This is a genomic window from Rhodanobacter sp. UC4437_H4, assembly GCF_052978425.1.
The window spans coordinates 3,785,274-3,840,131 of record NZ_CM129673.1 but is presented as its reverse complement, the minus strand read 5'-3'; the positions used below and the strand labels follow the sequence as shown (position 1 = coordinate 3,840,131).

Genomic DNA, 54,858 nt, shown 5'->3' with positions numbered 1-54,858 from the left:
CGATCGACGAAGGTGGCGCCAACACCGGCCCGGCGCCGCACCGGTTGCTGCTGTCGGCACTCGGCGCGTGCACCGCGATCACGCTGCAGATGTACGCGGCGCGCAAGCAATGGCCGCTGCAGCACGTCGACGTCGAACTCAAGTTCAACCCCGATGGCACGCCCGAGTCGGGCAACGACATCACCCGCGTGATTACCCTGCAGGGCGAGCTGAGCGACGAGCAGCGCGAACGCCTGCTGCAGATCGCCAACAAGTGCCCGATCCACAAGGTGCTCACCGGCGAGGTGCGCATCGCCTCCCGGCTGGCGCCGGCCTGACGCCGGCGTCGGGCACAAGCCAGGCCGGCACCGGCGCCTGGCGGCCGCGGTTCGGGCCATGGCGATCTTCTTGCCGGCCCGCGTCGGCCGGGCCGGGCACGGCTGGCCTCAGCCGCCGCAACCGCCGCAGCAGATCGACGGCAGTTGCACCACCTGCTCCGGCGTCACCGGCCAGCCGGTCCGCCGCAATATCTCGACCAGGTCCGCCGCCGTGGCCGAGGCGGATACGCGCAGCACCAGGCCACTCATGTCCAGATCGGCCACCGCTGTCGGATCGATATCGAAAAGGGCGTCCTGCACCACGGCCGGATCGGGCGACGCCCCGGTCATGGCAATATGGAATTCCATCGGGCACCTCGCTTCACCGGCACGCGTGGCATGCCGTCAGGGCCGATGCTCCCCCGCACCAAGCGGCAGTACCTTGACGCCGGTCAAGTCCGCCGCGGCGGGCGCGTGGTCGGAGCCTGCGCAGTGGGTCCGCACGCCTGCAGCAAATTGCCGCAGGGGCCCGCGCGGCACGCCAGGCTGGCGCCACTGCTGTCCGGGATAAATCCGTGCCTTGGCGTCAAAGACTTGGCGACACAAGGCGACGCGATCCTTGGACACGCCACCCTCGAATGTGCACACGGCCCGCCAGCCTCCCCCCGCAGGCAGAGAGAGAGAGCCGCACGAGCTCTGCTTCTCCCCCTGCTTGCAGGGGGAGGTTGGGAGGGGGTGAAGCTCTCGCCCTTGCTCCTCGCTTGCGGCCAAAGAGCGACCCCACCCCAACCCTCCCCTGCAGGCAGGGAGGGGCACAAGCATTGCTTCGCGGCCGGGATACGGATTTATTCCGGACAGCAGTGAGCCTGGCAGCGATCCGCTCAGCGACGACGCGGGAGCTTCGGGTTCGACGTGCCCCACACCGTGTACTGGTCGGCCAGGATGACGCCGGTGAGCTCCTCGACTTCCGCCTGGGTGATCTCGGCCTTGCCCTGCTTGCCGAACATCACGACCTCGTCGTCCTCCTGCACGCCGGGGATGTCGGTCACGTCGACCATGGTGGTGTTCATGGTGACGCTGCCCATCACCGGCGCCCGCTGACCACGGATCAGCATTGCACCCTTGTTGGAATACGCGCGCCGGTAGCCGTCCGAATAGCCCACGGGGATATTGGCCAGCAGCGAATCGCGCTTCAGCACGCAGGTGCGGTCGTAGCTCACCGTGTCGCCGGCGGGATAGGCCTGCACCGAGGCCACCCGCGACTTGAAGGACGCCACGTGTGCGAACGGCGGCTTGGGCGTGCCGCCGTAGCCATACAGGGCGCCGCCGGGACGCACCATGTCCAGGTGTGATTCGGGGATGTGCTGGACGGCGTAGGAATTGGCGGCATGCAGCAGCACGTCCTCGCGCTTCAATGCGGTATGGGCGAACATCCACGCGGTCTGCGCCTTGAACGTCTCGACGCCCTGCAGCGCGTCGGCGCGTTCCTCGGTCGGGAAGTGGGTCATCATGCCGACGATCCGCAGGCCTCCGATCTTCGCCAGCGCCTCGGCGTCGCTGCGGCCCCGCGCGGTCTCCATCTCGATCCCGTTGCGGCTCATGCCCGCCGAGTTCAGCGCCAGGTGCACGCGCAGCGTGCGCCCGCGCCGGCGGGCGGCGCCGCCGATGATCCGCGCCTGGATGAGGTTGCCCACCAGCTCTTCGACGTCGTAGTGCAGCGCGTCGTGGATCTCGTCCAGCGTGGCGGCACGCACGCGCATCACGCGGCCCTTGTAGCCGCAGGCCCGCACCATGCGGGCCTCCTCGTTGCTGGCGATGCCGACGTAGGGGAGGCGCGCCCTGATGACGCTGGGCATCACCAGGTCGATGCCGACGCCGTAGGCATCGGCCTTCATGATGGCGCAGATCTTCGGCTTGCCGACCAGGGCGGCCTCGACCAGCCGCAGGTTGTTCTCGAAAACCTGCGTGTCGATCTCGATCCACGCATTGAACGTGCCCGCCCGCCTGCGCTTCCCCGGCAGGCCGAGCAGGGGTGCGGCACGCGCGGGCACCGCCAGCGCCACGGCCGTCCCCGCGCTGGCCAGCAGGAATCGGCGGCGGCCGGGAGAGCAAGGCGTGGAGCGGTGTTCGGACATGGTGTTCTCCGGTTGCCGCCGCCGGTCTCCCGGCGGCGGGGCCCTGCATCAATCGAACTTGTATTCGGCCATCAGGAAGAACGAGCGGCCGCGCGGATCGGCCACGCGCGGCTCCCACGCCGCGCCCGAGGCGAAGTCGACCTGGTGCGCGGTGAACGGCGGGTCGGTGTTCAGCAGGTTGCGCACCGCGAAGGTGAGCTTGGTGCCCTGCAGGCCCGTCCAGGTCAGGCTGTAGTTGTAGAGGATGTAGTCGTCGACATCGGGGTTCCAGTTCGGCGGGATGTAGCTGCCGTTGGCGACGCTGATCGGCAGCTCGTCCTTGTAGCCGGCGCGGTAGATCTGGCTCAGCGTGTGCGTCCAGTCGCCCCTGGCCCAGTCGAGGCTCAAGGTGTGCTTCCACTTCAGAGGCAGGTTGTAGAACTGCACGTACTCGCCCACCTCGTTGTGGCTGTAGGGCTCGTTGGCGAGCGGCTTTTCCCTGAAGGTGTTGATGTAGCTGCCGTTGAGGTTGACGTGCCAGCGGCCGCCGGCCAGCTCGCCGGTGAGGTTGGCGTCCAGTTCCACGCCGCGCATCAGGGTGCCGCCGGAGTTGATGAAGCGGCGGTCGATCGCGATCACCTTGCCGCTGGCATCGCGGATCCAGTTGGCGGCGAACAGGCTGTAGTTGTCGATCAGCGTCGGCAGGTTGGGCGAGCGGATCGTGTTGCTGCGCTCGATCTCCCACCAGTCGAGGCTGAGGTTGAAGTTGCGGGTGGGCGCATAGACGAAGCCCAGGCTCTTCTGCCTGGCCGTCTCCGGTTTCAGGTCGGTCTTGCCGCCGGTGATGATGGTCGGCTGGATCAGCGCGCAGCCCGGCACCGCCGAGTTCGCCACGCCGCCGGGACAGGTGGCCGGATCGGCCAGGTCGAGGCCGAAGTACTCGACCTCGTTCACGCCGGCGAACAGCTTGGTGAACTCCGGCACCTTGAAGCCGGTGCTGTACGCGCCGCGGAAGGCCAGCGACTCGATCGGCTGCCACTTGAACGAATACTTCGGATTGGTGGTGCCGCCGAAGGTGTCGTACTGGTCGCGGCGCACCGCCAGGGTCACGTCCAGCGTCTTCACGATCGGCAGGTAGGCCTCCATGTAGACCGCCTTCACGTCGCGATGCACCTCGGGCAGTTCACTCGTCTCGTCGAACGGCGCCTGGTAGATGGTGTCGTAGTTGAGCGGCAGGCCGTTCAGCACCTGCACCCCGCCGAACTTGAACCCCTCGCGCCGCGCCTCGATGCCGGTCGCCAGCTGCACTTCGCCGCCCCACAGGTTGAAACCCAGGCCGCCGTTGAAGCTGGCGTCCAGCGAGGTGACGGTGGACTCGCCGCCGTACAGATGGATCCCGGTGGCCGATGCCGCCTGCAGTGCGGAAAGCGCCGCGGGATCCTGCGCCTCGTCCGGCATCAGGAACGGGTTCAGCAAGCCGCTGCCGAGCACCTGCTTGAGCCCGCTGGAAAAGTAATAGCCGCCGGCGAGCACCGACTCGGCCTTGCTGGAGGCATGCGACAGGCCCGCGTCGAAGTCCCAGCTGCCGATGCTGCCCTGCACCCCGGCCAGCACGCGATAGGCCTTGGTGGTGGTCTCGATCTCGCGTCGGCCGCAGGGGATGCAGCGCCAGCGGTACGGGATCCTGTTGCCGTACACCAGGTCGGCCGTGCCGAAATAGTCGGCGATGGCGTCATAGATCCTGTCGTAGGTGGCCTGCGTGTCCGCATTCAGCGGATACCAGGTGCCGGGGTCGAGCACGGCGGTCGCCGACGAACTGGAGGTGAGCTGCAACGGCTCGTACTCGCGCCGGACCTTCACGCGCGAGCCCATCGCCTCGGCGTAGAAGCGGTGGTTCTCGCCCAGCTTGTAGGTGGCGCGGCCCAGGAACTGCACGCTGTCCTGCGGCTGCTGCAGCGCCTGCGCGGCCGGATAGTCCCAGGCGCAAGCGTACTTCGAACTGCTGCCGTCCCACAGCCGGTAATCGTACGGCCCCATGTTGGCGCCGCCGCTCTCGCAGCCGCCACCGCCGGGCAGGTTGAGGATGTTGATGTAGCGCATGGCGCCGCCGCCGTCGGGATCGGTCAGCGCGTCGTTGATGATGCCGCCGGTGGCGTTGGTCACCGTGGCGAACGGCGTGCCGCGCGTGTCGGGCGAGACGCCACGGTCGGGCTGGAAGCTGTTGGCGAAGCTGCGCTTGCCGCTGCGCAGGATCTGCGCGGTCCGGTAGTTGATCGTGCCCCACGCGTTCCAGCCGTCGCGGTCGAGATCGCCGACCCCGCCCAGCACGCTGTAGGTGGCGATGTTGCCACCGCCGTCGGCGGTCACGTCGACGCCGGCGTTGAGCGTGACGCCGCGGTAGTCGGTACGGGTGATGAAGTTGATCACGCCGCCGATGGCGTCGGTGCCGTACATCGCCGAAGCGCCGTCGCGCAGCACCTCCACGCGCTCGATCGCCGCGAACGGAATCGAGTTCAGGTCCACCGCCTGGCCGCGCAGGCCGTGGGTCGCGACGCGGCGGCCGTTCAGCAGCACCAGGGTCGCGTCCGAGCCCTGCCCGCGCAGGTTGGCGCCGGACACGCCGGCGGTGCCGCGCAGTTCGCCGAGGTCCATGTCGACCGCGGCCGAGGTGAGCCCGTCGGCGCCGTTGCCGGCGATGTTGAGGAACTGCAGCAGCTGTTCCGCCGAGGTGATGCCCTGCGCCTCGATGGTCTGCTTCTCGATGACGGTGATCGGCAGCGCCTGTTCCAGGTCGGTGCGCTTGATGCGCGAACCGGTGACGGTGACCTCCTTGAGCGTGGTGACCTGCGACGACTTGTCGGCCTCCGGCGCAGGCTGGCCGGCCTCCTGCGCCGTGGCCGGAACGGTGATCGCGGCCAGCAACGCCGCACAGAGGAGGTTCAAGCGGAGATCGTGTCGGATGTGCATGGGATGCCCCTCAGGGTAGTGAACGGCGGACCGGGTGGGATCAGTTCTCTGGTACGGACATCGGGATCAGTGGGGAATGGCACTCAACTTGAGCTCGTCATCCCCGCGAATGCGGGGATCCAGCGCCTTCGGCGACTCGGGGAAGGCCCGAGTCCCTGGATTCCTGCCTTCGCAGGAATGACGAAAAAACGGGCTAGTGCGCTTGAGTAAGTGCCATTTGGGTCAGTGGGATTTGTCCTCGGCGTTGGCGTCGTCCATGAACAGCCGGCCGATCGACACGGCCAGGTCGTATGGCGTGGGATCGTTGCGGTTGCTCAGCACGACCACGGTCAGGTGCTGCTTCGGCCAGCGCACGATCGTGTTGCGGAAGCCGATGCTTTCGCCGGAGTGCCACAGCCGGTCGCCGGCGACGCGCCAGCCGAAGCCGTAGTACGTCGCCTCGGGTGTGCCGGAAACCTGCACCTGGCGCCCGAAGGCGAGCGCGCGCGACGCGTCGCTGAGCAGCCGGTCGTCGTACAGCGCGGCGTCCCAGCGCGCCATGTCGGCGATGTTGGAATAGATGCCGCCATCGCCGAGCACCGCGCTGTAGGCGTTCTGGTCGGTGCGTGTCCAGCCGTCGCAGCTCCTGCTGTAGCCCCAGGCCCGGTGTGGTATGTCGGGCCCGCCGACCACGTAGGCCAGGGTGTTGCGCATGCCCAGCGGCTGGAAAATGTGGGTGCGCACGTAGTCCGCGAAGCTCATGCCGGAAGCGCGCTGCACCACCAGCGCCAGCAGCGCGTAGCCGCTGTTGCTGTAGCGGTACTTGCTACCGGGCGGGAAATACAGCCGGTTCTCCTTTTCCAGCAGGGCCAGCACGCCGGTGTCACTGATCTGCCCGTCGTAGGGCACCGGCATCAGGTCTTCGTAGTTCAGCATGCCCGCGGTGTGGTCGAGCAGGTTGTGCAGGGTGATGTCGTCAGCCACCGCTGGCAGTGACGGCAGCCAGCGCTTGACCGGATCGTCGATGGAAAGCTTGCCGTCCTGCGCGAGCAGCAGGATCGCCGCGGCGGTGAACTGCTTGGTCACCGAAGCGAGCCGGTAGTCGGTCGCCGGGCTCGCCTCGGTGCCGCGCACCAGGTCGGAGCGTCCGTAGCCGCGGCTGACGATGGCCTTGCCGTCCTTGAGCACCAGCAGCGAGACGCCGGGCACGTCGCCGTCATAGGGCTGCACTAGGCGCTGGATCTCCGACTCCCGGTCGTCGCCGTCCGGTGCCGTCACCGGCACGTCGTAGATGACGTCCGGCGCGGGTTCGGGATGCAGGGTGTAGTGCCACCACTCCATCGCGTAGTTGCGGAAGCCCTGCGCTTGCATCGCGTCGCGCAGCAGGCGGCGGTTGGCGCGCTGTTCGGCGCTGACCTCCGGCGTGTCGGTGTGGGCGCGGGTGCCGAAGTAGTCGAAGCCGGTGCCCATGTCCAGCGGCTCGCAGCCGGCATCCTGTGCATCGCAGCGCAGCGCGGTCAGGTCGACGGTGGCGCCGCGGCTGTGGCCGGATACCGGAGCGATGTAGTCGCCGAGCAGCTTCGACTTGTCGAGGTTCGGATAATGCGCGGCCTTGGTGCGCTGGTCGTCGAGGTCGTGCGCCCAGCGCACGAAATGCGCCACCGCGCGTGCCGGGCGGTAGCAGTCGAACACGCGCAGGCGCATGTGGCGCTTGCGCAACGCGGCATCCACCCGCGCCAGCGCCTCGGCCGCTTCGTGCCTCAGCCAGCAGCGCGGCGCCTGGTAGCCGTCGACCGGCGCGCCGACGAAGTTGTCGCTGCCGGCATAGGCGATCGATTGCGAGAGGTCCGGCACCAGGCTGCGGAGGTCGACCATCCCGGCCTGTTCCATCGTGGCCGCAGCCGACACGCGGGGCGCTGCGTCGGTCTGTGCGAGCGTCGATACCGACGCCAAGCACAGCGCCAGCAGCAGTGCGAACCGCGTCGAGCCGGAAACACCGCATCGCTTCCGGTCACGGCCGGCAGGGCTGGCGGAGGGAAAACCGGACGCAATATATTGCGATATGCAGCGCAGACGTTCTCGGATACGCACAGCGTCTCCCGGAAACCGGATCAAGGTGGATGGATGAACAGCGTCCATGCCAGGTTGACCAGATCTGGAGCTCCGTACTCGCCTCTTCCCCTTTTGGCCAGGCTGCGGGTTCCCTGCCCGATGCCCGAAATCGCATGACTGAGGCCATGCCGAGGCCTGCGATCGCTGTATAGCACGGTCATTTCGAAAGCGCCAACGAGGCGCCGCAAGGGCGTCACGACCGGCCCGCGAAGGCTTTTGCGGCGACAGCAGCCATGCAACAGGCCATCGACACCGCCCTGCCTGCCGACAAAATATCTTGCGAATCTGCTAGTTGCCGAATCCATCGGCGACACGCGCAACGACGGGCACCGCCCGGCCGCCGCGTCATGCGCCGAGGCGCCACGACAAAGTCCATAACCGGGGGTTGGGGTACACGCAAATCATTCCATGGATTTTCGATGCTTCCTGCGCGTCGACGGACACTTTCCGGCGACCCGGCAACAGTGGAAAAGCTGTCGAGGCAGCCAAGGAAATTCGCGGCGAACGACGACGCTAATGCTTCTTGCGTGAATCGAGCACGTCCTGCAGCAGGCCCTTCAGGGCATCCTTGCTGGTGGACTTGTCCGCCGGCTTGTCGGCGGCGGGCGCCGCATCCTTGTGCAGGGCATTGCCGATCCCGCTGCCCAGCAGGCCGGCGACGGCGGAGGGATCGAGCTTGAACGCCGGCGCGCTGGCCGTGCCGGTGACGCGCACGCCGATGCCCTGCTCGCTGGTGCCGCCAAGCACACCACCGAGCAGGCGCCCGGCCTTGGAGTTCGTGAGCAGGCCACTGCTCGCCTGGCTGCCACCGCTGAGCCCCTGGTCGAGCTTGACCAGCATGTTGAAGTCGAGCTTGCCATCGGCAGCCATGCCGCCCTTGCCGGTGAGGCTGCCCAGGTCGGCGATCTCCGCGCTGGCCGGTTCGGCGTGGATGCCGGAAGGTGCGATCCGCAGCGTCGCGGCAGCATGCCGGATCACCGTGTCCTGCGGCGCCTTGATGCCGGCCAGCGACAACACGCCGCCAAGTTTCGAGCCCAGGCTGTAGCCGGCCAGGCGCGAGTCGTCGAGCGTCACCGGGCCGCTGATCACCAGCGCATCGAGCGGCCCGCGCGCGCGCAGATCCACGCCCACGCTGCCACCGCTGAGGCGCGAATCCTTCGGCAGCACCACGCCGAATGCCGGCAGCAGGGGTTGCAGGTCATCGACCGGCAACTGCTTGCCGCGCAAGCGCAGATCCAGCTGGATCACCTTGCCGCGGTTGTCGAAGCTGCCATCGACGGCCAGCTTCGCGCCACCGCTGCCGAGGGTGGTGCGCTCGACGCCGCCGGTGCCATCGAGCAGCCGATAGCTGGCCTGGTAGTCGATGCGCAACGGTTGCGGCGACGGCGAACCGGACGCCACCAGCTTGAGCTGGCGCGCGTCGATGCCGCCCTGCGAGCCCAGCACGCCCCCGGCCGAGCTGATGCGCGTGTCGATGTCGAGCACACCGCCGACGCCGTCGGCGCTGCTCATCAGGCCAGCGCCGACCAGGTCCAGCCCGTGCAGCACCAGATGCGCCTCGACCGGCGTCAGCAGCGCATTCGCCGCGTTCCACGGGCCAAGCGTGCCATCCAGCTGCAGGCTGCCGCCGCCGGCGATGTCGGCGCTCATCGAGAACGGAAACGCCGCGCCCAACCCGACGTGGTCGGCGCGCAGATCCACCTTGCGATAGCTGCGCGCATCGCCGGCCGCCCGCTGCAGGTCGATGCGGCCATCCCTGATCCGCAGCTTGTCCACGCTGAACCCGGGCGGCGTGGTTGCGGAAGCATCCGCGGCGGGCGCCGCCGTGCTCGCGCCGAAGCTGGCGAAATTCCACTGGCCGGCGCGGTTCTCCACCAGCCGCACCACCGGCTGATCCAGGGTCAGCGAGGTGATCTGCACCTGCCGATGCAGCAGCAACGGCCACAGCCTCACGCCGAACTGCAGCGACTGCGCGCTCACGAAGGGCTGCCCGCCAAACTTCGGATCGTCGCCGATGCGGATGTCGTCGGCGTCCAGCGAGCCCGACCAGACCGAGACATGCAGCTGGCCCAGCGTCACTTCGCGGCCCAGCGCCTGGCCCAGGCTGGCCTGGATCTGCGGACGGAAGTGGTTGGCATCCACCAGCAGCAGGGCGGCGGCCCCCGCCACCAGCACCAGCACCACCAGCCCGAGCAAACCGATCAGCAGGCGTTTCATGGCGTCACCTCGCGCGCGTCGTCATGTACCGATACTAGGAGCCCGCGCGGCAAACCGGTAGCGTCGGGCGGGGTGTCGATCCGGCGGTTGCCCGTTCGTCGCCCATGCACGCAGGACGGGCACTGCCCGCCGCTCTCGATCGCGCACATCATGGAGAAACATGGCGGGCGATGCCTGCCCTACGAGCAACGCTGATGTTGTAGGAGCGCACCTTGTGCGCGACGCTTTCGAGAATCCGGAATCCCGGCACAAAAGCATCGCGCGCAAGCTGCGCTCCTACGGGAGCAGCAAACTTCCGGTTTACGCGCGGCGCGCCTTGCGCCCCTTCCACGCGTAACCGATCCCCAGCAGCACGAACCACACCGGACTCGCAATCAGCGCCTCGCGCGTATCCGGCTGCAGGCTCAGCAGTACCAGCACGAACACGAAGAACGCCAAGCACACCCAGCACATGAACACGCCGCCGGGCATCTTGTAGATCGACGCCTCGTGCAATTGCGGGCGCTTGCGCCGATAGGCCATGTAGGCAAACAGGATCAGCGACCACACGAACATGAACAGCACCGCCGACACCGTGGTGACCAGGGTGAAGGCGGTGACGAGGTCCGGAATCAGGTAGATCAGCGCCGCACCCAGCAGCAGGCAGAAGCAGGAGAACAACAGGCCCAGCGACGGTACCGCAGCGCGCGACAGCCGACCGAACGTCTTCGGCGCATGTTTTTCTTCGGCCAGGCCGTACAGCATGCGGCTGGTGGAGAAGATGCCGCTGTTGGCCGACGAGGTGGCTGAGGTCAGCACCACGAAATTGATCAGGCTGGCCGCGGCCGGGATGCCGGCCAGCACGAACAACTCCACGAACGGGCTCTTGCTCGGCTCCACCAGGCGCCACGGCGTGACCATCATGATCGCGACCAGCGCCAGCACGTAGAAGATGATGATGCGGATCGGGATCGAGTTGATCGCCTTGGGCAGGTTGCGCTGCGGGTTGGCGGTTTCCGCGGCGGTGGTGCCGACCAGCTCGATGCCGACGAAGGCGAACACCGCGATCTGGAAGCCGGCGAAGAAGCCGCTCATCCCCTTCGGAAAGAAGCCGTCGTCGTTCCACAGGTTGGCCACCGAGGCCTGGTGCCCGGTGGGCGAGGTGAAGCCCCAGGCGACCAGCGCAAAGCCGGTGACGATCAGCGCGCAGATCGCCACGATCTTGATCAGCGCGAACCAGAACTCCATCTCGCCGAACAGTTTCACCGTGACCAGGTTGAGGCTGAGCAGCAGCAGCACGCACAGCACGGCCGGAATCCACGGCGCCAGCCCCGGGAACCAGAACTGCGCGTACGCCGCGATGGCGATGACGTCGGCGATCGCGGTGATGATCCAGCAGAACCAGTAGGTCCAGCCGCAGAAGAAACCGGCCCACGGCCCGAGCAGGTCGGTGGAGAAATCGATGAACGACTTGTACTCGAGGTTCGACAGCAGCAGCTCGCCCATCGCCCGCATCACGAAGAACAGCATCACGCCGATGATCAGGTAGACCAGCAGGATCGACGGCCCGGCCAGGCTGATCGTCTTGCCCGAACCCATGAACAGGCCGGTACCGATCGCGCCGCCGATGGCGATCAGTTGCAGATGTCGGTTGGAAAGGCTGCGGCGCAGATGGTCGGGTTGTCCCGGCAATGCGGTCATGCGTCGAGCCTTTGCAATGAGGAAAGCGACAACATACAGAAAACCGGGCCCCGCGTGCACTCCCGCGCTACGCGCCCGCAGGCGCCGCCCGCGCGCAGTCCAGCGGCCAGCAGCCGAGCCGGATATGCCGCGTCCTGCCCAGCAGGCTGTGCACCAGCACGAATTCGTCGACGCGCCAGCCGATCGGCGCCACCGGCTCGGCGGCCACCTTGCGCGCGTCATATGCCAGGGTGACATGCGGCTCGAAACCGGCCCCAACCGGCACCACGCCCGCCTCGCGCAACAGCGCGGCAAGTTGCGCCTGGAAGGCGCGCAACGGCGCATTGCCGCCATCGGCGCGCAGCACGAACGGCAGCTTGTCGCGCCGGCCGTCGAAACTGGCCACGCGGTCGAACACCACTTCGAAAGGCGCTTCCCGCACCCGCGCTGCCGCCTTCATCGTGGCCTGCGCCACATCCGGTGGCAGCCCGGCCCAGTCGCCCAGATGCAGCAGGGTGATGTGGAAACGCTCCGGCAGCAGCGGCCTGCCGCGCAACCCGTGGCGGGTGCATTGTTCGGCGGCAAGCGCGCTCAACCGCGCCACGGTTGCCTGATCGGGGAACACCGCCAGGAACAGCCGGTCGGTCGCCGCCGCGGGTGCAAAGCCGGGAAATGAAGTCTGTGCCGCCACGCCCGTCACCCTCTGTGGTCATTGCCGGTGCGCGGCACCGGCGAGTTCAGTCCCTGCCCGCGCATCACTGCGGCAACGACGGAATCGCGAGGCTGCGCTCGGGATCGCCGCTGGCGCCCGTGCGCAGGCCCGGCGGGATGTGCCCGACATCGCCCACCGAGATCACCTTGAACGTGCCGTCGGCCTCCACCCGGATGCGGGTGATGCTGGCGTTGCCCACCGACATCTCCAGCCACGCCTGCGGATCGACGCCCATCGCGCGCACCACCATGTTGCGGATCACGTTGCCGTGGCAGACCATCAGGTCGGTCTGCTCATGACCGGATGCGGGCTTGAAATAGCGCGCGAACAGGCGATCGAACTGCGCCTTGCAGGCGGCCAGATCGGCCGGCTTTTCCTTCGCCATGATCGCGGCCCGGCGCGTCGGCGGCGTGCACTCGGCCAGATCGTCGACCACCTCGAAGCGACGCGCCGGGAAGTCCTCGCCGATCAACGCCGCCGTATCGCGCGCCCGCTGCACCGGGCTGACATACATCGCATCGAAACGCGTCGGCAACCCGGCCAGCCGCGCACCCGCCAGATGCGCCTGCGCCACCCCGAGCGGCGCCAGCTGCGGCCCCAGCTTCGGATCGGCTTTCGCATCGGGCAGGTAATAGCCGTGGCGCACCAGCACGATGGTGCGGGCAGCCGGCGCCGCCACATCGGCCGCGTGCAACGGGGCGATCAGCAACACCAGGCACAACCAGGGGAGCAGCCTTTTCATCACGAGCCATCCTGCAGCGGGTGTGGCGTCGAATGGTACCCGCTGGACGTCGTCATTCCCGTGCACCGCCATCCATGGCCATGCATGGGGCCATTCCTTCAACGCAGACCCACCGTGCCCTCGGCAGCCTTGACCAGCTTCGCCGGGTCGTAACCCACGCCATCCTTGAACACAAGGGTGACGTTCTCGATGTCCTTGATGCGCTCCGCCGGGTTGCCCCTGACCAGCACCAGGTCAGCCGCCTTGCCCACGTCGATCGAGCCGATCTCCTTTTCCACGCCCATGAAACGCGCGCCGTTCAAGGTGGCGATCCGGATGGCCTGCACCGGCGTGAGGCCCGCCTCCACCAGCAGCTCCACCTCACGCTGGTCGCCATAGCCCGCGATCACGCCACCGTAGCCGGTGGGATCGAGGCCGGCGAGCAGGGTGCCACCGGCCTCGACGAAGGCGCGTTCGAAAGCCATCTCCAACTTGAACGCCTGCGGCCACGGGGAATCCTTCATCGCCGCGACGCGCTCGCGCGCCTTCAGGTATTCGACGCGGGCCTGCGGCAACATCGCGTCCAGCACCCGCGCACCCTGCGGCGCGCGGCCGGGCACGAAAGTCTCGAACACCGGCAGCGTAGAGGTCACCGCAACGCGCTTCGCCACCAGATGCTTGATCAGCGCCCGGATTTCCGGGCCGTCGACCTTCAGCGTCGCCAGGTGCGCCACCGCGGCCTTGGTGTCCGGACACACATCCGGCTGCTTGCCGGGGCTGAACTCGGTGTCCACGAACAAGCCGTGCTCGAGATCGTCGATGCCGAGATCCGCCGCTTCGGTGAAGCCGATCGAACACAGGTGGCCGGTCACCTTGATGCCGCGCGCATGCGCCGCCGCGATCGCCGCCGACAACTCGGCGCGGGTGATGTGCATGTACGCCTTGAACGACGTCGCACCCTCGTCCATCCAGTAGTTCACCGTATCGCGCGCGTCGGCGGCATCTGCCAGCTCGTGCATCTGCGGCGTGAAGCTGCCCTTGCCTTCCAGATACGGCCCGGTGGTGTGCATCTTCGGCCCCGGAATACGGCCCGCGTCGATCGCCTTCTTCAGCGCCAGGTCGGTGTAGGGCTCGGTGCTGCCGGTGGTGCGGATGGTGGTGACGCCGCCGGCGAGGTACAGCTTGGGAAAACTCGACGCCTGCTCCGGATAGATCGCCTCCTTTGCCGCGGGATTCACCTTGGGCGCGGGATAGAACATGTGGTCGTGCATGCCGACCAGGCCGGGAATCAGCGTCTGCCCGCCGCCGTCGATGACCGTCGCGCCCTCGGGCAAGGTCACGTGGCGCCCGACCGCCGCGATGCGCCCGTCGCGCAGCAACACCGTCTGGTTCTCCCGGGCGGGCGTGCCGTGGCCGTCGATCACCCGCACGTGGATGATCGCCAGCAGTGGCTGGGCGTGCACGACATAAACCTGCGCCGGAGACGACAACACCGGCATGGCGGCCCGGGCCGGCGACGCGGCCCCGAACGCGGCGCAGACCACAACCAGGGCGAACGCCCGCACTGTACTCATGCCACGAAGATTCGACGAACGATGCATGACTGCCCCCGGTTTGCGTGATGCACGGTTCCACTCGACCGCGCCGGGCGGAATGTACGCCCAGCGCCGCCGCCGGGGAATGGCTTGCCGCGACCAATTTGTCATGTATGTTGACTGTCAAGTAAACGGACTAGTGAGCCGCCATGTCCCGCACACCTCACTGGCACGAGCAAGTCGTGACGCCGGCCCTGCTCCGCCACGCGCGAACCATTTACGGCACGGCCATGCGCCGGGCACTGGGCAACGCCGGCTATCACGATATTCCGAAGAACGGCCTGTACCTGATTGGCGGCATGGCACTCCACGAGCGCGGCGTGCCGCTGGGGGAACTGGTCCGGGAGTTGCGCGTGTCCAAGCAGGCCGCCAGCCAGCTCGTCGACGCACTGGTGGCGGGTGGCTACCTGCAGCGTGCCGCCGACGAAAACGATCGCCGCAAGCTGGTCGTGACCCTGACTCGACGAGGCCGCGCCGCCGCGGAGGTGCAGGCGAAAGCGCGCGAGCAGGTCGACGCCGAACTGCTTGCGCGTGTCGGTGCCCGCGCGGTCAGCACCACCCGCAGGACGCTCGCCGCCCTGATCGACCTCGGCCAGCCCGGCGAAAGTGGCCACCGACACGACTGAGCCGCTTGCTGGAACCTTTGCTCCAGCCCCACCACATGAGCGATGCCGCGCGGTTCGCGTACGTGTCGGCATCGCCCGTACCCGCCGGGCCTGGTACTGGGCCCACATCGATGGCCATCGACTGGCGCTCGCGAGCCAACGCTTCTTCGACGGCCAGAGTGCGGGCCATTGCGCCGCGACCACCAGCCCGATCAGAACCGACCCCATCGCGCGGCATCATTGCTGCCCATTCGGGACACCGCCAAGGATACTCTTCGCGCGCAAGGCGACATCCCTTTGGCTCACCTAAAATTCGCGGTGACGCTCGCACGGAATTTGTTGCCCGCAATTTCAGCGCATGAGCCCGCTCGCGGTGATACTCGGCTGCGTCGAGCCCGTTCGCGTCCTACAAAACAGCCTCCAGCCCCTTGCGATCAATCAGGTTCAGCAGCTTCAGCGAAGGACCGCTGGGCTTCTTCTCGCCGATTTCCCACTTCTGCACGGTGGAAACGCTGGTGTTGAGCACGGCAGCGAAGACGGCCTGGCTGACCTTCGAATTCTCGCGGATCAGCTTGATCTTGCTTGCGCCAATGTCCGGCACGGCGAGATGGCTCAGCGCTTCGTACTCGTGCATGCGGCGCTTGCTGATCACACCAGCCCGATGCAGGCCTGTGGCCGTCTCGTGGACTTCGGCAAGAATGCGGCTCTTGCGGACTTTGTTAGTCATGGTCTACCTCCACAAGTTCGTCGGCTTCCAGCGCGGCGGCAAGAGCTTTGTCGTCCTGACCAAGAAGATCTGACGCCAGCTCCTGCAGCGCGCGAAGCTCATGCTTGTCGATATTGGCTCGTTCGTTCTTGCCGAAACCAAAGATGAAGTACCAGCGGTCGCCTCGATTGGTGGCGACGATGGTTCGTGCGCCTCCGCGCTTTCCACGGCCGGGCAAGGCAATCCGTTTCTTGACCAACTGTCCGCCGAGGTCGGCATCGATCAGTCCTGCCTCCATCTCGATCACCGACTGGAACAGATCAGGACCGGCCAGACCCGTCTTGCCCATCCAACGGCTGAACGTCCGTGTTCTGAAAATCCGTTTCATGGCTACAACCATAGCACTTGGTGATATGGTTTTCATCTGCCCGTGGAGTCCTCGCATCAGTCAAAAAAGAAGCCCGCCATCGGCGGGCTTCTTCAGGCCAACGAGGTATCCCGTGCCCTACCCCAGCAACACCCGGTTCATCCGCTGCACGAATGCGGCGGGGTCCGGCAGCTGCGCACCGGCGGAAATCTCCGCCTGCTCCAGCAGCAGCGTAGCGAGATCGCGCGCCTTGTCCTCATCGGCCTCGTTCTCCACACGCTTGACCAGCGCGTGCGCCGGGTTGATCTCCAGCGTCGGCTTGCTCTCGGGCATGTCCTGCCCGGCTTCGCGCAGCAGACGCGCCAGGTGCGGGGCCATTTCGTAATCGGAGAGCGCCAGGCACGACGGCGAATCGGTCAGGCGGGCGGACACCTTCACCTCGCCCACGCGATCGCCGAGCAGGTCCTTGAGCTTCTTCAGCAGCGGCTCGGCCTCTTTCGTGGCCTCTTCCTGCTTTTTCTTGTCGGCCTCGTCCAGCGGTACCTCGCCCTTGGCCACGCTCTTGAGCTTCTTGCCTTCGTACTCGCTCAGGGAGCCGATCATCCATTCGTCGATGCGGTCGGACATCAGCAGCACCTCGATGTCCTTGGCCTTGAACGCTTCCAGCTGCGGGCTGCCGGCGGCGGCCTTGTAGCTGTCGGCGGTGATGTACCAGATCGCGTCCTGGCCGACGGCCATGCGGCTGATGTAGTCGTCCAGCGAGACGTTCTGTGCGGTGCCCTCGCCCTTGGTCGAGGCGAAGCGCAGCAGCTTGGCGATGCGCTCGCGGTTGTTGGCGTCTTCGCTGATGCCTTCCTTGAGCGTATTGCCGAAGGCCTTGTAGAAGGTCGCGAACTTCTCCGGTTCGTCGCGGGCGAGCTTCTCGATCAGGTCGAGCACGCGCTTGACGCAAGCCGCCTTGATGCGGTCGACCTGACGGTTGTGCTGCAGGATTTCGCGGCTGACGTTGAGCGGCAGGTCGTCGGCATCGACCACGCCGCGCACGAAGCGCAGGTAGTTCGGCAGCAGCTCTTCGGCGGCGTCCATGATGAAGACGCGCTTGATGTAGAGCTTCAGGCCCTTGCGCTCGTCGCGGCCGCCCATCATCAGATCGAACGGCGGCTGCGCGGGAATGTAGAGCAGCGTGGTGAAACTCTGGCTGCCCTCGACGCGGTTGTGCGTCCACGCCAGCGGGTCGTTGAAATCGTGGCCGAGCGACTTGTAGAAGCTCTGGTAGTCCTCGTCGGAAATGTCCGATTTCGGCTTGGTCCACAGCGCGGAGGCCGCGTTGATGCTCTCGAACTCGTCGGTGGGCTTGCCGTCCTTTTCCACCGGCATGCGGATCGGGAACGCCACGTGGTCGGAGTACTTGCGGATCAGCGATTTCAGCTGCCAGCCCTTGAGGAAGTCGTCCTCGTCGGCCTTCAGGTGCAGGATCACCGCGGTGCCGCGTTCGGCCTGCTCGACCGCTTCCAGCGAGTACTCGCCCTTGCCGTCGCTCTCCCACTTCACGCCCTCGGCCGCGGGTGCGTCCGCGCGCCGGGTCACCACGGTGACCTTGTCGGCCACCACGAAGGCGGAATAGAAACCCACGCCGAACTGGCCGATCAGGCGGGCGTCGGCCTTCTGCTCGCCGCTCATCGCCTCCAGGAAACGGCGCGTGCCCGAGCTGGCGATGGTGCCGATGTTGGCCACCACCTCGTCGCGGCTCATGCCGATGCCGTTGTCGCGCACGGTGACGGTGCGCGCCTCCGGGTCCCAGTTGATGTCGATGTGCAGCTCGCTGTCGCCGGCCAGGAGTCCGGGCTTGGCGATCGACTCGAAGCGCAGCTTGTCGCAGGCGTCGGAGGCGTTGGAGATCAGCTCGCGCAGGAAGATCTCCTTGTGCGAGTACAGCGAGTGGGTGACCAGGCGCAGGACCTGGGCAACTTCGGCTTCGAACTGGCGAGTTTCGGCGACAGGCGCATTCATGGGCGGATTCAACTCCATGGCAAATGAAAATGGTGGGTCGTCGCCTCCTCGGGCATGACCGGCGGACCGACCCCGCACGATCCCCGCACCGGTGGAACCGGTCATGGAAACGCGACAACTGGCCCCGAGATTCGGGCAGCCGGCCGCGGTTTCAAGGCCGGGCGGCCGATAAAATGGCCCGATGACGTACCGCGGACGCTTCGCCCCTTCGCCCACCGGGCAACTGCACTTCGGCTCGCTGGTGGCCGCGGTGGGCAGCTGGCTGTGCGCCCGCCACGCCGGCGGCGAATGGCTGGTGCGGATGGAGGATATCGACCCCCCGCGCGAGGTGCCCGGCGCCGCCGCCGACATCCTCGCCGCGCTGCCCGCGTTCGGCCTGGTGGCGGATGCGCCGGCGCTGTTCCAGTCGCAGCGCACCGCCGCCTACGACGAGGCGTTCGCGGCGTTGCGCGCGGCCGACCTGGTATTTCCCTGCACCTGCAGCCGAAGCCAGCTCGCCGCCAGCGGCGGCATCCATCGCGACGGCCACTGCATCGACGGCAGTCACGCCGATCGCGAGCCGGCGTGGCGGCTGCGCGTGAGCGATGTGGAGATCGGGTTCGACGACACCCTGCTGGGGCCGCAACGCGAGCGGTTGCGCGAAACCGTGGGCGATTTCGTGATCCGCCGCGCCGACGGTTTCTATTCCTATCAGTTGGCCTGCGTGGTGGACGACGCCTTCCAGGGCATCACCGAGGTGGTGCGGGGCCAGGACCTGCTCGACTCCACCGCGCGGCAGATCTGGCTGCAGCGCTGCCTGGGCCTGACCACGCCGACGTATCGACACCTGCCCCTGGTGCATGACAAGGCCGGCAACAAGCTGTCGAAATCCTCCCACGCCTGGCCGCTAGACCCCGGCGAGCCCACGCCGGCGCTGCGCCGCGCACTCGCTTTCCTCGGGCAGGCGTTGCCGGACCGGCCGGTGGATGCAGACGCCCTGCTGGCCCACGCGCTGACCAGCTTCGACCCCGCCCGATTGCCGCATTGCAGCGGTAGTTCCCCCGACTGATCGGCTATAACTGGACGGCCGTTCACGCCGTTTGCACGAGCAGTGCAGGCGCGCGACAACGGCAACATTCGCGTGCTTGACTTGGGCAAACAGGAGATCGACGGCATGACCCAGCGTACGGCTTTGGTTACCGGGGGAACCGGGGGCATCGGCAGCGCCATCGTGCGCCATCTGGCGAAACAGGGTCACAAGGTCGCCACCAATTATCGCGACGAGGCCAAGACCGCCGCCTGGCGCGAAGCGATGGCGCAGGAGGGCATCGAGGTGTGCACGGTGCGCGGTGATGTGTCCGATCCCGAATCCTGCGCGGCGATGGTGCGGGCGATCGAGGAAAAATGCGGTCCGGTGGACATCCTGGTCAACAACGCCGGCATTACCCGCGACACCACCTTCCACAAGATGAACTATCAGCAGTGGACGGACGTGATCAACACCAACCTCAACTCCTGCTTCAACGTCACCCGCGCGGTGATCGAGGGCATGCGCGCGCGCAAGTGGGGCCGCATCGTGCAGATCAGCTCGATCAACGGCCAGAAGGGCCAGTACGGCCAGGCCAACTACGCCGCGGCCAAGGCCGGCATGCACGGTTTCACCATCTCGCTGGCGCAGGAAAACGCCAAGTTCGGCATCACCGTCAACACCGTCTCGCCCGGCTACGTCGCCACCGACATGGTGATGGCCGTGCCGGCGGAAGTGCGCGCCAAGATCGAGGCGCAGATCCCGCTCGGCCGGCTCGGCCGGCCGGAGGAGATCGCCCACGCCGTGGCCTTCCTCACCGGCGAGGAAACCGGCTGGATGACCGGCGCCAACCTGGCGATCAATGGCGGCCAGTACATGGGGTGGTGATGGGGCAGGAGTGAGAGACGAGGAGTGAGAAACGAGGGAGAGCAACAGCCCGGCCGTAGGGCGGGCACGGCCCGCCGTTCTTGATTGCGCGTGCTGTCGAAAAGCACGGCGGGCGGTGCCCGCCCTACGGTTCGCCGAGCAGCTTCTCGATCACCTTGCCCACCGCTGCAAAGGCGAACGCGCCGGTGACGTGGGTGGCCGCGCCCAGGCCGCCGCCGCAGGCGAGGTTCATGGAATCGCCGCCCGGCGGCCGGGTGCCGCAGACAGTGCCGTCGGGTTGCGGGTACTGCACGTTCTGCAGCGAATAGACGGCTGAAACGCCGAAGTAGCGATCGGGGTTGCGCGGGAAATTGAAATCCGCACGGAGCTTCTTGCGGATCAGGCTGAACATTGCGTCGTGCTCCGTGCGCGACAGGTCGCGCACGCGGATCTGGGTGGGGTCGGTGCGGCCGCCCGCCGAGCCCACGCTGACGATCGGCAGCTTGCGCCGGCGGCACCAGGCGATCGTTTCCAGCTTCACCCGGAACGCGTCGCAGGCATCGAGCACCACGTCGTAGCCGCGGTCGAGCAGCTCGTCCAGCGTGGCCGGGGTGAGGAAGCGCTCGATCGCCTCCAGCCGGATCGCCGGGTTGATCGCACGCGCGCGCGCCGCCATCACGCCCACTTTCGACTTGCCGTATTCGCCGTCCAGCGCGTGCAGCTGGCGATTGGTGTTGGACACGCAGACCTCGTCGGCGTCGATCAGGGTGAGCCGGCCCACGCCGCTGCGCGCCAGCGCCTCGACCGCCCACGAGCCGACGCCGCCCACGCCGATCACGCAGACATGCTTCTGCGCCAGCGTGCCCACGCTGCCCTGCCCGAACAACCGCTCGACGCCGGCGAAGCGCTCGACCGGCACGGCTACCTCGTTCATGGCATACCCGCGCGAAGCGGCGGCGGCAGGAAAACGGTCACGGCGAGCACCTTGGCGAAAACGATCATTTTATCGCGCCGGCTTGGCCTCGCGGCAGTCGCGCAGGCTATGCTTGCGCTTATCCCTCGAAATGGAGCGGCTCCATGCGTGTTGCCCTGATGATCCTGCTCGGCCTGGTGATTGGCATCATCGGTACCGTCAACGTGATGAACGTGCTGAGCGAGCGCAATCCGATGCCCGCAGCGGTGATGCATACGCTCGGCTATCACGTGGGCGAATTGAAAGGCGCGATCAAGGCCAACCAGTGCGAGGCGGCGAAGGTCCAGCATCACCTGGCCCGGCTCGAATCCACCGCCAGCGACATCACGCCGGTGTTCGGCATGAACGACAAGGATTTCGCCAACCACGCCAGCCAGTTGCAGGACCGCCTGCACCAGGCGGTTGCGGCAGCGCCGGCGACCTGTACCGCGCTGGCCGCCGTGCTCAAGCCGGTGGGCGAGAGCTGCAAGAGCTGCCACGACAAATATCGCTGATCGCGGGCGCCGCTCAGAAGCGGATCTTGCCGCGCAGCATCTGCGCGTACATCACCCAGTCGCCGGCAAGGCTGTACAGCGGGTGCTTGAATGTGGCCGGGCGGTTTTTCTCGAACGCGTAGTGGCCCAGCCAGGCGAAGCCGTAGCCGGCCACCGGCACCAGCCACAGCCAGCGCCACTGGCCGCTCGCCACGGCCAGCACCAGCACCGCGAGCACCAGCGTGCTGCCGATGAAATGCATTCGGCGACAGCTGCGATTGGCGTGCTCGCCGAGATAGAACGGATAGAACTCGGCAAAACTGCGAAAGGTCGACATGCTGCTGCTCCGCGAGCGGGCGCCCTGATTCCGCCCCGCCACATTTACCAGGCGCGTTGATATTGCACCGGTGCGTCGATCGACGCACCCAGCTGCGCTGCCGCGCGGCGGGGAAAATAGGGATCGCGCAGGCTCTCGCGGGCGATCAGCACCACGTCGGCGGCGCCGTTGGCGATGATCTGCGCGGCCTGCTCCGCGCCGGTGATCAGGCCCACCGCACCGGTGGCGATCCCGGCCTCGCGGCGGATTTGCGCCGCGAACGGCACCTGGTAACCCGGCGCCAGCGGAATCTTCACGTGCGGCAGCAAGCCGCCGCTGGAGACGTCGATCAGGTCCACGCCCAGGGGCTTCATCTGGCGCGCCAGTTCCACGCTCTGCCCGATGTCCCAGCCGCCGGCATCCGCCCAGTCGGTAGCCGAGACGCGCAGCCACAACGGCAGTGCGGCCGGCCACACCTCGCGCACGGCGACGACCACCTCGCGCACCAGACGAATGCGATTCTCGAAGCTGCCGCCGTAAGCATCGTCGCGCAGGTTGCTCAGCGGCGACAGGAACTGATGCAGCAGGTAGCCGTGCGCCGCATGCACCTCGATCAACTCGAAACCCGCTGCCAGCGCGCGTTGCGCGGCGGCGCGAAAGTCCGCGATCACCGCCTGGATACCGGCCTCGTCCAGCGCCTGCGGCGCCGGCCAGCCGGCAGCGAACGGCAGCACCGAGGGCGCGACGGTAACCCAGTCGCCCTGCCCCGCCGGCACGGGGCCTTGCCCGTCCCACGGCCGCAGCGTGCTGGCCTTGCGCCCGGCGTGAGCCAACTGCATGCCGGCAATCGCGCCCTGCGCCTTGATGAAACGGGTGATCGGCTGCCATGCCTGCAACTGGGCGTCGTTCCACAGGCCGGTGTCCTGCGGCGAGATGCGCCCCTGCGCGGACACCGCCGAAGCCTCGGCGATCACCAGCGCCGCGCCGCCGACCGCGCGGCTGCCCAGGTGCACCATGTGCCAGTCATTGGGCACGCCGTCGGTGGCCGAGTATTCGCACATCGGCGACACCGCGAGGCGGTTGCGCAAGGTCAGGCTGCGTTGGGCAAGCGGATCGAACAGGTTCATGGGAAATCCAGCGTCACGGAACGGTCGAGATGCAGACGGCGACGCCGGGAATCAAGCCGCCGTGTCGCCGCGCGCGACGAAAGTCGCATCCTCCCCGGCCAACCAGCCGGCGATGCGCGCGGCGACCGGCGCCGGCGCCTTCATCCAGCCGAAATGGTCGGCCGGCGTGCCATCCAGGTCGTCGCGCGAGATCGTCTCCACGCGACGCGCGGCCGGACCGAGCTTGCCCAGCAGCCATGCCAGCGAGGCCGGCGGACCGAGCCAGTCCTGCTGCAGTCGCAGCGCCAGCACCGGCAGTTGCAGCGCGGCCAGCAAGCGCTCGAAATCCTCCGTCATGCCGGCCACCGCATAGCGGCCGCTGCGGCCGCTGCGTGCCCAGTCGGCGATCACGCCGCGCGCCTCGTTGCCGCCGAAACCGATCCGCCGCCCGGGCAGATGGCCGACCAGCGCAGCCAGCCAGGGCGCCAGCGCATAAGCGGCACCAATCAGCCAGCCGTGCCGGAACCGCCGCCAGTACGGCGCGCCACTGGCGACCAGCACCATGCCGGCGAAATCGTGCGGATGCAGGCTGGCGTAAAGCAGTCCGAGCTGGCCGCCGAGGCTGTGGCCGCCCAGCCAGCAGCGCGCCTGCGGCCAGCGCTGGCGCACCGCCGCCATGCCGGCGGGCAAGTCGTCCTGCAGCAATTGACGGTAACCCCAGTCGCAATCGCGGCCGGCGCGCCGATCGCTGGAGCCGATGCCGCGCCATTCATGCAACACCACGGCGACGCCGGCCACCGCCAGCGCCTGGGCCAGCGGCAGGTAATGCCGCGCCGGCATGCCCATCGCCGGCATCCAGTACAACAACTGCTGCCAGCGACCGGCCGGAAGCGTGGCCAGCAGCTCGCAGCGCGCGCCGTCGGCGGCGGTGACCGGGATGACCAGCGACTCGGCCGCGACAGGGGCGTTCTGGATGAAATGGTCGGGCATCCCGACAGGCTAGCGAATTGCCCTCGCCACTACAAAAAGAGGCCGGCTTGCGCCGGCCTCCTCAAGCAGACCTCGCCACCGCCATCAGACGGGGGTGACGTCTTCGGCCTGCAGGCCTTTCTGGCCGTCGACCACCTTGAAGGTCACCTTCTGTCCTTCCTGCAGGCTCTTGAATCCCGAACCAGTGATGGCGCGGAAATGCACGAACACGTCGGGGCCGCTTTCACGGCTGATGAAGCCGAAGCCCTTGGCGTCGTTGAACCACTTGACTGTACCCGTTTCACGATCCGACATGACTCACACTCCGATCCAATCCAGACTCTATCGACTAACCGGCCACAGGGGGGCCGACGGTTTACTGAGCATGCCAAGGTCGGGTGCAACGGACGGATTCAGGAAATCCCCAGTGGGCACTCACGCCGCCAAGCAGACGCAGCGATTCAAGCATAACGGATTTTTGGAAGAAAAGTGATTTGTCAAGCGGCTCGTCGTGACAGCCGTCCCGACAGCCGAAATCCGTTGCCGATCCGCGCCCCTGGCGGGCCGGGGCGGGCTCGCCGACAACCGACCCCTGCCGACCCCGGCGCGCGGGTTTCAGGTTTTCTTTACTTCACTTGCGGTTTAGTTGACCCGTTGGACCTCCGGCCAGACTCGGTGCCTGCGGCCTGCCCAATGCACAGGAGAGCATCATGACCACCCCGTTCCGCCTGGCCCTGGCCGCCGCGGTCGCCACCTTGCTTCTCGCCGGCTGCGCCAGCGACACCGAGACCCGGCCGACACCGGCCGCCTCGTCCCACGCCACCACCCGCTCGACCGCTCCGCCGGCACCCGCCCAGCGCTCCAGCCACCACGCCGCCGCGCCTGGCGACGCGAACCTGCCGGAACAGACCGGCATCCCCGCCTGCGACGACTACCTGTCCAGCTACCTCGCCTGCCACCGTGCGGCCGGCATCTTCTCGGCCGAACAGCTGCCGCTGCGTTACGAGGCGATGCGCACCAACCTGCTGCGCGATTCGCAGAACCCGGATGTCCGTCCGCAACTGGGCGAGCGCTGCAACTCGCTGGCGCGCAGCCTGCGCGAGGCGCTGCATGGCAAGTCCTGCAGCCCCAACCCGGCCCCGGCGGGCAGCACGCCGTAGGCAGGGCGCCTAAGCCAGTCGACGCAGCTCGGTGCGCAGCGACCGGGCGAAGGCGGCCGGTCGCGAGCGGACCACCCGCACCTGCGGCGTGCCATGCCAGCGCGCGGTATCGAGGATGGCTTGTGCCAGTTCCGCCAGCAGGCGCGGCTCGATCGCCACACCGGGTTCGAGTTCGATCGACTTGACCTCGAACAGGCCATCGCCGCGATGCGCCTTGGCGTCGAGCCGCCCGACCAGCCGGCCGCGATGCAGGATCGGCAGCACGAAGTAGCCGTAGCGCCGTCGCGCGGCCGGGACGTAGCACTCCAGGCTGTAGTCGAAATCGAACATCGCGCGCAGCCGCGTGCGGTCCCACACCAGCGGATCGAACGGCGACAGCAGTGCCGTGCGCGTGGCGCGCAGCCGCCCGCCCAGCGCCCGTTCCAGCAGGTCGGCGTGATCGCGATGCACGTAGCCGGGAGTCGCCCAGCCCTGTACCGCCACGGCCAGCAGTTCGCCGCTGGCCAGCAGCGGCGCCAGTTCGGCAGCGCCAACGCGGGGCTTGAGCCGGTGGTAGTCGGCGATCCACGCGGCCGGCGCCACGCCCAGTGCGCGCACGCCGTCGAGGACGAAGCGGCGACGCAGCGCGGCGGCCGGGAGCGTGGCCACCCGCGGATCGGGCGGCGGGTCGAGTTGCGCCAGCACCCGCTCGCTCAAGTCGTACACGCGCTGGAAGCGCTCGCGCCGCAGCACCATCAGTTCACCCAGGGCGAACCACGCCTCCAGCCAGCGCTTCTCCGGCTTCCACTCCCACCAGCCCGAGCTGGCCGCGCCCTGCTCGCGGGCAAAATCCGCCGCGCGCACCGGGCCCTCGGCGCGAATCCGCTCGAGCAGGCCGTCCATCCCGCTGCGCTGTTCGCGATGCATGCGTGCGGCGTGTCGGTGCGCCCAGTGTCCACCGCGCTGGTCGCTCCACGCACGGTGCCACGGCAGATCGGCGGCGCTGACGAAGCAGGCCTCGTGTGCCCAGGTTTCGGCCAGCTTGCCTTCGGCCAGCGCCTCGTCCAGCCAGGCCATCGGGTAATCACCCAACCGCGCGTGCAGTACCAGGTACGGGCTGCGCGCCACGACGTGGATGGTGTCGATCTGCAGCAAGCCCATGCGCTCGATGGCGGCCACCACGTCGGCGCGCCGGGCGCGTCGCCGGCTGGCCTGCAGCAAGCCCTGGGCCGCCAGTTGCAACAGGCGCGCCTGGGCAAGGCTGAGGGTGGGCGAAGCTGAAGCCCGGCTCAATGGCGTGTCGCCGTTGCCCGCATCGGCGGGCGATCTTGAGCGGACATATACACATCCCTTGCTAGGGTCCAGAGGAGTTCGGGTGCGGCGGCATGCGCGACCGGACCCCGTGTTTTTTCGGACACTCATTCTGGCATGGAGGATTCCATCATGAACTTCCGCACTCCCCTGTACGGCTGCCTGTTGGCCGGCGGGTTGTTGTTCGCCGGCGCGAGCCTGGCGCAGGACACCCCTGCCCCGGCCGCTTCCGCCACCGCCACCGATACCGCCACGTTCAACACGCCGCAGGGTCAGGTCGTGGTCAAAAGCGCACCGGCTCCGGCGCCGACGATCGCCCCGGCGCCCTCGTTCCAGCAGTTGGCGGCGGGCGGCAAGGGCATCACCGAGGAACAGGCCTCGGCCTATCCTCCGTTGGCCAACGACTTCCTCAACGCGGACAGCAACAAGAATGGCAAGGTCAGCGAAGCGGAATACGCACGCTGGGTGAAGCAGCTGCATTGAACACGCGGACGCGATGCCCGTGAATCGTGCATTCACGGGCATCGGATAAACTTGCCGGCCTGAATCGACGGCCGGCATGGCGCTCGCCGCGCATCGGAAAGACATCATGAAACTCCCGCTCGTCGCAGCCTGCGCGGCATGGGCCTGCGTGGCTGCTGCCACGGCGCATGCACAGAATCCCGACCCGATGGACATCCGCGGCTGCACCGCGATCGAGAGCGATGCGCAGCGACTGGCCTGCTACGACCAGGCCACCGGCCGGGTCAACCTGCCGGTGGCGCAGAAGCGCACGGTGCAGGCCGCCGGCGGCGAAGTGTTCGGCCACGACCATCCCGGGGCACCCGCGGCCGGCCCCGGCAACAGCGAGGTGGCCGTGCCGCTGTCGCTGCTTGACAGCCGCTGGGAGCTGGCGCCGGAAAGCAAACTGGGCACCTTCAACGTACGCGGCTACAAGCCGGTCTACGTGCTGCCCATCTTCGCCAGCAGCAACCAGAACAACCAGCCGCACAGCCCCAACCCCGACAACGACGCCACCGGCAGCGAGCGGCTGGACAACATCGAGGCGAAGTTCCAGCTGAGCCTCAAGGCCAAGGTCTGGCAAGGCGTGTTCGGCGACGCCGGCGACCTGTGGGTGGGCTATACCCAGTCGTCGCGGTGGCAGGTCTACAACTCCACCCTGTCGCGCCCGTTTCGCGAGACGGACTACGAGCCAGAGGCGATGCTGATGTTCGACACCAGCTACCACGTGCTTGGCTGGGAGGGACGCCTGCTCGGCATCGGCTTCAACCACCAGTCCAACGGCCGCGGGCTGCCGTTGTCGCGCAGCTGGAACCGGCTGATCGCCAACGTCGGCTTCGAACGCGAAGGCTGGACGGTGATGATCCGCCCGTGGTGGCGCATTCCCGAATCGCGAAGCATCGACGACAACCCCGACATCAGCGATTACGTGGGGCGCGGCGAGGTGGAGATCGTGCGCGAGTGGAACGGCCAGGAATTCGGTCTGACCTTGCGCGACTCGTTCCGCGGCGGCAGCCGCCAGCACGGATCGTTGCGCTTCGGGTGGAGCTTTCCGATCGCCGGCAACCTGCGCGGCTACGCCGAACTGTTCAAGGGCTACGGCGAGAGCCTGATCGACTACAACCACAACGCCACCTACCTCGGCGTGGGCGTGTCGTTGCTGGACTGGTACTGACGCGCGACGCGTTGCCGGCGGGCTTCAACGCTCGCCGGCGACGCCGTTGCGTTCACCAATGCACTGGCGCATCGGGGCACGATTGCCCTGGTTGCTCAGTGGTGATGGCCACCCGCACCGTGCACGTGGCCATGTGCCAGCTCTTCCTCGCTGGCCGCGCGCACGTCGGTCACCTCGATGGCGAAATGCAGGGTCTTGCCCGCCAGCGGATGGTTGCCGTCGATGAATACCTTGTCGTCCTCGACGCGGGTGACGGTGACGTTGATCTCGCCCTGCGGACCGCGGCCCTGGAACTGCATGCCGGGCTGGATGTCCTCCACGCCCTGGAAGGCCGAGCGCGGCACTTCCTGCATCAGCTCGGGATGGTGCACGCCGTAACCCTCCTCGGGAACCACGTCGGCGGTGAACTTGTCGCCCGCCGAGCGGCCTTCCAGCTGCTTTTCCAGGCCCGGTACGATCTGGCCGCCGCCGTGCAGGTAGGTCAGCGGATCGCGACCGGCGGAGCTGTCGATGACCTGGTTCTGGTCGTCGGTGAGGGTGTAGTGGAAGGCGGCAACGGAATCTCGGGCAATCTGCATCATCTGGCCTCGCTCGGGGGTCATGTGGGCCGACCACGGTCGGCAAAGGGACAAAGCCTATCAGACCGCGCGCGCATGGCCTGCGCAGGGGGCGTCCCGAGCGCCGCCGACCAGCTCAATGCAGGCCGTGGCGATCGCCGTGGACCGCGGTGACGGGATGGTTCACCCCTGCAAGCGGGCCCGCGTGTCGCGACCGATCTTTTGCGGCGTGTCGGTCGGCGCGTAGCGCTTGACCACATGGCCGTCGCCATCGACCAGGAACTTGGTGAAGTTCCACTTGATCGCCTCGCTGCCGAGGATGCCCTTCGCCTGGCTTTTCAGCCACTGGTACAGCGGTGCGGCGTGCTCGCCGTTCACCTCGACCTTGGCGAACATCGGAAAGGTCACGTCGAAGCGGGTGCTGCAGAAATCCTTGATCTCGGCTTCGCTGCCCGGCTCCTGGTGGCCGAACTGGTCGCAGGGAAAGCCCAGCACCACCAAGCCCAGCTCGCGCTGTTCGCGCCACAAGGCCTCCAGGCCCTCGTATTGCGGAGTGAATCCGCACTGCGAGGCGACGTTGACCACCAGCAAGGTCTTGCCGCGCCACTCGCCCAGCGATCGCGGCTTGCCGTGGATGTCGGTCACGGTGAAATCGTGGATGCTGGTCATGGCTTGCTCCGGAACTGTGGCGGGTGTCCGGCCAGCGTACGCCATCGACGTGGGCTCGGGCATATCCATATGCGGCATGCTCCTTTGGCGCCGGCGGTGCGCGCGGCTACCGTCAAGGCGTTGCCGCCACGCCGGATTCGCCGTGCTCCACCTCGCCCTCGTGCTGCTGTCCCTGTTGCTGCTGGCCGGCGTGTTCAGCCGCGCGCCGGACGATCCGTGATCGGCGCCACTCACCCCTGGGTGGCGGGGATCTCGAACACCTGGCGCAGGTAGGCCACGTAGGCCGGGTCATCGCACATGTTCTTGCCGGGGGAATCGCTGAGCTTGGCCACCGGCTGGCCGTTGCAGCGGATCATCTTGATCACGATGTTGATCGGCGCCGGCCCCACGTCGTTGGTGAGGTTGGTGCCAACGCCGAAGGCGAGTTGGCAGCGGCCGCGGAAATGCGCGTAGAGCTGCATCACGCGCGGGATGTCCAGGCCGTCGCTGAACACCAGCACCTTGTTGCGCGGGTCGACGCGGTTGTCGCGGTAGTGCGCCAGCACCTTCTCGCCCCAGGCGAACGGATCGCCGGAATCGTGGCGGGTGCCGTCGAACAGCTTGCAGAAGTACATGTCGAAATCGCGCAGGAAGGCATCCAGCCCGTACACGTCGGACAGCGCGATGCCCAGATCGCCACGGTATTCGCGTGCCCACGCCTCCAGCGCCGCGACCTGCGAATCGCGCAGCCGCGGCCCCAGCGCCTGGTGTGCCTGCAGATACTCGTGCGCCAGCGTGCCCAGCGGGGTCAGGCCCAGTTCGCGTGCCAGCCACACGTTGCTGGTGCCGGCCAGCTGCGCGCCCAGTTCGTCGCGCAAGGTGGTGACGACCTCCTGCTGCCAGCGCCGCGAATACCGCCGGCGGGTGCCGTAATCGGCGATGCGGCACAGCGTGTAATCCGGCGCATCGCGCAGCATGGCGATCTTGTCGTGCAGGCGCCGGCGCCCTTCGGCCAGATCCAGCCCGGCGCTGGTGCGGCGGAAATATACCTCGTTGACGATCGCCAGCAGCGGCACCTCGAACATGATCGTGTGCAGCCACGGCCCGCGGATGCGGATCTCGATCTCGCCGGGCACGTCGGCCGAGGGCGCGATCTCCACGTACTTCTCGTTGAGCTGGAACAGCCCCAGGAAATCGACGAAATCGCTCTTGATGAAACGCCAGCTGCGCAGGTAATCCAGCTCGTCCGCGCGAAAACGCAGGCGGCACAGCGCGGCCAGTTCGGCGCGGATGTCGTCGATGCACGCGGCCAGGTCAATACCCGGCGTGCGGCACTTGAAGCGGTATTCCACCTCGGCCGCGGGATACTGGTGCAGCACCACCTGCATCATCGAGAACTTGTACAGGTCGGTGTCGAGCAGCGATTCGATGACCATCGGGCGCCCAGGGGAGGAAGAAGCGGCAGCACCGGCCATTATCCATGGTCGGCCATCGGCGCCGGGCAAAATAAAACCCCATCGGCCAGGGGAGGACCGATGGGGCTTGTCAGGCGGCCTCCAGGGGAGGTAAGGCCGGCCCCTCAGCAAGGCGATGGATTGCCCCGCTTCCTGTCGCCGTCACGGCGATACACGGGCTTAGTGTGTGCGCGACGACGTGAGTTCAACGTGCACGCCCGCCGCCGTTCAGCGCCGCGACAGGTGCGCCGCCCCGCCCGGCGCCAAAGCTGGCCCTACACTGGGCCCATTGCACGGAGAATCCCATGCGCAGAACCTCGATCGACGCCCCCCGGATGACGCGGATCACCGCCCTGCTTGCGATCGCGCTGATGCTTCTCGGCAGCAGTCGATTCGTGCGCGCCGCCGAACTCCGCATCGACCTGGGCCATGGTGCCACCCGCTGGAGCACCGCCACCCTGCTGGCGCGCCCGGATGCGCGCACCATCACCGTGCTCGGCGACGTGGCGTTCAAGCGCACCCGACACTACCGCGCCGTGCCGCTGGCTGCCCTGCTGCCCGGCATCAGGGCCGGCGATCACCTGCAATTTGTCGCGAAGGACGGCTTTGTCGCCGAAATACCCGCCGCGCTGATCCTGAGCCGGCGCGGCAGCGTCGCCTGGCTGGCGATCGAGGAGCCGGCCCGGCCGTGGCCGGCGTTGCCTGGCGGACACGGCCGCGCCGGCCCGTTCTATGTCGTGTGGACGCAGCCGCGCGCGGCGGGCGTGGGACCGGAGCAATGGCCATATCAACTGGCCACGATCCGCCGCGCCGACAGCATGGCCGCGCGTTTTCCGGCCATGCTGCCGGACCCGCGAACGCCGGCGGACAGTGCCGTGCGGCGAGGGCTGGCGGTGTTCCAGCGCACCTGCTTCGCCTGCCACACACTCAACGGCGCCGGCGATGCCCGACTCGGGCCGGACCTCAACATTCCGCACAACCCCACCGAGTACCTGCGCGCCGACCTGCTGCGCGGGTACATCCGCGATCCGCAATCGCTGCGCCGCTGGCCGCAGGCGAAGATGCCGGGCTTCGACACGCGGGCGCTTTCCGACGCCGACCTCGATGATCTGCTGAGCTACCTGCGCCACATGGCGGGGAGAAAAACATTGCCGGGCGGCGGGCACTGAGTTTTCAGCGCGGCGCGGCCTGAGCCTCCGCACCGTGTGGCGGCGTCATCAGCGCTTCCAGCGCGCGATCGCGGCGCGGCTTCGGGTCGCGAGCCAAAGCGCGGACGTCGGCGTAGAACGCCGTCCAGTCCTGCCCCGAGCGCTGGAACAGCACGTCGAACGCCGGCACCCAGTGGTCGTACAAGCCGAACGGCAGCAGCCGGGCGTTGTTGATCGGCTGCGCCACCCACGCGTCGTAGCGATGGTCGCCGGGCCATCGGCGTTCGCGCCACTGCGCGTAGCGTTCGCGGAACGCGGCGATCGCGGCCTGCTTGCCGGCTTCCATTGCCTCGGCATCGACGCCGCTGGCGTACAACAGCTTCAGGCGCTCGCGCAGATCCAGCACGAGCCGGGTGAAGCCGTCGGCGATCGCGTCATCGTGGCCTTGCGCCGGCGGCAGGCCGCGCGAGGCGCGCCATTCGCGCAGGCCCTGGCGCTGCACGAAGCTGGCGAAGGATTCGTTGAACGCGCTGTCGCTTTTCACGTAGATCAGCTGGTGCGCCAACTCGTGGAAGATCGTGCCGGCCAGCTCGTCGTCGTCCCAGCGCAGCATGCTGGACAGCACCGGATCGGCAAACCAGCCCAACGTCGAATACGCCGGCACGCCACCGATCCACACATCGTCGCCGCGGGCCTTCCAGCGCGCCGCATCGGCCTGCGCCGCCTGTTCGCTGAACCAGCCCCGGTAAGCCACGCAACCGGCGATCGGAAAGCACTGCGGCACCGCCTGCACCGAATAGCGCGGCGCAGCGAACACGTTCCACACCACGTAGTCGCGATCCAGCGGCACGTAGCCGGTGTAGCTGCGATTGTCAGGCAGGCCCAGCTCGCGCGAGGCGAACCGGCGCGCCTGCAGCGCCAGGCGCAGGCGCGCGGCCAGCTGCGGGTCGGTGTGCGGGTCGGCGAGCACGCGCTCGATCGGGCGTCGATGCACGATGAGTTCGGCTTGCCCGTGGGCGGCCTGCGCGTAGTAGCGCACGCTGGTGCAGGCGGACAGGGCAAGTCCCGCCACCATCAGGAGGGCAAACCGGAATATCGCGGCGGATGCGCTTGACGGTCGCGAAGGCATCCGCCGATTGTGCCTGAACGCCCGGCGCTACCGGGCGCGGCGGGGGTCAATGGCGACGGTCGTCGCGGTCGCGCGAATGACGTCCGCCGCGCTGCGAGTCGCGATGTCCCGAGTGGCCATCGTCGCGGTAATGGCCGCGGTCGTTGTCGCGATGGCGGTAGTCGCGTCCGTAGTCGCGCCCGTGATAGCGCGGATAGCGCGAACCGCCGTACCAGTGCGAGCTGATGCCGACGCTCACCCCGGGTGCGTAGCAGCAACCGTAGTAGCCGCCGTAATAGGCCGGCCCGTAGTAGCTGTCGTAAGGCGAGGCGTAGTACGTCGTGCCGCTGCCGTAATACGCGTCGCCGGCCGACCCGCCGCCACGCACGTAGGTATAGCCGGGGTCGTAATAGCAACCGGACAGCGCCGCCGCTGCCACCATCAATCCAACGCAAGCGAGCAGTCGTTTCATGGTTCACCTCCGCGGTGCTTGTCAAGCTCCACGCTGGACCATGCCGCTTGAACTCTGCCTGAGCGGACCCGGCGCCGCGGCACCGGCCCGCCCGCGGAGATTCAACCCTTGCGCTTGCCCAGGTCGTCGCGCGGCGATGCCGTCACGGATGCATCGCCCGTGCCGGTCACCGGCGCGTGCATCTCCGTCACGTTGGGGGTCGGATGCGACGGGTTGGCGCCAGGCCACGACGGCTCGCGCTGGTCCCGCTCATGCTTGGCGTCAAGCAAGGCCTGGATATGCGCCACGGCCTCTTCCGGGCTGATGTGCGCCACCGGCCGGTCGGCCGGACGAGGGCGCGCAGGCGACGACTTCGGCGCAGGCCGGGTTGCGACCCGAGGTGCGGCTGGCCGCGTGGCCAATGGCTTCTTGGCCGCTGCCTTCCTCGCGGCAGGCTTCTTCGCGGACGCGGCCTTGCGTACGGCCGGCTTGCGCGATGCCGCGCTGGCGCTGGCGCGCGATTTCTTTGCTGCCGGCTTCGGCGCGGCCTTGCGGCCAGCGACCTTCTTTGTCTCCGGCCGCCGGGGCGTCGCCTTCTTCGCGCTGCGCGGGCCGGTCGTACGCTTGGCGACGGCCTTCTTCGCGGCGGTTTTCTTCGCCGGGGACTTCCTGGCGGCTGCCTTCTTCACGGCGACCTTTTTCGCCGGAGCTTTCTTCGCAACTGATTTCTTCGCAACTGATTTCTTCGCGACGGACTTCTTCGCGGCGGCTTTCTTCGCGACTGGCTTTTTCGCTGCGGACTTTTTCGCCGATGCTTTCCCTGCCGCGGACGTCTTCGCTGCCGACTTGCGGGTCATTGCCATGCGTTCGTTCTCCTGCGGTGAGCGGTGAGCAACGCGGCCAGTATGCGCGTATCGGCGCGCGACGGCATTACGCAGCGCAAGAAGCGTTCATCTGCGGGCCGACCGAACGCGCGCTCAGCCCGGGTGCATCAGCGCGTCGAGAAAGTGCGGCAGCACGCGATGATTGATCGCGATGGTGAACAGCACGCCATAGGCTGCGCCCCACAGGTGCGCGCTGTGGTTGACGTTGCCCTGCCCGCGCCGGTCCATGTAGATCGAATAGGCGGTGTACAGCACCGCGTAGACGATTGCCGGCATCGGGATCACCAGCACGATGATCTGCTGCCAGGGCGCGATCAGGATGTAGGCGAACAGCACCGCCGACACGGCGCCCGACGCACCCAGGCTGCGATAGTCCGGGTTGTTCCGGTTCTTCAGCCAGGTCGGCAGGATCGAGACCACCAGCCCGCCGATGTAGAACAGCGCGAACCCCAGCGTGCCGAGCACGCCGGTGTAGAACGGCTCCATCGCACGCCCGAAGAAGAACAGCGTGAACATGTTGAACAGCAGGTGGCCGAAATCCGCGTGCACCACGCCGTAGGTCACCAGCCGGTGGTACTCGCGCTGGCGGGTGATCGCCGGCGGCCACAGGATCAGGTCGTTCATCAGCCGCGCGTTCTTGAACGCCATGAACGAGACGATGCAGGTGATGGCAATGATGGCCAAGGTGATCGGCATGGACGGTTCCGCGACGCAAAAGTCGGCATCTTGGCGCGTCGCCCCAGGCTTGTCGACTCGACTGGAGGAAGCGGGCTTATATGCCCGGCGCGGTGCGGCTTATGCGAAAGCGGCAGTGTCGCCGCCGTGGCTGCCCCTCTATCATCTGCCGTTTTGCACCGCGCCCCGCGGTCGGACGAAACACATGAGCCCGCTCCGTTACCTGCATCTGGACGTCTTTGCGGCCACCCTCGGCGGTGGCAACCACCTGGGCGTGGTGATCGGCGCGGACGGCTGGGACAGCGCGGCGATGCAGCGTTTCGCGCGCTGGACGGCGCTGGTGGAAACCACCTTCCTGCTGCCGCCGACCGACCCCCGGGCGAGCTATCGGGTGCGCATCTTCACGCCGCACGAGGAGATCCCGTTTGCCGGCCACCCCAGCATCGGCAGCGCCCATGCGGCGCTGGAAGCAGGTCTGGCCACGCCGCGCGACGGACTGCTGTGGCAGGAGTGCGGCGCCGGCGTGTTGCCGATCCGGGTCGAAGGCAGCGGCGCCATGCGCGAACTGCTGCTGCGCTCGCCGGGCGAACGCGTGCTGGCGACCGGCCGCGACGCAAACCCGCTGCTGGCCGCAGCGCTGCACGGCGTGACCGATGGCGCGCTGCCGCCGGCGCTGGTCGACGGCGGCCGACGCTGGTGGCTGGCCGAGGTCGCCGACGAGGCCAGCCTGCGCGCCTGGCAACCCGACCACGTGGCCATTCTTGCGCTGGCCCGCGCCAGCAGCAGCATGGGGCTGTGCGCCTTCGCACGCGTGGCATCGGATCAGCCGCGACTGGTGGTGCGCGCATTCCCCGCCGGCGTGGGCATCGTCGAAGACCCCGCCTCCGGCGCCGCCAACGGGTTGATCGCCGCCTGGATCGCACACGCCGAACCGCATGGCCCGCTGGCCCGCGGCTACCAGGTCAGCCAGGGCCGCGAGATCGGCCACGACGCGCAGCTGATGGTGCACATCGACAACGACGCGATCTGGGTCGGCGGGCGCAGCCACACCATCGTCGACGGCAGCCTGGCCTGGTCGGCGTGAGCTTCCAGTCTCTCGGTGCCGGTGAAAGCGGCTTTCTGCTCGGGCGCTGACACGCACGCGCCCACGGCTTAAGCTCGTCGCACCTGCGACCGCCGGGAGCGCACGATCGTGTTCCATCCCTTGCACAGGCTGGGCCGTGCCCTGGCCCGTTACCTCTCGAAGCCGCGCGTCGGCGGCATGCATTTCGGCACCTCGCGCCACGACATGCTGGAGGCATCGCTGCGGCCGGCCGACGTGCTGCTGGTCGACGGCAACAGCCGCATCGGCACCGCGATCAAGTACGTCACCCAGTCGAGCTGGTCGCACGCGGCGTTGTACGTGGGCGACACCCTGCGCGACCGCTACCCCGCGCTCGGTGCGCACGTGCTGATCGAAGCCGACGTGGTGGAAGGCGTGCGTGCGCTGCCGCTGCAGGCGTATCGCGGGGCGCACACGCGCATCTGCCGCCCGGTCGGGTTGCACGCCGGCGAGATCGAGCAGGTGATCGAACACGCCGCGCGTCGCCTCGGCCAGCGCTACGACATGCGCAACGTGATCGACCTGATGCGCTACCTGCTGCCGACGCCGCCGGTGCCCGGACGCTGGCGCCGGCGCCTGCTGGCGCTGGGCAGCGGCGAGCCGACCCGGGCGATCTGCTCGTCGCTGATCGCGGCGGCCTTCCACAGCGTGCGTTATCCGATCCTGCCGATGCTGGACCGCGACTACCGCCAGTTGCGCGGCACCCAGCGCGCGCGCCAGGAGATCCTGCACATCCGCAGCTCCAGCCTGTTCACGCCGCGCGACTTCGACATCTCGCCCTACTTCCGCATCATCAAGCCGATGATCGAGAGCGGTTTCGATCCGCACCACCTCCACTGGGCGACCCTGGCGCCCGGCGACCTGCAACCGTCGGCGGGATCGCTGCAGGCCCCGCGATGAATCGGCGCGCCGCTCAGCGCAGGTTCGGCAGCGCCGCGAGGCACGACTCGCGGCAAAGGTAGCGCTGGTTGGTTTCCCCGCCGTCGTACAGATAGGCTGCCCCGCCGGCGAAAATCTCCCAGTGGTAGAGCTGGCCCGCACGGCGCAGGGTGCCGCGGTAGCTGCACGGCATGATGATCGCCTCGGCGTCGAACGTGGCCGGGTCGACCACCTCGGCCAGCGTGAAATACCGCGCCACGTCCGCGCGACTGAGCGTCAACGCGCTGCAGATGTCGGCGTCGGCGCGCGTGGCATCGACCTGCCGCTGCAACGAAACAACCTCGATGCCGCCATTGCCGCGCACCGGCACACACGCAGCCAGCGCTGCGCTCAGCAGCACCAGGCCCAACGCCTTCACGGCTTGCCCCCAGCGGTCAGCGCCTGCAGCAACTGGGCGCCCTCGGTGACCTCCTTGCGGGCGATCGCGCCGTGCGCGTAGACGTCGCCCAACAGGTTCAGGCCGAACAGGCCGACCAGAATATCCACCAGGTACTTGAGCGACTTCAGTTGTTCCGGCGTCGGCGCCTCGAACGCCTTCTGCGCGGGCTGGAACGTGCCCACCACCTCGATCCCCAGCGAGTCCTGGTTGGAGGGATAGCGCGAGGGATACGGCTTGCCCAGTTCATGTCGCGAAAGGTTCTTCGCGCGGGTACCGAAGCCCACGCCTTTCGCGTGCATGAGCGAGGCAATCGTCTTCAGTTCCTGCGGATCGCAGCCGTGTTCGACCTGGCAGCGCGCCTGCAGCACACCGACGTGCCAGCACACCTGATCGACGCGTGCGGTCTGGCAGATCTTGCCGGCCTTGTCGATCAAGAAGTGCGCGCCGGTCTGCTTGCCGCCCGCGTACGCTTCGAGCGTGCTGGTGGCGGTGGAGGAATCGGTACGATGCAGCACGATCGCGTGGACGGCATCCAGGCTGCCATGCTCGATCGACGCATACAGCTTGACCTCGATCGCCGGGTCGACGAGCTTGCCCTTGTCCAGCGTTGCCATCGGCCGCCCTCCCCTGGAGATGCGCCGCCGCCCGATGGCGGGCGCGGCGCGTTGGAAATTCCGTCGCACGATGCTGCAGCCCCCGGCCGGAGGCGTCAAGCAACCGGCATCAGGCCGCCGCGCCCGCCGCCTGCCCCGACGCCCACGCCCACTGGAAGTTGTAGCCGCCGAGCCAGCCGGTGACGTCGACCACCTCGCCGATGAAGTAGAGGCCGGGCACGAGTTTCGATTGCATCGTGCTGGAGGAGAGGCCATCGGTGTCGACGCCGCCGAGAGTGACTTCGGCGGTGCGGTAGCCTTCCGTGCCGCTGGCGGTGATCGGCCACGCGGCGAGCTGCGCGCCGATCTGCGTCAGTTCGGTCTCGCGGTACTGGCGCATCGGGCGGTTGCCGAGCCATTGCTCGCACAACCGCTGCGCGAGGCGCTTCGGCAACACCTCGCCGAGTACGGTCTTCAGTTCGGCCAGCGGCCGCGCCGTGCGTTGGTCGACCAGCCAGGCGCCGACGTTGAGGTCCGGCAGCAAGTCGAGGCGCAAGTCGTCGCCGGGCTGCCAGTACGAGGAGATCTGCAGGATCGCCGGGCCGCTGATGCCGCGATGGGTGAACAGCAATCCGGCGCGAAAACCCTGCCTGCCCACGCGGGCCTCCACCCTCGGCAACGCCACACCGGCCAGATCCGCGTAATGCTCCTGGTGCTTGCCGCTCAGCGTCAGCGGCACCAGGCCGGCGCGCGTGGACAGCACGGCGTGGCCGAACTGGCGGGCCAGCTCGTAGCCGAAACCGCTGGCGCCCATGCTGGGAATCGACAGGCCGCCCGAGGCGACCACCAGCGACTCGGCATGCACCTCGCCGCGCGCGGTGTGCACGCTGAAGCCCTCCGGCGTCCTGCGCACGCGTTGCACGGCGCAGTTCGCCTCCACCGTGACGCCGGCCGCGGCGCACTCGTCCAGCAGCATGCGCACGATCTGCTTCGAGGAGTCGTCGCAGAACAACTGGCCCAGCTCCTTCTCGTGCCAGGCGATGCGATGCTTCTCCACCAGCGCGATGAAATCCCACGGCGTGCAGCGCGCCAGCGCGGACTTGGCGAAATGCGGGTTGGCCGAGAGGTAATTCGCCGGCGTCGTGCCCAGGTTGGTGAAGTTGCAGCGGCCGCCACCGGACATCAGGATTTTCTTGCCGACCTTGTTGGCGTGATCGACCACCAGCACGCGCCGGCCGCGCTGGCCGGCGGTGATCGCGCACATCAGGCCGGCGGCGCCGGCGCCGATGATCAACACGTCGGTTTTCAAGAACTCACCATGGTCACGCCATCAAGCTCGTTGTTCGTCATCCCGGCGCGGCGCCTTTCAACGACCGAAGGGTCGGTCAAGCCGGGACCCGGTGACTGTGTCCGTTGAAAGGCGCCGGATTCCGGCTTGCGCCGGAATGACGGAAGTGAGGGTTGCGCCATTATCGCCCAGCGCCATCGCTTACACTTTGCCTCCTGTTCCCAGCGAGCCGCCGCCATGCCTTCCTTCGACGTGATCTCCGAAGTCGACAAGCACGAACTGACCAATGCCGTCGACCAGGCCAACCGCGAACTCGGCACGCGCTTCGACTTCAAGGGCGTGGACGCGAAGTACGTGCTGGACGATGGCGTGATCGCCCAGAGCGCCCCCAGCGAATTCCAGCTGCAGCAGATGCTGGACATCCTGCGCGCCCGCCTGATCGCGCGGAAGATCGACGTGCGCGCGCTGGACGTCGGCGACCCGGAAACCAACCTGGGCGGCTCGCGCCAGAAGATCACCGTCAAGCAGGGCATCGAGCAGCCGGTGGCGAAGAAACTGGTGGCCGAGCTGAAGGCGGCCAAGCTCAAGGTCGAGGCGCAGATCAACGGCGACAAGCTGCGCGTCAGCGGCAAGAAGCGCGACGACCTGCAGGCGGCGATGGCGGTGTTGCGCAAGTCCGAGGTCGAGCTGCCGCTGCAGTTCGACAACTTCCGCGACTGAGTTCAGGCCCGTGACAGCAGCCGCCCGCCCATCGCCGCATTGACGGCCACCACCACGGCCACCGCCAGCGCATGCGTCAACAGAGCGTAGGGCGGGCAATGCCCGCCGCTCTTGTCGCGATGTCGCAAGGCCAAAAGCCGGCGGACGGTGCCCGCCCTACGCGGCGCGTGCGACGCTTCTGCCGAATCCCTACGCTTTCGACAACAACCGCCCGCCCATGGCGGCGTTGACGGCCACCACCGCGGCGACGGCCAGCGCGTGCGTCAGCAGGTCGGTGGCAGCGGAGTCGAACGCATGGCAGATCTCCAGCAGGCTGGCCGAGGCGGCGGCGCTGGCCAGGCCGATCAGCACCGCGGTGAGCACCGGCCGCAGCGGGCAGGCGCGACGCAGCAGCACGATCAGCAGCGCGGAGAGCGGGATCGAGAAGGCGATGATGAAGAGCAGGCAGTCGGCGGTCTGATGCAGGCCGGCCACTTCGGTGCCCGGCGCGATCCACGTGCGCAGGCAGCCGAGGCCGCTGGCACCGATCCACAGCACGGCACCGGGCAGCGGCAGCCATGCCCACGCGGCACGCCGCCCCGGCACGCCCAGCGCGAACGCCGCCCAGGCCGCGCTGATCGCCGTCGCCACCGCCCCGATGCCGGCCCAGGCCAGGTCCGGCGTGGCGGTCCAGCGCCGCAGCATCGGGCCCGCGCCGTAATGCAGCCACAGCCCGACCGCCAGCGCCGCCACCAGCAGCAGCCAGCCGGCCGTGCGCAGCCCTGGCGGCAGCAGCCGCCGCACCGGCACCAGGTCGGTGCCAAGGCGGTCGATCAACGCCTGGTGGGATTGCGGATCGGCCGTCACGTCAGGGTTCTCCATGGAAACGTTCGCGCAGTGCCTTCAGCGCGCGATGCAGGTTCACTTTCAGCGCGCCGGTATTGCGCCCGGTCAGCTCGGCCGCCTCGCTGAGCGAGCGCTCGCGCAGGCCAAGCTGTTCCACCGCCTCGCGCTGGCCGGGCGGCAACTCGGCGATCGCCTCGTGCAGGCGCTGTGCGCGCTGCTCGCTTTCGGTGGCGGCGCTGGCGTCGTCGGCATCCGGGTGACGGTCGAGCGCGAATTCATCGTGCAGTTCGCGGCTGTCGCGGCGACCGCGGCTGCGCAGGGAGTCGATCGCGCGGCGAGCGGCGATCGCGCCGAGCCAGGCGTCGTAGGAACGGCTGGGGTCGTAGGTCTGGCGCACGCGATGCACGGTGATCAGGGTTTCCTGCACCACGTCATCCAGATGATCGGGCGCCACACCCTGGCGGCGTGCCACGGCGCGGATCAGCGCCACCGAATCGGCCAGCAGTTTTTCGTAGGCACGCCGGTCGCCGGCCTGCGCGGCGGCCATCCACGCCGACCGGCGCCGGTCGGGCGATTCGCTGGCGCTGGCGGCGGCGGATTCGGCTGGCACGGTCCGGACGGGACTGATTCCATGGGAAAGTCCACTATCTAGACCCATGAAGGCGGTGGCGGTCAAGGCTTGCGACCCGTTCGCTCCACGACGGAACGCTCACCGGGGTCTTCGCCGCATCGTGCGCCGACGTTACCTCCTGCCCGCAGGTAACCCGGGCGGCGGCGGCGGCGAATCCTCAGGCAACCACCCACGGATGAAACTCCATGCTCGTGTTGATCCTCGCCTATCTCGGCGGCGTCCTGACCATCCTCAGCCCGTGCATCCTGCCGGTGCTGCCGTTCGTGTTCGCCCGCTCCGACCGGCCGTTCATGCGCAACGGCTTGCCGATGCTGCTGGGCATGGCGATCACCTTCGCCGTGGTCGCCACGCTGGCCGCGCTCGGCGGCGGCTGGGCGGTGCACGCGAACCAGTACGGCCGCTGGGTGGCGATGGCGGTGCTGGCCTTCCTCGGGCTGACCCTGCTGTCGACCCATCTGGCCGAGTGGATCACGCGCCCGTTCGTGGCGCTGGGCAACCGGCTGTCGCAGCGCTCGGCCGCGGACGGCGACTCGGTCTGGGGCGCAGCCGGCCTCGGCGTCGCCACCGGCCTGCTGTGGGCGCCGTGCGCGGGGCCGATCCTCGGCCTGCTGCTGACCGGCGCGGCGCTCAACGGCGCCAGCGTGCAGACCACCCTGCTGCTGCTCACCTATGCCGCTGGTGCGGCCACCTCGCTCGGCCTGGCGCTGCTGATCGGCGGCAAGGTGTTCGCGCTGATGAAGCGCTCGCTGGGTGCCGGCGAATGGGTGCGTCGTGCGCTCGGCGTGCTGGTGCTGTGCGGCGTGGCCGCGATCGCGCTGGGGCTGGACACCGGCCTGCTCACCCGCGTCTCGCTGGCCAGCACCAGCGGCATCGAACAGAAGCTGATCGACGCCGTGCGCCCGGCGCCGGCGCCGCAGCCCGAGCTGAAGGCCGGCGAGCCGTTGCCGGTGGAAGGCGCGTTTCCGTCGCTGGCCGGCGCCACGCAGTGGCTCAACAGCCCCCCGCTGAGCGCCGAATCGCTGCGCGGCAAGGTGGTGCTGGTCGATTTCTGGACCTATTCCTGCATCAACTGCATCCGCGCGCTGCCGTACGTGCGCGGCTGGGCCGACAAGTACAAGGACCACGGCCTGGTGGTGATCGGCGTGCATGCGCCTGAGTTCGCCTTCGAGAAGAACCCGGCCAACGTGGCCAAGGCGGTGAAGGATCTGGGCGTCGACTACCCGGTGGCGCTGGACAACGACTACGCGATCTGGAAAGGCTTCGACAACCAGTACTGGCCGGCGCACTACTTCATCGACGCGCAGGGGCGGATCCGCCACCACCATTTCGGCGAAGGCGAATACCGGCAAAGCGAGGACGTGATCCGCCAATTGCTGACCGATGCAGGCCAGAAGAACCTGCCGGGCGGCTACGTGCGCGACGACCATCGCGGCGTGGAGGCCGCTGCATCGAACGATCCCACCCGTTCGCCCGAGACCTATGTCGGCTATGCCCGCGCCAGGAACTTCGTCGGCGGCCGCGTGACGCGCGACGAGGCGCACGACTATCACGCACCGGCCGCGCTGGCCACCAACCAGTGGTCGCTCGACGGCCGCTGGAGCGTGCACGACGAGAACGCGCAACTGGAGCAGGCCGGCGGCGCCATCGTCTATCGCTTCCGCGGCCGCGACCTGCACCTGGTGCTCGGCCCGGCGGCGGACGGCAAGCCGATCCGCTACCGCGTCACCATCGACGGCAAGCCGCCCGGCGCCGACCACGGCATGGATACCGACGCCGATGGCAACGGTACCGTCACCGGCCAGCGCCTGTATCAACTCGTGCGCCAGGCCAACGGCAGCGGCGAACGCCTGTTCAAGATCACCTTCCTCGATCCCGGTGTGCGGGCCTACGCCTTCACCTTCGGCTGATCCGATCCGCCATTCCACCCATTCCGCAACCCGGGAGGCCGTCATGTCTCGACTCGATGAAACCCTCGCGATGGATCGCCGCCGCTTCCTGCGCGCCGCGCTCGGCGGCGGTGCCCTGCTGGCCGTGGGTGGCGGCTGGCTGGTGCCGCGGCTGCACGCGGCGGCCAACACGCCGGTGGGCGACGCCGGCAACGTGCTGCTGGAGATCTTCGACGATGCGGGCCGCGACCTCGGCGCGCGCGAGGTACCGAAGCTGGTGCTGAGCGACGCGCAGTGGCGGCAGCGGCTGTCGCCGGCGTCGTACGAAATCATGCGTCACGCAGGCACCGAGCGAGCATTCAGCGGCGAGCACGAACGCCCCGCCGTGCCCGGCCTGTTCCGCTGCATCGCCTGCGGCACCGCGCTTTACGACGCCGCCACCGAGTTCGACTCCGGCACCGGCTGGCCGAGCTTCTGGCAGCCGATCGCGCGGCGCAACCTGGTCGAGGCGACCGACCACCTGTTCGGCATGACGCGCACGGCCATCAGCTGCAAGGGCTGCGACAGCCACCTCGGCCACGTCTTCAACGACGGCCCGCGCCCGACCGGCCTGCGCTACTGCATGAACTCGGTGGCGTTGCGGTTCGTGCCGCGCCGGACGGCCTGACCCGCCAGCCGCGGCCGGCTTGGATTTCGCCGCGCGCGCCGCCATCTGCACTGCAGGGCGTCGCCCGCCCGTTGCCGGAGTCCGCCATGAGCACCGCACTGACCATCCCCTGCCCGCATTGCGGCGCGCTCAACCGCGTGCCCGCCGAGCGTGTCGCCGAGCACCCGAACTGCGGCCGCTGCAAGCAGGGCTTGTTCGAGGGGCATCCGGCGGAACTCACGACCGCGAACTTCGACGCGATAGCCGGCCGCGGCGACCTGCCGGTGCTGGTGGATTTCTGGGCGCCGTGGTGCGGGCCGTGCGTCGGTTTCGCGCCGGTGTTCGTGCAGGCCGCCGGCAGGTTCGAGCCGCGCCTGCGGCTGGCCAAGCTGGACACCGAAGCCCAACCGCAGATCGCCGCGCGCTTCAACATCCGCAGCATCCCCACCCTGGTCATGTTCAGGCAGGGCCGCGAGATCGCGCGGCAATCCGGTGCGCTGAACGCGGCGCAGCTGCAGCAGTTCATCGAAGGCGCGCTGGCGCGCGGCTGATCAGCGCGCAGCAGGCCGCCGCTCGCCACATCGTCCACCGCCAGCCGATGGCGCGCCAGCGCCACGCCCTGCCCTGCATCGCCGCACGCAACGCCAGGCCGGGATGAGGCGTGTAGCGGGCGCCGCGCTGCAGCGCGCCGGCCACCCATGCCTTTCAGCACACTCGGCGCGTGCGCCGCGCGTTTAGTCTTCGCTCTTTACGCCCGAGGAGACGCCTGTGCGCAAGTCCCTGCCGTTCGCCCTGATGGCCGCCCTGCTGTTGACGGGGTTCACTACCACCGTGATGGCGGCCGACAGCCACAAGCCGGCGGCAAGCGCCGACGCCGCGGGCAAGGACGGCTTCCAGCTGCCGCCGTTTCCGGCCGACGCGCACGTGACGCAGACCACCACGGTCGACGGCAGGACGCTCAAGTACACCGTCACCGTGGGCTCGCTGCCGGTGCGCGACGAGAAGGGCAACAAGACCGCCGAGGTGGTGTTTACCGCCTACACCATCGCCGGCAAGGACCGGCCGGTGACCTTCGCGCTCAACGGCGGCCCCGGCGCCTCGTCGGTCTACCTCAACCTGGGCGCGATCGGCCCGAAGAAGGTGAGCTTCGGCGACGCCGGCGACTCGCCTTCCGACCCGCCGGTGCTGCACGACAATCCCGGGACCTGGCTGGGCTTCACCGACCTGGTCTTCATCGACCCGGTGGGCACCGGCTACAGCCGCGCACTGGTCGACGACAAGCAGGCAACCAAGGATTTCTACAGCACCGACGTCGACATCAAGTACCTCTCGCGCATCATGTACGACTGGCTGGTGAAGAACGGCCGCATGGATTCGCGCAAGTACTACGTGGGCGAAAGCTACGGCGGCTTCCGCGGCCCGCGCATCACCGAGTACATGCAGACCCAGCTGGGCGTGGCGATGAGCGGCGTGACGCTGATCTCGCCGTACCTCGACCCGTCGGCGTGGAGCGACGACACCGTCTCGCCGCTGCCGTGGATGACCACCCTGCCTTCGATCGCCGCCGCCCACCTGGAGCGCGAGGGCAAGCTCAGTGCCGAGGCGATGGCGCCGATCATCGCCTACACCCGCGGCGAGTACGCGACCACGCTGATGAAGGGCCGCTCCGATCCGGCCGCCACCGAGGCGATGATCCGGAAAGTGACCGAGCTGACCGGGCTGGACCCGGTGTTCGTCAAGCGCTCCGGCGGCCGCATCGAGACCCAGGCCTACCTGCGCGAGGTGTACCGCGCCGAGGGCAAGCTGGGCAGCCGCTACGATTCCAACGTCACCGCCTGGGACCCGTTCCCGCATGCGCCCTCGCAGCGCACCGGCGACCCGCTGCTCAACAGCATCATCGCGCCGACCACCAGCGCGATGGTCAACTTCGTCACGCAGACGGTGGGCTGGAAAGTCGCCGGCCGCTACAACGCGCTCAGCTACGAGGTGAACCGCCTGTGGCATGAGGACGACGACGCCCGCGAGGGCTCGGTCAGCCAGCTGCGCGAGGCGGTGGCCAACGATCCGAAGCTGCGCGTGCTGATCGCGCACGGCTGGGACGACCTCTCCTGCCCGTTCATGGTCTCGGTGCTGGCGGTCGACCAGATGCCGGCCATGGGCGACCCGACCCGCGTGCAGGTGAAGGAGTACCCCGGTGGCCACATGTTCTACTCGCGCGCCGACAGCCAGTCCGCGCTGACCCGCGACGTGAAGGCGTTGTACGGCGCCCGGTAAGCGTGCCGCGCGACGACGGCAGGAGTCGGCAGCGCCCCGCCGACTTCCGCGTCGTCGCCATCCGCCAGGCCACCCATGAACAAGCGCACGCTGTATCACGTCGACGCCTTCACCACCACGCGTTTTCGCGGCAACCCGGCCGGCGTGGTGCTGAACGCCGACGGCATGTCCGACGCGGAGATGCAGGATCTCGCGCGGGAACTGAAGCACTCCGAGACCGCCTTCGTGCTGGCGCCGGACGGCGCGGACCACGACGTGCGGCTGCGCTACTTCTCCCCCACCACCGAAGTGCCGCTGTGCGGCCACGCCACGATCGCCACCCATTACGTGCGCGCCGGCTTGCCCGGCTTCGGCAGCAACGAATTTCGACAGAAGACCGCCGCCGGCATCCAGCGCATCCGCATCGGCCGCAACGAAGCCGGGGGCCGCCGCGTCTTCATGCAGCAGGAGCGGCCGCGCATCGGCCCGCCGCTGGGCGATTCCGTCCGCCGTCGCATCGCCGCCGCACTGGGCGTGGCCGACGACCAGCTGACCCCGACGCTGCCGCTGCAGGTGATTTCCACCGGCCATGGCAAGGTCATGGTGCCGCTGGAACCGACGGTCGACCTCGACGCCCTGGCGCCGAGGATGTCCGCGCTGGCGGCCCTGAGCGCGGAGATCGGCTGCAACGGCTACTTCGTGTTCCAGCGGCGCGAGGGCGAGGCGGCCACCGACGGGCGCATGTTCGCCCCCGCCATCGGCATCGACGAGGACCCCGTCACCGGCAATGCCAACGGCCCGCTGGGAGCCTATCTGGTGCACCACCGACTGCTGCCGCACGACGGCGCCTCGCTGCGGTTCGCCGGCCACCAGGGCCGCGCGCTGCGCCGCGACGGCATCGTCCATGTCGAGGTGCGCATCGTGGACGACGAGCCGGTCGAGGTGACGATCGCGGGCGACGCCTGCATCCTGTTTTCCGCGCCGCTGAACGGCTGACGCCGGCCACCCCCGCCCGCGGCGTCAATCCATGCGCAGGCCGGCGCGCACCAGGTATTGCACGCTGAACATCCGTCGGGAATCGGTCCACACCCGCTGCACCGCCAACCCCGCCTTGTCTGCCAGCGCCGCGAAATCCTCCAGCGAATACTTGCAGCTGTATTCGACCTGGATCGCCTCGTCCGCGCCGAAGCGGACCTTGTCGCGCCCGATCGCCACCTGCTGCTCGCGCCGGCTGACCAGCTGCGTCTCGATGCGCCCGGCCATCGGGTTGTAGCGCGCGCGGTGGGCAAAGGCGGCGAGGTCGAAATCGCTGCCGATCTCGCGGTTGAGCCGGAGCAGCATGTTCAGCGTGAACTCGGCGGTGACGCCGGCCGCGTCGTTGTAGGCGGCCTCGATCAGCGCCGGGTCCTTTTTCAGATCCACCCCGACCAGCAGGCCGCCGGCGTCGCCCATCTCACCACGCATCTTGCGCAGCAGGGCCACCGCGTCATGCGCCTCGAAATTGCCGATGGTGGAACCGGGAAAATAGAGCACCGTGCGGCGCGGCGCGCGCGGCGGAATCGGCAGGCGCAACGGCTTGCTGAAATCGGCACACAGCGGTTGCAGCGGCAGTTGCGGAAACTCCTGCGCCAGGCGTTGCACGCTGTGCTGCAGCGGCTCGGGCGAGATTTCCACCGGCACGTAACTCACCGGCTCGCGCAGGTGGCGCAGCAGCATGCGCGTCTTGCGTCCGCTGCCGCTGCCGTACTCGACCAGGCGCACGTCGCTGCCGAGGCTGTCGGCGATGTCGGCGGCGTGCTCGCTCATCAACGCGATCTCGCAGCGGGTGAGGTAGTACTCCGGCTGCTCGCAGATCTGCTCGAACAAGGCCGAGCCGCGCTGGTCGTAGAACAGCCACGACGGCAGCCGCTTGGGTTTCAGCGCCAGCCCGTGCCGGGCGACTTCGAGCAGTTCGCTGGCGGGCGGGCGGCGTTCGTCGTCGCGAAGGCCGCAGGCTTGCATGCTGTTCATCGGTCCTGTCCCAGTCGCAGCCCGGCAAACTGCCAGCGGGCATGGGGTGGAAAGAAATTGCGGTAGCTGGCGCGGATGTGATCGCGCGGGGTGGCGCAGGAGCCGCCGCGCAGCACCCATTGGCCGCACATGAACTTGCCGTTGTATTCGCCCAGCGATCCGGGCAGCGGGCGGTAACCGGGGTAGCCCACGTACGGCGAGGCGGTCCATTCCCACGCGTCGCCGAACAACTGCAGCGCGCCCTCGCCAGCGTGCGCGGGCAGCGGCTGGCAGCGCCCGCTTTCCTGCAGGTTGCCTTCGATCGCGACGCCCTGCGCGGCGGACTCCCACTCCGCCTCGGTCGGCAGCCGCGCGCCGGCCCAGCGCGCGAACGCATCGGCCTCGTAGTAGCTCAGGTGGCATACCGGTTCGGCGGGGTCGAGCGCACGCACGCCGGCCAGGGTGAACTCGCTGGCCAGGTCATCCTGCCAGTAGAGCGGATGTTGCCAGCCTTCGCGCTGCACCGTGGCCCAGCCGTCGGACAACCACAAACCGGGCTCGCGATAGCCGCCTTCACGCACGAACGCCAGGTATTCGGCATTGGTCGCCAGCCGGTTGGCCAGCGCATGCGGTTGCAACAGGGTGCGGTGGCGCGGGGTTTCGTTGTCGAAGGCGAAGCCTTCGCCACGATGGCCGATCTCCACGATGCCCTCGCGCCCGGGCAGGAATTGCAGCGACACCGCGGGCGCACCCGCGGGTGCCGCGATCGACGAATGCAGCGCCGGCTGCAGCGGATTGCACCAGAACGCATGCTTGATGTCGGTCAGCAACAACTCCTGGTGTTGCTGCTCGTGCTGCAGGCCCAGCTCGACCAGGCTCGCCAGTTCCGGATCGTCGCGGCGATCCAGCAGGGCAAGCACCGCCTCGTCCACGCGCCGGCGGTAATCGCGCACCTCGTCCAGCGAGGGCCGCGACAGCAGCCCGCGCTGCGCGCGCACGTGCATCGGCCCGACCGACTGGTAGTAGGAGTTGAACAGGTAATGCCAGGCCGGGTCGCGCGGCTTCCAGGCCGGGTCGTGCGCAAGCACGAAGGTCTCGAAGAACCAGGTGGTATGCGCCAGGTGCCATTTCGCCGGGCTGGCGTCGGGCATCGACTGCAGTTGCATGTCCTCGGCCGTCAGGCTCGCGCACAGCGCCGGCGTCTGCCGGCGCACCCGCTCGAAACGCGCGGCGGTGCCGGCGCGGGCCGACGGTGGATCAACGGTCATGCATGCTGCGCCGCGGTCGCGACGGCCGGACGAACCGGCCACGGGACAGCGGCATGATGGTGCGAAAGTGCATGCCCTCAAGGATGCCGCGAGAGTTGTTCAGAACTTGTGATCGGACACGCCGTCTTGCGACGGGTACAAACGCGCGAGCCCGGCCGGGGCCGGGCTCGCACACTCGCATCACGACATGACTCAGTTGCCGTCGTAGCCGTCGTCGCGGTCGTAGCCGTCGTCGCGGATGTAACGCGTCTGGTACGGGTCGTCGTATACCACGGTACGCGTTTCCACCACGCGGCGGGTCACCACCGGCGCACCGTACTCGTAGACCACCGTGCGCGGCGCGCGGTAGACCGGCTGGTCGTAATAAACCGGAGCCGGCCGCAGCGCGTCGGCGACCAGGCCGACCACGGCACCGGTGACGATGGCCCCGGCGATCCAGCGGCCGCCGCTCCAGTGGCCGCCATGACCGTAGTAGCCGCCGTGATAACCGCCATGGTGACCGCCGTAGTAGCCACCATGGGGACCATGCCCGCCCCAGCCGCGCGCGGACGCGCCCAGAGGCATTGCCAACGCGGCGACCAGCGCCAGGCCGATCGCGGCACTCTTGCCGGAAGCACGCAAACCCGCTGTGTTCATGATCGTTCTCCGTTGTACGCGGGGATAGTCGAGCGCGCGGGCTTAATGCGCACTGAAAGGTTCACGGCTTGATGCGCGCCGTATCCCACGGGTTGACTCCCGTCACGGCCCGGCGCCGGCGCAGCAGCCAGCAGCCGTGGATGTCGGCACGGCGGGCGAAGTCGAACGGGATGCTGGGCGCGCTCCAGTCCTCGATCTCGAAGTGCGGCTCCAGCGCCTCGCGATCCAGCTTGAAGCGACGAAAATTGTTGGAGAACACGATCACGCCGTCACGGGTGAGCCGTTCGTTGCAGGCTTCGAGCAGCTTCACGTGGTCGCGCTGCACGTCGAAATCCTCGGCGCGCTTGGAGTTGGAGAAGGTCGGTGGATCGACGAAGATCAGGCCGTAATGGCCGCGATCACGCTGCAGGAACTCCAGCGCGTCGAACTGCATCAGCCGATGGTCGGCGCCGGTGAAACCGTTCAACGCGAGGTTGCGCGATGCCCACTCCAGATAGGTGGCCGACAGATCCACGCTGGTGGTTTCCAGCGCGCCGCCGGCCGCCGCGTGCACGCTGGCGGTGGCGGTGTAGGCGAACAGGTTGAGGAAACACTTGCCGTCGGCCAGCTCGCGCACTTTCGCGCGCACCAGCCGGTGGTCGAGGAACAGGCCGGTATCGAGATAATCGGTGAGGTTGACCAGGAACTTCAGGCCGCCCTCCTCCACTTCGATGAACTCGCCGCGCTGGTCGAGCTGGCCGTACTTGGAACCGCCCTTGCCGCGCTCGCGGGTCTTGATCGCGATGCGTTCGCGCGGCACGCCCAGCACCTCGCCGGCGACGCGAGCGATCTCGCGCAGGCGCAGGCGCGCCACGTCGGCGGGGATATCCGCCGGCGCGCGGTACTCCTGGATGTGCAAATGGTCGTCGCCACCCGTGTCGCCGTAGACGTCGATCGCCGCCGCGTACTCGGGCAGGTCCTGGTCGTAGGCGCGCCAGCAGTGGATGCCTTCGCGGGTGAGCCGCTTGCGCAAATGCCTGACGTTCTTCTCCAGCCGGTTCTTCAGCATCTGCGCGCCCGGCGAGAGCGGCCTGGGTTCGCGCGGCGTCTCGTCGCGCGGCTTCAGGTCGAACGTCAGCAGCACGGTTTCCAGTGCGCCGTTGTACAGCGCGTAGCGCTTGTCCGCATGCAACTGCATGGCACGCCCCAGCTCCAGGTCGCCGGCCAGCACCGCGGCGCGCCAACCGGTGAAGCGCTGGCGCAACGTGTCGCCCAGCGCGCGGTAAAGCTTCGGCATCTCGGCGCGGTCGCCGAGGCGCTCGCCGTACGGCGGATTGGTGATGACCAGGCCGTAGCCGACGCCGGGCGGCGGCGCGGCGCGGGCCATGTCCTGCTTGTCCAGGGTGAAAAAGCCGGCCACGCCGGCGGCCTGCGCGTTGCGTTTGGCCGTCTGCACCATGCGCGGGTCAGCGTCACTGCCGAAGAAGCACGGACGCAGCGCGCGCAAGCCGGTCTCGGCACGCTGCTTCGCCTCGTCCAGCAGGCTGCGCCACAGCGCGATGTCGTGCTGCTGCCAGCCGAGGAAGCCGAAGTATTCGCGGCGCAGGCCGGGCGCCACGTCGGCGGCCATCAACGCACCTTCGATCAGCAGGGTGCCCGAGCCGCACATCGGGTCGAGCAGCGCGCCGCCGCCGGCGTAGACCTCGGGCCAGTGCGCGCGCAGCAGCATTGCCGCGGCGAGGTTTTCCTTCAGCGGCGCCTCGCCCTGCTCCTCGCGCCAGCCGCGGCGATGCAGCGGTGAACCCGCGAGATCAAGCGATACGGTGGCGCGGTCGCGCCGCAGGCGCAGGTTGATGCGGATGTCCGGCTCGTCGGTGTCGACGTCCGGGCGCGAGCCGTCGCGCTGGCGGAACTGGTCGACCACCGCGTCCTTGGTGCGCAGGCCGACGAACTGGCTGTGGGTGAGCTTGCTCAGCGCGGTGCCGGCGTCCACGGCGAAGGTGCCGTGCGCGGCCAGGTGCGCGCTCCAGTCGATCGTCTGCACGCCACGATACAGCGCCTCGTCGTCGGCCGCGTCGAACTCGGCCAGCGGCAGCAGGATGCGGCTGGCCAGGCGCGACCACAGGCAGGCGCGGTAGGCGGTTTCCAGCGTGCCGGAGAAGTGCGCGCCGGCCAGTGCCTCGCGCACGTCGTTGGCGCCGAGCGCGACCAGCTCGTCGCGCAGCAGGTACTCCATGCCCTTCGGGCAGGTGGCGAAGTAGTGGTTCATGCGGCGCTCGCCAGGCGTTCGAGCATGGCCCGGAACTGCGTCGCGATCAGCTCCATGCTGGAGCCCAGCCGGTGGTCGTCGTCCAGCACGAGCAGCGGCAGCCGGCGCTTCGCGGCGAACGCCTGCACGCCGGCCAGCGGGCACACCTCGTCGCGCCAGCCGTGGATCAGCATCGTGGGCACGCCGGGACGCAGATCGAACGCCCGCGCGTATCCCGGGATTTGACTGGGCGTGGCGAGCAGCAACAGCCCGGCCACGGGCACCTCCAGCGAGACCAGGCCGGAGACGAACGCGCCCATGCTCGACCCGACCAGCAGTGGCGGCGCGTCCAGCGATTCGATCGTGGCGCGCAGGCGCGCGATCCGCGGCGCGACCGACCCGGCATGGCCGCGCGCGTCGTCGCTGCGGTAGTCCGGTCGCTGCGTGCGCCAGCCCAGCGACTCGGCCAGTGCGGCCAGCGCGCTGACCTTGGTCGCCTCCGGCGCGGAATCCGAGCCGTGCGAAAGAATGATCTGGCCGCGCATGGCGGTCTCCGGAAAGGCCAAAAGCAAGACGCGCATGGTAGCAGGCGGCGTTTCCGGCTCCGGCCGCGCCATGCGAGACTTGGCCGATGTCCCTGACCCTCCACGACCAGCCGCTGCCCTACGTCGACCGGCTGCCCGAGCGCCCGGCCGAGGCCATCGAACTGGTGGTGATCCACTGCACCGAGCTACCCGACCTGGCCATGGCCCGCGAATACGGCGAACGCGTGCTGCATCCGAGCGGCACCGGCAACAGCGGCCACTACTACATCGACCGCGACGGCACGATCTGCCGCTACGTGCCCGGCACGCGCATCGCCCATCACGTACGCGGGCACAACGCGAATTCGATCGGCATCGAGCTGGTGAACGCGGGCCGCTACCCCGACTGGTTCGACTCGCGCCGCCAGACCATGACCGAGCCCTACCCCGCCGCGCAGATCGACGCCCTGCTCGCCCTGCTGACGCAGTTGCGCGCGGCGTTCCCGAACCTGCGCCGGATCGCCGGCCACGAAGACCTGGACACCGACCTGATCCCGGCCAGCGACGATCCCGCGCAGCAGATCCGCCGCAAGCTCGACCCCGGCGTGCGCTTCCCGTGGGACGCCATCGTGCCCGCCTGCGGCCTGCAACGGCTGCGTTAGACTGCGAACCAGCCTCCCCCGGCCCAGGCCATGTCGGAATTCACCGTCCAGCCGCTGCTGCAAACGCCGCTCGTCGCGGCACACGACGTGCATTGCCGCGGCGAGTGCCGTCATCGCAGCGCGGAGGAATGCGCGGCCGCGACGCACCTGGTGTTTCCGTATCGCGGCCTGTTCCTGCGCCACGTCGGCAGCACGCAGTCGGTGGCCGATGCGAACCACGTGCTGCTGTTCAATGCCGGCCAGAACTACCAGGTCAGCCATCCGGCGACTGGTGGGGATGCCTGCCTGTCGCTGTCGATCGCGCAACCGCTGCTGCGCGAGCTGGCGCCGACCGACCTGCTGCAGCGTCGCGACGAACCGGTCTTCCACGGCCAGTCGCTGCGCATCGACGAACGCGCCCAGGTGCTGGTGGCACTGCTGCGCCACAGCCTGCGCCACGGCAACATCGAGCCACTGGAAGCCGAGAGCCTGGCGCTGACCCTGGTCTGCCGCAGCCTCGGCCCTCGCACCACCCATGCTCCCGGCGCCAGCCACGCGCGCCAGCGGCTGGTGGACCGGGCCAAGCTGCTGCTGGCCAGCGACCTCACCCGGCGCTGGACGCTGGCCGAGATCGCCGCGGACATCGGCGGCTCGCCGGTCTACCTCACCCAGGCCTTCCAGCAGGTCGAAGGCATGCCGCTGTACCGCTATCACCTGCGCCTGCGGCTGGCGCATGCGCTGGACCGGATCGCCGATTGCGAGGACGTCGCCGCCCTGGCGCTGGACCTCGGCTTCTCCAGCCACAGCCACTTCAGCGCCGCGTTCCGCCAGGCTTACGGCCGCACGCCCAGCGCGTTCCGCCAGGCCGCGCTGACGCGCGCATCGTGAGTCGCTAAAGATCCTGACAGCCGCGCCTGCCGCGGCATGGTCTCCTGCGCTTGCCCGATCCCGGGCAGCCCACGGAGAATCCCCATGAACGAGAAAACCTGCGCCGCCTGCGACTACCCGCTGGACCACAACGCGATCGAAGTGACCATCGGCGGACGCACCGTCGAAGTGTGCTGCGAGGAATGCGCGCAGAAGCTGCGCGAGGCGGCAGCGCAAGCGTGAGCGGCGAAGTCCCCCTCGCCACAGGATCGGCGCCCCTCGGGGCGCCGATCCGCCGCCGAGAAACGCCCCGGCGGGATCGCCGACATGACCCGGAAGCTCCCGAGAACTACCTGATGAGCAATCGTCGCGTCGCCGTGTACGGCGCCTACGGCCATACCGGCCGCTTCGTGCTGGACGAGCTTCGCCGGCGCGGTTTCGTGCCGGTCGCCTGTGGCCGCGACGCGTCCCGGCTGCAGCAACTGGCTGCGACCACCGGTGTGGAAGTGCATGCAGCATCCGTCGACGATCCCGCGGCATTGGACGCCGCCTTCGCCGGCACCGCCGCCGTGCTGCATTGCGCCGGGCCGTTCCTCGACACGGCGGTGCCGGTGCTGGATGCCG

The 54,858-nt window shown here is 68.4% G+C and carries 56 protein-coding genes and 3 pseudogenes (2 of these 59 running past the window's edge); 21 read left to right on the top strand and 38 right to left on the bottom strand.

Translation table 11 applies throughout. The annotated features are described in order from the left end of the window. On the top strand, positions 1-317 hold the 3' portion of the coding sequence (locus tag ACVCL3_RS17480; RefSeq protein ID WP_447100103.1) for an OsmC family protein. 94 nt of this gene lie to the left of the window's left edge; the window shows 317 of its 411 coding nt (coding positions 95-411); its start codon lies beyond the left edge, outside the window; the stop codon is at positions 315-317. Between the two features lie 108 nt (positions 318-425). Here ACVCL3_RS17480 and ACVCL3_RS17475 read toward each other — a convergent pair whose 3' ends face one another. The 10 genes and pseudogenes from ACVCL3_RS17475 to ACVCL3_RS17430 form a co-directional block, all read right to left on the bottom strand. Then, complete coding sequence (locus ACVCL3_RS17475; protein WP_447100102.1) at positions 426-665, bottom strand: hypothetical protein; 240 nt, start codon at positions 663-665, stop codon at positions 426-428. 512 nt (positions 666-1,177) lie between these two features. Beyond that, positions 1,178-2,431: an alanine racemase gene (gene alr / locus ACVCL3_RS17470; RefSeq protein WP_447100101.1), complete on the bottom strand. Its 1,254-nt coding sequence runs from the start codon at positions 2,429-2,431 to the stop codon at positions 1,178-1,180. 48 nt (positions 2,432-2,479) lie between these two features. After that, complete coding sequence (locus ACVCL3_RS17465; protein ID WP_447100100.1) at positions 2,480-5,353, bottom strand: TonB-dependent receptor domain-containing protein; 2,874 nt, start codon at positions 5,351-5,353, stop codon at positions 2,480-2,482. 246 nt (positions 5,354-5,599) lie between these two features. Beyond that, positions 5,600-6,535, bottom strand: a pseudogene (locus tag ACVCL3_RS17460) (serine hydrolase domain-containing protein); the annotation flags it as partial. A gap of 96 nt (positions 6,536-6,631) precedes the next feature. Then, positions 6,632-7,324: pseudogene (locus ACVCL3_RS17455) on the bottom strand (M15 family metallopeptidase); the annotation flags it as partial. Between the two features lie 657 nt (positions 7,325-7,981). Further along, a complete protein-coding gene (locus tag ACVCL3_RS17450; RefSeq protein ID WP_447100099.1) occupies positions 7,982-9,685 on the bottom strand; it encodes an AsmA family protein in 1,704 nt (567 codons plus the stop codon). Positions 9,686-9,985: 300 nt separating this feature from the next. Then, a complete protein-coding gene (gene cycA, locus ACVCL3_RS17445; protein WP_447100098.1) occupies positions 9,986-11,365 on the bottom strand; it encodes a D-serine/D-alanine/glycine transporter in 1,380 nt (459 codons plus the stop codon). A 67-nt stretch (positions 11,366-11,432) separates the two neighbouring features. Further along, on the bottom strand, positions 11,433-12,035 hold the full coding sequence (locus ACVCL3_RS17440) for a 2'-5' RNA ligase family protein (protein ID WP_447100097.1): 603 nt from the start codon (positions 12,033-12,035) through the stop codon (positions 11,433-11,435). A 64-nt stretch (positions 12,036-12,099) separates the two neighbouring features. Then, positions 12,100-12,798, bottom strand: coding sequence for a histidine phosphatase family protein (locus ACVCL3_RS17435; protein ID WP_447098569.1), 699 nt, complete (start codon positions 12,796-12,798; stop codon positions 12,100-12,102). 98 nt (positions 12,799-12,896) lie between these two features. After that, positions 12,897-14,351 (bottom strand): amidohydrolase family protein, encoded by a 1,455-nt coding sequence (locus tag ACVCL3_RS17430; protein WP_447100096.1) that lies wholly within the window; start codon positions 14,349-14,351, stop codon positions 12,897-12,899. A gap of 170 nt (positions 14,352-14,521) precedes the next feature. On the opposite strand from ACVCL3_RS17430, the gene ACVCL3_RS17425 reads away from it, so the two are divergent. Beyond that, a complete protein-coding gene (locus tag ACVCL3_RS17425; RefSeq protein ID WP_447100095.1) occupies positions 14,522-14,998 on the top strand; it encodes a MarR family winged helix-turn-helix transcriptional regulator in 477 nt (158 codons plus the stop codon). Positions 14,999-15,383: 385 nt separating this feature from the next. Here the strand turns inward: ACVCL3_RS17425 and ACVCL3_RS17420 are convergent, their stop codons facing one another. The 3 genes from ACVCL3_RS17420 to htpG form a co-directional block, all read right to left on the bottom strand. Continuing rightward, complete coding sequence (locus ACVCL3_RS17420) at positions 15,384-15,704, bottom strand: helix-turn-helix domain-containing protein (protein WP_395119336.1); 321 nt, start codon at positions 15,702-15,704, stop codon at positions 15,384-15,386. Next, complete coding sequence (locus ACVCL3_RS17415; RefSeq protein WP_447098562.1) at positions 15,697-16,071, bottom strand: type II toxin-antitoxin system RelE/ParE family toxin; 375 nt, start codon at positions 16,069-16,071, stop codon at positions 15,697-15,699. Before ACVCL3_RS17415 ends, ACVCL3_RS17420 begins: the two co-directional genes overlap by 8 nt. Before the next feature lie 117 nt (positions 16,072-16,188). Continuing rightward, entirely contained in the window at positions 16,189-18,060 is a 1,872-nt protein-coding gene (gene htpG / locus ACVCL3_RS17410; RefSeq protein WP_447100094.1) for a molecular chaperone HtpG, read from the bottom strand. Positions 18,061-18,241: 181 nt separating this feature from the next. Here htpG and gluQRS point away from each other — a divergent pair, with 181 nt between their 5' ends. After that, entirely contained in the window at positions 18,242-19,108 is an 867-nt protein-coding gene (gene gluQRS / locus ACVCL3_RS17405) for a tRNA glutamyl-Q(34) synthetase GluQRS (RefSeq protein ID WP_447100093.1), read from the top strand. A 105-nt stretch (positions 19,109-19,213) separates the two neighbouring features. Next, positions 19,214-19,954: a beta-ketoacyl-ACP reductase gene (gene phbB, locus ACVCL3_RS17400; RefSeq protein ID WP_395119344.1), complete on the top strand. Its 741-nt coding sequence runs from the start codon at positions 19,214-19,216 to the stop codon at positions 19,952-19,954. A 124-nt stretch (positions 19,955-20,078) separates the two neighbouring features. Here the strand turns inward: phbB and ACVCL3_RS17395 are convergent, their stop codons facing one another. Then, positions 20,079-20,867, bottom strand: a complete 789-nt coding sequence (locus ACVCL3_RS17395; RefSeq protein WP_447098559.1) for a tRNA threonylcarbamoyladenosine dehydratase — start codon at positions 20,865-20,867, stop codon at positions 20,079-20,081. Between the two features lie 143 nt (positions 20,868-21,010). Between ACVCL3_RS17395 and ACVCL3_RS17390 the strand changes: the two genes are divergently transcribed. Next, entirely contained in the window at positions 21,011-21,400 is a 390-nt protein-coding gene (locus tag ACVCL3_RS17390; RefSeq protein WP_447100092.1) for a cytochrome c, read from the top strand. Positions 21,401-21,413: 13 nt separating this feature from the next. Here the strand turns inward: ACVCL3_RS17390 and ACVCL3_RS17385 are convergent, their stop codons facing one another. The 4 genes from ACVCL3_RS17385 to ACVCL3_RS17370 form a co-directional block, all read right to left on the bottom strand. Then, positions 21,414-21,716 carry a DUF962 domain-containing protein gene (locus tag ACVCL3_RS17385; protein ID WP_395119350.1) on the bottom strand — a complete coding sequence of 101 codons (303 nt, stop codon included), beginning with the start codon at positions 21,714-21,716 and terminating at the stop codon, positions 21,414-21,416. Between the two features lie 44 nt (positions 21,717-21,760). Further along, a complete protein-coding gene (locus ACVCL3_RS17380; RefSeq protein ID WP_447100091.1) occupies positions 21,761-22,822 on the bottom strand; it encodes an NADH:flavin oxidoreductase/NADH oxidase in 1,062 nt (353 codons plus the stop codon). Positions 22,823-22,873: 51 nt separating this feature from the next. Then, positions 22,874-23,791, bottom strand: a complete 918-nt coding sequence (locus ACVCL3_RS17375; RefSeq protein WP_447100090.1) for an alpha/beta hydrolase family protein — start codon at positions 23,789-23,791, stop codon at positions 22,874-22,876. Between the two features lie 84 nt (positions 23,792-23,875). Continuing rightward, positions 23,876-24,085, bottom strand: a complete 210-nt coding sequence (locus ACVCL3_RS17370) for a cold-shock protein (RefSeq protein ID WP_395119356.1) — start codon at positions 24,083-24,085, stop codon at positions 23,876-23,878. A gap of 395 nt (positions 24,086-24,480) precedes the next feature. Between ACVCL3_RS17370 and ACVCL3_RS17365 the strand changes: the two genes are divergently transcribed. Further along, positions 24,481-24,930, top strand: a complete 450-nt coding sequence (locus ACVCL3_RS17365) for a hypothetical protein (protein WP_447100089.1) — start codon at positions 24,481-24,483, stop codon at positions 24,928-24,930. Positions 24,931-24,939: 9 nt separating this feature from the next. Here the strand turns inward: ACVCL3_RS17365 and ACVCL3_RS17360 are convergent, their stop codons facing one another. Further along, positions 24,940-26,202: a winged helix-turn-helix domain-containing protein gene (locus tag ACVCL3_RS17360; RefSeq protein ID WP_395119360.1), complete on the bottom strand. Its 1,263-nt coding sequence runs from the start codon at positions 26,200-26,202 to the stop codon at positions 24,940-24,942. Between the two features lie 150 nt (positions 26,203-26,352). Here ACVCL3_RS17360 and ACVCL3_RS17355 point away from each other — a divergent pair, with 150 nt between their 5' ends. Together ACVCL3_RS17355 and ACVCL3_RS17350 are read left to right on the top strand one after the other, a co-directional pair. Continuing rightward, complete coding sequence (locus tag ACVCL3_RS17355) at positions 26,353-26,703, top strand: hypothetical protein (protein WP_447100088.1); 351 nt, start codon at positions 26,353-26,355, stop codon at positions 26,701-26,703. A 106-nt stretch (positions 26,704-26,809) separates the two neighbouring features. Further along, positions 26,810-27,895, top strand: a complete 1,086-nt coding sequence (locus ACVCL3_RS17350; RefSeq protein ID WP_447100087.1) for a phospholipase A — start codon at positions 26,810-26,812, stop codon at positions 27,893-27,895. Between the two features lie 95 nt (positions 27,896-27,990). Here the strand turns inward: ACVCL3_RS17350 and ACVCL3_RS17345 are convergent, their stop codons facing one another. The 3 genes from ACVCL3_RS17345 to pncB form a co-directional block, all read right to left on the bottom strand. Beyond that, entirely contained in the window at positions 27,991-28,473 is a 483-nt protein-coding gene (locus tag ACVCL3_RS17345) for an FKBP-type peptidyl-prolyl cis-trans isomerase (RefSeq protein WP_395121410.1), read from the bottom strand. A 162-nt stretch (positions 28,474-28,635) separates the two neighbouring features. Beyond that, entirely contained in the window at positions 28,636-29,121 is a 486-nt protein-coding gene (locus tag ACVCL3_RS17340; protein ID WP_447100086.1) for a glutathione peroxidase, read from the bottom strand. Positions 29,122-29,351: 230 nt separating this feature from the next. Continuing rightward, the gene (gene pncB, locus ACVCL3_RS17335) at positions 29,352-30,536 is read right to left on the bottom strand and encodes a nicotinate phosphoribosyltransferase (RefSeq protein ID WP_447100085.1); all 1,185 of its coding nucleotides are present in this window, start codon (positions 30,534-30,536) and stop codon (positions 29,352-29,354) included. A 323-nt stretch (positions 30,537-30,859) separates the two neighbouring features. Between pncB and ACVCL3_RS17330 the strand changes: the two genes are divergently transcribed. Continuing rightward, the gene (locus ACVCL3_RS17330) at positions 30,860-31,723 is read left to right on the top strand and encodes a c-type cytochrome (protein WP_447100084.1); all 864 of its coding nucleotides are present in this window, start codon (positions 30,860-30,862) and stop codon (positions 31,721-31,723) included. A gap of 4 nt (positions 31,724-31,727) precedes the next feature. On the opposite strand, the gene ACVCL3_RS17325 is transcribed toward ACVCL3_RS17330, so the two are convergent. The 5 genes and pseudogenes from ACVCL3_RS17325 to ACVCL3_RS17305 all read right to left on the bottom strand — a co-directional run bounded on the left by ACVCL3_RS17325 (position 31,728) and on the right by ACVCL3_RS17305 (position 34,841). Beyond that, a complete protein-coding gene (locus tag ACVCL3_RS17325) occupies positions 31,728-32,777 on the bottom strand; it encodes an aminopeptidase (RefSeq protein WP_447100083.1) in 1,050 nt (349 codons plus the stop codon). Positions 32,778-32,877: 100 nt separating this feature from the next. Then, positions 32,878-33,282 (bottom strand): hypothetical protein, encoded by a 405-nt coding sequence (locus tag ACVCL3_RS17320; RefSeq protein ID WP_447100082.1) that lies wholly within the window; start codon positions 33,280-33,282, stop codon positions 32,878-32,880. A 101-nt stretch (positions 33,283-33,383) separates the two neighbouring features. Then, positions 33,384-33,596 carry a hypothetical protein gene (locus ACVCL3_RS17315; protein WP_395119376.1) on the bottom strand — a complete coding sequence of 71 codons (213 nt, stop codon included), beginning with the start codon at positions 33,594-33,596 and terminating at the stop codon, positions 33,384-33,386. A 303-nt stretch (positions 33,597-33,899) separates the two neighbouring features. Continuing rightward, a pseudogene (locus ACVCL3_RS17310) lies at positions 33,900-34,199 on the bottom strand (histone H1-like repetitive region-containing protein); the annotation flags it as partial. Positions 34,200-34,238: 39 nt separating this feature from the next. Then, positions 34,239-34,841, bottom strand: coding sequence for a rhomboid family intramembrane serine protease (locus tag ACVCL3_RS17305; RefSeq protein ID WP_447098547.1), 603 nt, complete (start codon positions 34,839-34,841; stop codon positions 34,239-34,241). Between the two features lie 184 nt (positions 34,842-35,025). Here ACVCL3_RS17305 and ACVCL3_RS17300 point away from each other — a divergent pair, with 184 nt between their 5' ends. Both ACVCL3_RS17300 and ACVCL3_RS17295 read left to right on the top strand, forming a co-directional pair. Further along, on the top strand, positions 35,026-35,904 hold the full coding sequence (locus ACVCL3_RS17300) for a PhzF family phenazine biosynthesis protein (RefSeq protein WP_447098546.1): 879 nt from the start codon (positions 35,026-35,028) through the stop codon (positions 35,902-35,904). Between the two features lie 108 nt (positions 35,905-36,012). Further along, positions 36,013-36,822: a YiiX/YebB-like N1pC/P60 family cysteine hydrolase gene (locus ACVCL3_RS17295; RefSeq protein WP_447098545.1), complete on the top strand. Its 810-nt coding sequence runs from the start codon at positions 36,013-36,015 to the stop codon at positions 36,820-36,822. Between the two features lie 13 nt (positions 36,823-36,835). Here ACVCL3_RS17295 and ACVCL3_RS17290 read toward each other — a convergent pair whose 3' ends face one another. From ACVCL3_RS17290 to ACVCL3_RS17280, 3 genes are all read right to left on the bottom strand, one after another. Beyond that, complete coding sequence (locus tag ACVCL3_RS17290; RefSeq protein WP_447098544.1) at positions 36,836-37,219, bottom strand: hypothetical protein; 384 nt, start codon at positions 37,217-37,219, stop codon at positions 36,836-36,838. Continuing rightward, a complete protein-coding gene (locus tag ACVCL3_RS17285; protein ID WP_447098543.1) occupies positions 37,216-37,854 on the bottom strand; it encodes a peptidoglycan recognition protein family protein in 639 nt (212 codons plus the stop codon). The genes ACVCL3_RS17290 and ACVCL3_RS17285 overlap by 4 nt, the downstream gene beginning before the upstream one ends. 109 nt (positions 37,855-37,963) lie before the next feature. Then, positions 37,964-39,097 (bottom strand): NAD(P)/FAD-dependent oxidoreductase, encoded by a 1,134-nt coding sequence (locus ACVCL3_RS17280; RefSeq protein WP_447107259.1) that lies wholly within the window; start codon positions 39,095-39,097, stop codon positions 37,964-37,966. A gap of 261 nt (positions 39,098-39,358) precedes the next feature. Between ACVCL3_RS17280 and ACVCL3_RS17275 the strand changes: the two genes are divergently transcribed. After that, entirely contained in the window at positions 39,359-39,841 is a 483-nt protein-coding gene (locus ACVCL3_RS17275; protein ID WP_447098541.1) for a YajQ family cyclic di-GMP-binding protein, read from the top strand. Positions 39,842-39,843: 2 nt separating this feature from the next. Here ACVCL3_RS17275 and ACVCL3_RS17270 read toward each other — a convergent pair whose 3' ends face one another. The 3 genes from ACVCL3_RS17270 to ACVCL3_RS17260 form a co-directional block, all read right to left on the bottom strand. Beyond that, positions 39,844-39,969 (bottom strand): hypothetical protein, encoded by a 126-nt coding sequence (locus ACVCL3_RS17270; RefSeq protein ID WP_447098540.1) that lies wholly within the window; start codon positions 39,967-39,969, stop codon positions 39,844-39,846. A gap of 61 nt (positions 39,970-40,030) precedes the next feature. Further along, the gene (locus ACVCL3_RS17265) at positions 40,031-40,702 is read right to left on the bottom strand and encodes an NrsF family protein (RefSeq protein ID WP_447100080.1); all 672 of its coding nucleotides are present in this window, start codon (positions 40,700-40,702) and stop codon (positions 40,031-40,033) included. Continuing rightward, positions 40,689-41,213: an RNA polymerase sigma factor gene (locus tag ACVCL3_RS17260; protein ID WP_447101546.1), complete on the bottom strand. Its 525-nt coding sequence runs from the start codon at positions 41,211-41,213 to the stop codon at positions 40,689-40,691. Before ACVCL3_RS17260 ends, ACVCL3_RS17265 begins: the two co-directional genes overlap by 14 nt. A 269-nt stretch (positions 41,214-41,482) precedes the next feature. Here ACVCL3_RS17260 and ACVCL3_RS17255 point away from each other — a divergent pair, with 269 nt between their 5' ends. From ACVCL3_RS17255 to ACVCL3_RS17235, 5 genes are all read left to right on the top strand, one after another. Next, entirely contained in the window at positions 41,483-43,204 is a 1,722-nt protein-coding gene (locus tag ACVCL3_RS17255; RefSeq protein WP_447100079.1) for a cytochrome c biogenesis protein DipZ, read from the top strand. A 43-nt stretch (positions 43,205-43,247) separates the two neighbouring features. Continuing rightward, positions 43,248-43,850, top strand: a complete 603-nt coding sequence (gene msrB, locus ACVCL3_RS17250; RefSeq protein WP_447100078.1) for a peptide-methionine (R)-S-oxide reductase MsrB — start codon at positions 43,248-43,250, stop codon at positions 43,848-43,850. An 86-nt stretch (positions 43,851-43,936) separates the two neighbouring features. Then, positions 43,937-44,380 carry a thioredoxin TrxC gene (gene trxC, locus ACVCL3_RS17245; RefSeq protein WP_447100077.1) on the top strand — a complete coding sequence of 148 codons (444 nt, stop codon included), beginning with the start codon at positions 43,937-43,939 and terminating at the stop codon, positions 44,378-44,380. 217 nt (positions 44,381-44,597) lie between these two features. Next, positions 44,598-46,103, top strand: coding sequence for a S10 family peptidase (locus tag ACVCL3_RS17240; RefSeq protein ID WP_447100076.1), 1,506 nt, complete (start codon positions 44,598-44,600; stop codon positions 46,101-46,103). 75 nt (positions 46,104-46,178) lie between these two features. Next, positions 46,179-47,078 carry a PhzF family isomerase gene (locus tag ACVCL3_RS17235; protein ID WP_447100075.1) on the top strand — a complete coding sequence of 300 codons (900 nt, stop codon included), beginning with the start codon at positions 46,179-46,181 and terminating at the stop codon, positions 47,076-47,078. A gap of 24 nt (positions 47,079-47,102) precedes the next feature. Here ACVCL3_RS17235 and egtD read toward each other — a convergent pair whose 3' ends face one another. The 5 genes from egtD to ACVCL3_RS17210 all read right to left on the bottom strand — a co-directional run bounded on the left by egtD (position 47,103) and on the right by ACVCL3_RS17210 (position 52,747). Further along, positions 47,103-48,092 carry an L-histidine N(alpha)-methyltransferase gene (gene egtD / locus ACVCL3_RS17230; RefSeq protein WP_447100074.1) on the bottom strand — a complete coding sequence of 330 codons (990 nt, stop codon included), beginning with the start codon at positions 48,090-48,092 and terminating at the stop codon, positions 47,103-47,105. After that, positions 48,089-49,339, bottom strand: coding sequence for an ergothioneine biosynthesis protein EgtB (gene egtB / locus ACVCL3_RS17225; protein WP_447100073.1), 1,251 nt, complete (start codon positions 49,337-49,339; stop codon positions 48,089-48,091). Before egtB ends, egtD begins: the two co-directional genes overlap by 4 nt. Positions 49,340-49,531: 192 nt before the next feature. Further along, on the bottom strand, positions 49,532-49,975 hold the full coding sequence (locus ACVCL3_RS17220; protein WP_447100072.1) for a hypothetical protein: 444 nt from the start codon (positions 49,973-49,975) through the stop codon (positions 49,532-49,534). Between the two features lie 61 nt (positions 49,976-50,036). Continuing rightward, positions 50,037-52,223, bottom strand: a complete 2,187-nt coding sequence (gene rlmKL, locus ACVCL3_RS17215; protein WP_447100071.1) for a bifunctional 23S rRNA (guanine(2069)-N(7))-methyltransferase RlmK/23S rRNA (guanine(2445)-N(2))-methyltransferase RlmL — start codon at positions 52,221-52,223, stop codon at positions 50,037-50,039. After that, entirely contained in the window at positions 52,220-52,747 is a 528-nt protein-coding gene (locus tag ACVCL3_RS17210; RefSeq protein ID WP_447100070.1) for an alpha/beta hydrolase, read from the bottom strand. The genes rlmKL and ACVCL3_RS17210 overlap by 4 nt, the downstream gene beginning before the upstream one ends. A gap of 86 nt (positions 52,748-52,833) precedes the next feature. On the opposite strand from ACVCL3_RS17210, the gene ACVCL3_RS17205 reads away from it, so the two are divergent. From ACVCL3_RS17205 to ACVCL3_RS17190, 4 genes are all read left to right on the top strand, one after another. Further along, entirely contained in the window at positions 52,834-53,388 is a 555-nt protein-coding gene (locus ACVCL3_RS17205; protein WP_447100069.1) for an N-acetylmuramoyl-L-alanine amidase, read from the top strand. Positions 53,389-53,418: 30 nt separating this feature from the next. Then, a complete protein-coding gene (locus ACVCL3_RS17200; protein WP_395119424.1) occupies positions 53,419-54,255 on the top strand; it encodes a helix-turn-helix transcriptional regulator in 837 nt (278 codons plus the stop codon). Between the two features lie 84 nt (positions 54,256-54,339). Continuing rightward, on the top strand, positions 54,340-54,477 hold the full coding sequence (locus ACVCL3_RS17195) for a hypothetical protein (protein ID WP_395119426.1): 138 nt from the start codon (positions 54,340-54,342) through the stop codon (positions 54,475-54,477). Between the two features lie 113 nt (positions 54,478-54,590). Continuing rightward, positions 54,591-54,858 carry the beginning of a saccharopine dehydrogenase NADP-binding domain-containing protein gene (locus ACVCL3_RS17190; RefSeq protein ID WP_447100068.1) on the top strand. The gene runs 743 nt beyond the window's last position, so the window shows 268 of its 1,011 coding nt (coding positions 1-268); its start codon is at positions 54,591-54,593; its stop codon lies off the right edge, out of view.

Coding starts and splice junctions, on each gene's coding strand:
- ACVCL3_RS17265 (WP_447100080.1), bottom strand. CDS start 40,702: ATGGAGAACCCTGACGTGACGGCCGATCCGCAATCCCACCAGGCGTTG.
- pncB (WP_447100085.1), bottom strand. CDS start 30,536: ATGGTCATCGAATCGCTGCTCGACACCGACCTGTACAAGTTCTCGATG.
- ACVCL3_RS17430 (WP_447100096.1), bottom strand. CDS start 14,351: ATGAGTACAGTGCGGGCGTTCGCCCTGGTTGTGGTCTGCGCCGCGTTC.
- alr (WP_447100101.1), bottom strand. CDS start 2,431: ATGTCCGAACACCGCTCCACGCCTTGCTCTCCCGGCCGCCGCCGATTC.
- gluQRS (WP_447100093.1), top strand. CDS start 18,242: ATGACGTACCGCGGACGCTTCGCCCCTTCGCCCACCGGGCAACTGCAC.
- ACVCL3_RS17380 (WP_447100091.1), bottom strand. CDS start 22,822: ATGAACCTGTTCGATCCGCTTGCCCAACGCAGCCTGACCTTGCGCAAC.
- ACVCL3_RS17205 (WP_447100069.1), top strand. CDS start 52,834: ATGTCCCTGACCCTCCACGACCAGCCGCTGCCCTACGTCGACCGGCTG.
- ACVCL3_RS17370 (WP_395119356.1), bottom strand. CDS start 24,085: ATGTCGGATCGTGAAACGGGTACAGTCAAGTGGTTCAACGACGCCAAG.
- ACVCL3_RS17340 (WP_447100086.1), bottom strand. CDS start 29,121: ATGACCAGCATCCACGATTTCACCGTGACCGACATCCACGGCAAGCCG.
- ACVCL3_RS17415 (WP_447098562.1), bottom strand. CDS start 16,071: ATGAAACGGATTTTCAGAACACGGACGTTCAGCCGTTGGATGGGCAAG.
- ACVCL3_RS17235 (WP_447100075.1), top strand. CDS start 46,179: ATGAACAAGCGCACGCTGTATCACGTCGACGCCTTCACCACCACGCGT.
- ACVCL3_RS17365 (WP_447100089.1), top strand. CDS start 24,481: ATGACCACCCCGTTCCGCCTGGCCCTGGCCGCCGCGGTCGCCACCTTG.
- egtB (WP_447100073.1), bottom strand. CDS start 49,339: ATGACCGTTGATCCACCGTCGGCCCGCGCCGGCACCGCCGCGCGTTTC.
- ACVCL3_RS17305 (WP_447098547.1), bottom strand. CDS start 34,841: ATGCCGATCACCTTGGCCATCATTGCCATCACCTGCATCGTCTCGTTC.
- ACVCL3_RS17345 (WP_395121410.1), bottom strand. CDS start 28,473: ATGCAGATTGCCCGAGATTCCGTTGCCGCCTTCCACTACACCCTCACC.
- ACVCL3_RS17330 (WP_447100084.1), top strand. CDS start 30,860: ATGCGCAGAACCTCGATCGACGCCCCCCGGATGACGCGGATCACCGCC.
- egtD (WP_447100074.1), bottom strand. CDS start 48,092: ATGAACAGCATGCAAGCCTGCGGCCTTCGCGACGACGAACGCCGCCCG.
- ACVCL3_RS17320 (WP_447100082.1), bottom strand. CDS start 33,282: ATGAAACGACTGCTCGCTTGCGTTGGATTGATGGTGGCAGCGGCGGCG.
- ACVCL3_RS17300 (WP_447098546.1), top strand. CDS start 35,026: ATGAGCCCGCTCCGTTACCTGCATCTGGACGTCTTTGCGGCCACCCTC.
- ACVCL3_RS17220 (WP_447100072.1), bottom strand. CDS start 49,975: ATGAACACAGCGGGTTTGCGTGCTTCCGGCAAGAGTGCCGCGATCGGC.
- msrB (WP_447100078.1), top strand. CDS start 43,248: ATGTCTCGACTCGATGAAACCCTCGCGATGGATCGCCGCCGCTTCCTG.
- ACVCL3_RS17475 (WP_447100102.1), bottom strand. CDS start 665: ATGGAATTCCATATTGCCATGACCGGGGCGTCGCCCGATCCGGCCGTG.
- ACVCL3_RS17200 (WP_395119424.1), top strand. CDS start 53,419: ATGTCGGAATTCACCGTCCAGCCGCTGCTGCAAACGCCGCTCGTCGCG.
- phbB (WP_395119344.1), top strand. CDS start 19,214: ATGACCCAGCGTACGGCTTTGGTTACCGGGGGAACCGGGGGCATCGGC.
- ACVCL3_RS17375 (WP_447100090.1), bottom strand. CDS start 23,791: ATGCCCGACCATTTCATCCAGAACGCCCCTGTCGCGGCCGAGTCGCTG.
- ACVCL3_RS17420 (WP_395119336.1), bottom strand. CDS start 15,704: ATGACTAACAAAGTCCGCAAGAGCCGCATTCTTGCCGAAGTCCACGAG.
- rlmKL (WP_447100071.1), bottom strand. CDS start 52,223: ATGAACCACTACTTCGCCACCTGCCCGAAGGGCATGGAGTACCTGCTG.
- ACVCL3_RS17355 (WP_447100088.1), top strand. CDS start 26,353: ATGAACTTCCGCACTCCCCTGTACGGCTGCCTGTTGGCCGGCGGGTTG.
- ACVCL3_RS17435 (WP_447098569.1), bottom strand. CDS start 12,798: ATGAAAAGGCTGCTCCCCTGGTTGTGCCTGGTGTTGCTGATCGCCCCG.
- cycA (WP_447100098.1), bottom strand. CDS start 11,365: ATGACCGCATTGCCGGGACAACCCGACCATCTGCGCCGCAGCCTTTCC.
- htpG (WP_447100094.1), bottom strand. CDS start 18,060: ATGAATGCGCCTGTCGCCGAAACTCGCCAGTTCGAAGCCGAAGTTGCC.
- ACVCL3_RS17425 (WP_447100095.1), top strand. CDS start 14,522: ATGTCCCGCACACCTCACTGGCACGAGCAAGTCGTGACGCCGGCCCTG.
- trxC (WP_447100077.1), top strand. CDS start 43,937: ATGAGCACCGCACTGACCATCCCCTGCCCGCATTGCGGCGCGCTCAAC.
- ACVCL3_RS17450 (WP_447100099.1), bottom strand. CDS start 9,685: ATGAAACGCCTGCTGATCGGTTTGCTCGGGCTGGTGGTGCTGGTGCTG.
- ACVCL3_RS17285 (WP_447098543.1), bottom strand. CDS start 37,854: ATGGCAACGCTGGACAAGGGCAAGCTCGTCGACCCGGCGATCGAGGTC.
- ACVCL3_RS17195 (WP_395119426.1), top strand. CDS start 54,340: ATGAACGAGAAAACCTGCGCCGCCTGCGACTACCCGCTGGACCACAAC.
- ACVCL3_RS17275 (WP_447098541.1), top strand. CDS start 39,359: ATGCCTTCCTTCGACGTGATCTCCGAAGTCGACAAGCACGAACTGACC.
- ACVCL3_RS17210 (WP_447100070.1), bottom strand. CDS start 52,747: ATGCGCGGCCAGATCATTCTTTCGCACGGCTCGGATTCCGCGCCGGAG.
- ACVCL3_RS17350 (WP_447100087.1), top strand. CDS start 26,810: ATGAAACTCCCGCTCGTCGCAGCCTGCGCGGCATGGGCCTGCGTGGCT.
- ACVCL3_RS17385 (WP_395119350.1), bottom strand. CDS start 21,716: ATGTCGACCTTTCGCAGTTTTGCCGAGTTCTATCCGTTCTATCTCGGC.
- ACVCL3_RS17260 (WP_447101546.1), bottom strand. CDS start 41,213: ATGGCCGCCGCGCAGGCCGGCGACCGGCGTGCCTACGAAAAACTGCTG.
- ACVCL3_RS17255 (WP_447100079.1), top strand. CDS start 41,483: ATGCTCGTGTTGATCCTCGCCTATCTCGGCGGCGTCCTGACCATCCTC.
- ACVCL3_RS17280 (WP_447107259.1), bottom strand. CDS start 39,097: ATGTGCGCGATCACCGCCGGCCAGCGCGGCCGGCGCGTGCTGGTGGTC.
- ACVCL3_RS17395 (WP_447098559.1), bottom strand. CDS start 20,867: ATGAACGAGGTAGCCGTGCCGGTCGAGCGCTTCGCCGGCGTCGAGCGG.
- ACVCL3_RS17390 (WP_447100092.1), top strand. CDS start 21,011: ATGCGTGTTGCCCTGATGATCCTGCTCGGCCTGGTGATTGGCATCATC.
- ACVCL3_RS17325 (WP_447100083.1), bottom strand. CDS start 32,777: ATGGTGGCGGGACTTGCCCTGTCCGCCTGCACCAGCGTGCGCTACTAC.